Genomic DNA, 57,671 nt, shown 5'->3' with positions numbered 1-57,671 from the left:
CAGCCAATGAGTCAGCCGTTTTCAGCGATTTCGGTTTCGGCAGCATCAGCAATGCCGGGATCATCCGCAATACCAGCGGCACCTATTACCTGGACGGTTCCGGCATTTATCTACAAGCCAGCGGCAGCAGCATCAGCAACCTGGCAGGCGCCACCATCGAAGGCTCCTTCGCCGGCATTACCCTGGATGGTCTGGCGCAAACGGTGACGCTCGACAGCCTCGGCAATGCCGGCACCATCACCGGGGGTATCGGTGTTCTGGCGACCGGAGCTGTGGACATCAGCACCATCGTCAACAGCGGCACCATCAGCGGCATCGGTACTGATGGTGTCGGCATCGGTATTGATACTGGCACGACCATCGACTCAATCAACAACAGCGGCACCATCAATGGCACCCTGGCGGGGATTCAGGTCTATGACAGCGCCATCGGTGCCATCACCAACAGTGGCACCATCTCGGGCACAGACTTCTCGATTGCAGATCAGGCCGGCAGTGGGATGGCCATTGATATTACCGGCCAGAAGGCACGCCTGGTGGGCGACGTCAGAGCCCAGTACAGCACCCTCACTCTCAAGTCTGGCGCAGTGTTCAGCACCGAGAGCGCGGTCGACGTCGACCGCTTTGTGATCGAGAACGGTGCCACTCTGAAGATGGGCACGGGCCTCAGCACATCTGGCACGATGGACGACGGCATCGTTGTCTTCAGCGGCCTTAGCAACGCGGGCACCCTTGGCCTGGCAGCGGGCGTCACCGGCACCATTTATGGCGACTACAACCAGGCCAGCAGCGGCGCCTTGAAGATTGGCGTGGCGGATGACAGCACCTACGGCAAGCTGGTGGTAGACGGCACCGCTACCTTGCTCGGCAATGCCAAGATCATGGTGGACGTCAGCAATCCCGGCTACTCCTTCACGGCCAGCACACTCGACGATGTACTCAGCGCCAACGACCTGATCAGCGACGGTACCTTTGCCGTCAGCGACAACTCCCTGCTTTTCGACTTCGGCGCGGTCAAGGACGGTAATACCGTCGACCTGACACTGGCCAAGGCCGAGACTGCCGGCGTGCTGGACAGCGTCATCAATACCGGCAACAACCCGGCACAAGAAGCAGCCCAGGTGCTCGACAAGGCACTAGCCGAAGATCCGACTGGTGAGCTGGCGTCCAACTTCATCGGTCTGACCAGCGAGCAGGAGGTCTCCAACGCAGTCACCTCTACCCTGCCCACTGTCGCCGGCAGCGCCAGCAATGCCACCAACAGCACATTGGCCGGTATCAACCGGGTGATTCAGGCCCATCAGGACAGCAATCGCGGCCTGTCTTCGGGTGACGCCCTGAGCAACGGCAATCTCTGGATCAAGACCTTCGGCTCCTGGGCCGAGCAACATGAACGTAGCGGTATCTCTGGCTACGACGCCGACACCAAGGGCCTGGCTATCGGTGCCGATACGGCCGTTTCCCAAACCACCCGGCTTGGCCTGGCATTCGCTTACGCACAGACCGACCTGGACAGCGACTCACCGATTGCCCCGCAAAGCGCCCAGATCGATACCTTCCAGCTGATAGGCTACGGCAGTTACGCCCTGAGTGCCGATACCGAGCTGAACTTCCAGCTGGATGCCGGGCAGAACCGCAACGAAAGCAAGCGCCACATGCCTTTCGCAGATGCCACTGCCCACGCCGACTACAACGGCTACAACGTCCATGCCGGCATTGGCATCGGTCACAACATGCACCTGTCCGAACAGCTGACCTTCGTGCCTTCGGCCCGCGCGGACTACACGTGGATAGGCACCGATTCGTATCATGAGAAAGGTGCTGGCGCTCTTGATCTGGACGTAGACAGCAACGACACCGAAGAGCTGCTGCTCAGCATCGACGGAAAACTCAACTACGCCTTGAGCGAAGCCACCCTGCTCAGTGCCAACCTCGGCGCCGGCTACGACGTGATCGACGAGAACGGCGCAATCACGTCCACCTACGCTGGCGCCCCCGGTGCCGCCTTCAGAACCCAAGGGCTGGACCTGGAGCCCTGGCTAGCCCGCGCCGGACTGGGTCTGACCCACACCCTGAGCGGAGGCACCGAAGTCAGCCTGCGGTACGATGCAGAGGCGCGTAGCGACTTCACCAACCAGGGTGCCTCAGTGAAAGCACGCTGGGCCTTCTGAGCCCCGTGTCGCGACACCAAGGCCACGCTCAATGCCGTGGTCTTCGGGTGTTGGCGCTCAGCACGGATGAGCAAGATGAAACGACGGCGCGCGACACCCCGCTCCATCTGCAAACAGCTCGGTCAGCTGAGGTAGATATGCATCCATGCGCCTGAGCCCCCTATTCCTGCTGGCAGGAACATTACTGCTGGCAGCCTGCACCTCCTTTCCCAGCCCGGGCGAGCGGCGTCAGCAAGCATCCACGCTCGCGCACCAGCAGAACTGGCAGGCGCTGCAACTGCAGGGCGGTGTCTTTCGCCTGCAGGCCTTTGCGCCTCAGACCAGAGGTGATGAGCTGACGATCTATCTGGAGGGTGATGGCTTTGCCTGGATCAACGCTCGCCAACCCTCCAGTGACCCGACCCCTCTCGACCCGATTGCCCTGCGCCTGGCATTGGCACAACCCCGAGGCAACGCTGCCTATCTGGGCCGCCCATGCCAGTATCTGGATGCCTCTCGCCCACCCTGCCAAAGACGCTACTGGACTGACGCCCGCTTCGCCGAAGAAGTGGTACAGAGTCTTGATCAGGCTGTTGAGCAACTGAAAGACCGAGCTGGCGCTCGGCGCCTGGTGCTCATCGGCTACTCGGGCGGTGGAGCCCTGACATTGCTCCTCGCGGCGCGGCGTGACGATGTGAAGCGCATCGTCACGATTGCCGGCAACCTCGATCATGCCGCCTGGACCCATCACCATCGAATCTCCGCCCTGAACGGTTCACTGGACACTGCGCCCCTGCGTGCGCGGTTGGCGAATATTGAACAGTTTCACCTGGTAGGAGATGAAGATCGCATTATCCCCCCCCGATTAACCGAAGCGTTCCTGGCGGGCTACCCTCCCGGCCACCGCGCGCAGCGCAAGGTAGTACCTGGCTATGATCATCGCTGCTGCTGGGCACAAGGCTGGCCTGCCCTTTGGGAGCATATCGAGGCCTGGCAACCGGGCTCACAGGATTTCTAAACGACGATAGCAACGCCATTTGCCGATCTGCCCACCGAAGCGCGCGCCAGGGCCATGGCTGCTATGCGCCACGCTGACTAGAGTCAGGACTCGCCTCTCATTCATGACATCCCAAGTGCGAGCCCCATGAGCCAAGCCGATCTGATTTCGCCCTTCCGCTTCCTGGCCCACCTGCCGCAGCACCTGCCGCGAGTGCCGCGCATGCTGCGCGGCCTTTACTACGCCGGCATTCGCAACCGCGAGAAGAACCTGTCGCTGGCCTGGGCCCTGCAGCGCGCTGCCGAACGCCACCCCGAGCGTCCGGCACTGATGGATGAAAACCGCCAGCTCAGCTATCACGCGTTCAACGCCTGGGCCAATCGCCTGGCCTGGACGTTCAAGGCCGAGGGGGTCCGGCATGGCGACGTGGTCGCAGTGATGCTGGAGAACCGCCTGGAACTGCTGGCGATCCTCGCCGCGTTGAGCAAACTCGGTGCGGTCGGCGCACTGATCAACACCACTCAGCGCGGCAAGGTGCTGGCGCACAGCTTCAACCTGGTCAGGCCCGGCTTCCTGGTGATAGGTGACGAACTGCACGGCGTCTTCGACGAAATAGCCGACCAGCTGCATGCCCCATGCACTCGCCGCTACTGGATCGCTGACCGGGACTGCCTGAGCGATGCCGGCCAGGCACCGGACGGCTGGCTCAACCTCATGCAACTGGCCGCCGCCCAGGCCGAGGACAACCCGCCGGACAGCCTGCGCGTGCGCATGAAGGACGCCTGCTTTCTGATCTACACCTCCGGCACCACCGGCCTGCCCAAGGCCTCGATCATGAGCCACGGCAAGTGGATCAAGGCCTATGGCGGCTTCGGCCACTCAGGCCTGACCCTGAGCGAGCGCGACGTGCTCTACCTGACCCTGCCCTGCTACCACAACAATGCCGTCACCGTATGCTGGAGCGCAGCGCTGGCCGGCGGTGCGGCCATCGCCCTGCGCCGCAGGTTTTCCGCCAGCGCCTTCTGGAGCGACGTGGCGCGCTACCAGGCTACCTGCTTCGGCTACATCGGCGAACTGTGCCGCTACCTGCTCAACCAGCCCGTGCACCCGGCGGAACAGGACAACAGCCTGCGCTGCATGATCGGCAACGGCCTGCGCCCGTCGATCTGGAGCGACTTCAAGCAGCGCTTCGGCGTCGAGCAGATCACCGAGTTCTATGCCTCCAGCGAAGGCAACATCGGCTTCACCAACGTCTTCAACTTCGACAACACCGTCGGCTACACCCCCGCTACCTACGCCATCGTCCGCTACGACCTGGAGAATGATCGGCCGATCCGTGGCAACAAGGGTTTTCTGCAGAAGGCCGACAAGGGCGAAGCCGGCCTGCTGATCAGCGAGATCAGCGCCAAATGGCCGTTCGATGGCTACACCGATCCGGCCAAGAGCGAGGCCGCGATCCTGCGCGACGTGTTCAAGAAGGGCGACGCCTGGTTCAACACCGGCGACCTGATGCGTGACATCGGCTGCAAGCACGCGCAGTTCGTCGACCGCCTCGGCGACACCTTCCGCTGGAAGGGCGAAAACGTTTCAACGACCGAGGTGGAGAACGTGCTCGGCGCTTTCCCAGGCGTGGAGGATGCAGTGGTTTACGGCGTGGAGATTCCCGGCACCAACGGCCGCTGCGGCATGGCAGCGCTGCGCCTGGCACAAGGCTTTGAGCTCGATGGTGCGGCGCTGGGCGCCCACCTCGACGCACAATTGCCAGCCTACGCGGTGCCACTGTTCGTGCGCTTGCTCGGCGAAGTGGAGACCACCGGCACCTTCAAGTACAAGAAAGCGGATCTGAAACAGGCCGGCTACGATCCGCGCCAGGTCGACGGCCCGCTGTTTGTACGCCTGCCGAGTTCGACGAGCTTCGAGCCGCTGGATGATGAGCTGCATGCGGCCATCGCACGGCAGGTCTATCGCTTCTGAGCGCAACCTACGCCCGACAAGTCTCGCCAGCAGGAGACCGCCAGCTCTGTAAATGCCTGCTGTCCAGGCGATGCCAGTGCACGGCATCGCTCAGCTGTTCGGCAAGCAACCAGATATCACCAGTGCGAATCAGCATCTGTCGGGGTAACGCCAGCAGTGTCTCCATCGCGACCAACTGCACCTGTTGCTCGACACCACTGACATGCAGGCCGGCAGCATCGAACGCCTCGAAGCATGGCATCGCAGCCATAGGCTGGGGGGCGTGGCGCAGCGTGTGATCCTGAGTATCCAGCAGCAGCAGGTGCCACTGTACGGTCTCTTCGCCGATCACTCGACGACTCAACGCCAGATAACGGCCGTCCGCCGACCAGACCATCGAGGGGGCGAGATCCGCCACGCCGCAACCGGAGGCGGTCAGGACGCACGCCCCGCCTGGCAGCGCATTGCCTTCGCGCACGTAGCTGTCGAGTCCGAACAGCCAGGCAGCATCCCCTGCGCCAGGCGCAGCGAGCAGGTAATCACCCTGAGCACTGGCAGGCACAGGGCGCCATTGCAGACGCCAGTTGGGCAACAAACGCAACGACCAGGGATCGACCGCAATCTGCGTGATGCGATGATGCAAGCGGCCAAGCGCAACGAAGGCATCGGCCTGCTCCGCCGCCGGCGCCAGCGCCTCGAGATGCGGCAAGGGGCCGGTACCCATGGCACTGGCCCGCCTGCCGACTATCTGCTGCAGACGAATGACACCGTCCTCGAACGCCTCTAGCCTGGCGATCAGCAGCGGCTCATCGAGCCTCAGCAGGCGACGCGCCAGCACATCAGCCACGACCAGTTGATGAGGAATGGCGGGCGCCTCGGCAAAAGCGATCAAGGCCAGATAGCGCCCGCAGTCGGAAATGCGGTGATCGAGACACCACAGCCCCGGCAACTGCCAGGCACCGATATGGCAGGCAAAGGCATGGCGGCGGCCATCACGGCTCTTGCGCAGCAGGGTCAGGCAGGGTTGCGCGTCGTCCGACATCGACGCTGGCTGCAGCGATACAGTGCCAGCCCGCGCCCCTTCCAACTCGCTGCACAGTGTCAGACTCACAGATCGCTCAGCTTGCGGCCCATGCATCAGTGCATCGTAAAAGAGACGCCCGCCCTCCAGGCGCACGGGTGCGCCCCACTCCAGCAAGGGCTCGTCGACGAGCGACTGCCAGGGCTCTTCCAGCGGGCGCCAGCCGGAGGCTGATCGCCAAAGCCAGGAGGTGGTTTCTTCTACGGACTGGCTCTCGGCACGCGCGAAACAGACTAGCGACTGACCGTCATCGCTCCACAACACCGAGGCACCCTGTTCGAGCAACAGTCCGGTGGGCTGGTCATCCAACCAGAGACCAAAACCTGGCGCGCCTTGGCCGTCCACTGCGCTGAACGGCTCGCCACGAAGCATGTGACTGCCCCGCGGCGCATTGAAGATCAAGTGGCCGCTGTCGTCGATCTGGCCTTGGCAACGGTGCCCAGGCGTCGGCGTGCTGACAACGACAGGCGGCTCGGTTGGCGCAGGTGAAGCAGCCGTTGCTCGGGCGATGGGGCGCGACCACTGATCGACTCCAGCCTGAAGCTGCTCACTCACCCGCCCATCAATGGCCCAGGCAAAGCCAGCTATGGTTCTGGCCAGCCAGGCGGTGCCATATTGGGGCAGGTAATCCGAACGGGAAGTCGGCTCCCAATCTACTTTTCTGCCATGAGATGACAGGGTGTGACAGTATCTGAAGTCTTTGCTGGTGAGGCCCAGAAACTGCATCCAGAAAAAAAGATGCACACCGCTAAACAGCAGAACGAACAGCCCGACGAAAAAGCCGAGGACACCAGAAACCTCTCCCCAAAGATTAAAACTGAAGCCCAGAATCAGGCTCATCAGCGGTAGCGGAAAGTGCTTGTAGAGTCCGCGATGACCCGTAATGGCAACGACACCCAAAGCTATGATCGCCGCCTGAATCAGACCCAGTACCTGCTGCCATTGCAGGAGAATCCCCAGAGCAAGCGGAACGCCAAAGCTCGCCAAGGCGGCGACAATTGTCAACGCCGCAGGGCTGTCGTACTCATCGGTATTGGCAGACATTCGGCACTCCTTTGCCAGTGATTCAGTGTGCAGGCCGCGATCATAACGGCACAGCCCCCACGCGGACTTGCGCCAACCCGCAATCCCGTTCATTCATGACCGCCAGGTACGGCAGTCGAGTCGGCTCGACTTACTGCTTGAACTCGAACTGCAGCTCAGCGCCTTCGATGGAGTCCCAGTAGTCGTCGACCCGTTCGTTGCTGATCAGCCGGCCACTGATCTGGAACGGGCTCTGGACTTCGGGTTTCTCGCCAAACAGCGGTGGCAGCACCGGTGAGAGATCCTCACGCGTTTCACTTTCCAGCGCCTGCTCGAACAGCTCCTGCGGCACGCTCAGATCCAGCACCAGTTTCGACTCGGGCTCTGCCGGCTTGGGCTGTGGCGCTGCAGCAGGCTTGGGCTTGGCGGCGACGGGTGGTTTGGCGGGTGTAGCCACCGGTTTGGCCTCGACCGGCTCTGGCTTGGCAGCAGGCACCTTGGCCGGCGTCGCAACCACTGCAGGCTCTGGCTCGGGCTGCTGCGCAACAGGCTCGGGCTCACGCTCACAGGCGCTCAGCCAACCCAGGCACAGCAATAGAACAATGGACTTACGCATCATGGGACAAGATCAACTCGATCAGTAACGCGCCCATGCTCCTCCGCATGGGCGCGCCTGACAAGCCGACTTACACGACTTTTACTTCGGTGCCTGCGCGGCCAGGTGTGCGAGTTCGGCTTCGATATCCAGCTGCGGATAGTCGGCCTTCAACTGCTCCAACAGGCGCTGCGCCTCGTCCTGCTCGCCCGCCTTGCGCAGCTCCAGCAGACGCAGCAGCGCCTCGCGCGGCTCGCTCTGGACCACCAGCTCGGCCATGGGCGCCAGCGCAGCGCTGCTGGCCATCGGTGCCTCAGCCCTATCGGCAGCAGGCGCCTGGCGTGCCATGGCCTGGCTTCTCATGCGTTCCTGCGGGGCCGCCACAGGCGCAACCGCCTCCTGCTCTGGCGCACGTTTGGCCGCCATCGGCGCCGGCGCGGCCGGGCTCATCGCAACGCTGGGCGGTACCGCATCGAAGGCATCCGGCGTCTGCTCCAGCGTGCGCCAGGTCAGGCTGACACCGATCCCCACGCAGGCCAGCCCAGCCACGGCCACCGACCAGCGCTGACGGCCACTACCGAACAGCCACTGGTGCAGGCGCTGCGCCCAGCCGGATTCAGCCTCGTTGGGCTGATGCGCTTCTCGGGCAGCCGCACTGGCCGCCGCCAGGATACGTGCATCCAGCTCGGCCGAGGGCTCGCCGCTGCCATGGGCACGGAAATGCGCCAGCAGCGCCTGTTCGCGGTCCAGAGGTTCTCGTTCATGGGTCATGCGGACAACTCCTCGGTGGCCAGCAGCCGGCGCAATTTCTGCAGGGCATAGCGCAGACGGCTCTTGACCGTCTCGGCCGGCGTGCGGGTCAACTCGGCAATCTCGTTCAGTTCCAGGTCGCCATGGGCGCGCAGCAGGAACACTTCGCGCTGATCTTCCGGCAGGTCGGCCAACGCCGCCTGTAGCCGCTCACTGTCGCGACTCAGGCTCCACTGCTGCTCAGGGCCGGGCTGTGGATCGGCCTGGGCGTGCTGGCCCTCATCGTATTCGTCGTGTCCGGCCTGATGGCGGCCCGTCTTGCGCCAGTGGTCGATCAGGCGGTTGCGGGCGATCTGGTACAACCAGGTCTTGAACAGCACCGCCTCGCGCTGCTCGCTCTGACTGCGCACCAGGCTCATCCAGGTGTCCTGGAACACTTCCTCGGCCAGGGCGTGATCGCCACACAGGCCAAGCAGAAAGCGGAACAGGCCAAGACGATGGCGCTGGTAGAGCAGGTTGAAAGCGGCGGCATCGCCGCGGCGGTAACGCCGCAATAAAGCGGCGTCGTCATCCGTGAGAGGTGCGTTCACTGCTGAGCTCGTGCAGGGGTTGAAGCCGAAGTGTGCAGGCTCTGGGCGATTTCGGCCAGTTGGATGAACTCGCCACGCAGGCCGAAGCGATCCTCGCCCTTGGCCGAGCGCGCCAGCGCGATGCTCTGCGCCAGATCGAAAGCGCCGGTGTAGCGCCCGTCCTTGAGCTGCTGGGCGAATGCAGCCACCGCTGCGGCAAAGCGCAGATCCTCGCTGGCAGTCGCGACCGGCTTGGCCTCGGCACTGGCGATGGGGCGCTCCAGCAGACGGCTGGCCGCCTCGCCTGGAGCCTTGTAGCGAATCCGCAGCCAGGCCAACTCGCCGCTCTTGCTCGCGGGCTGGACAGCAGCCTGATAGCGCAAGGGCTCCAGCCAGCCTTTGGCGCCCGCCGGGACGATCTCGTAGAGCGCGGTGACGGTATGCCCGGCGCCGATATCACCGGCGTCGACCTTGTCATTACTGAAGTCCTCGCGCTTGAGCGCCCGGTTCTCGTAGCCCAGCAGACGATACTCACTGATCTCGCTCGGATTGAACTCCAGTTGCAGCTTCACGTCGCTGGCCACCGTGGCGAGGGTGGAAGCGAGCTGATCCACCAGCACCTTGCGCGCTTCGCGCAAATTATCGATATAGGCGTAATTGCCGTTGCCGGCGTCGGCCAACTGCTCCATCAGGCGCTCGTTGTAGTTGTCCACGCCAAAGCCAAGGGTGGTCAGCGAGACGCCTGTCTTGCGCTTGTCGGCCGCCAGTTGCTTGAGGCTGTCGAAGTCGCTGATGCCCACATTGAAGTCGCCATCGGTGGCCAGCAGGATGCGGTTGATGCCGCCATCGATCAGGTGCTTGCTCGCCTGCTGGTAGGCCAGCTGGATACCCGACTCCCCTGCCGTCGAACCGCCAGCGCTCAATTGATCGATGGCGGCGCGGATCCTCGCCTTGTCGCTGCCGGGCGTGGAGTCCAGCACCACCTGGCTGTCGCCGGCATAGGTGACCAACGAGACGCGATCCTGCGGGCGAAGCTGATCGACCAGCAGCTTCAACGTGCCCTGCACCATCGGCAGGCCTTCGCGGCGATGCATGGAGCCGGACACGTCGACGAGGAATACCAGATTGGCCGGCGGCAGTTCCTCGACACTGCGATCCGACGCCTTGATGGCAATGCGCAGCAGGCGCGTCTGCGGGTTCCACGGCGTCACCGCCAGTTCGGTGCTGACACCGAAGGGCGCGTCGCCCTGAGGCAGCGGATAGGTGTAAGGGAAGTAGTTGACCAGCTCCTCCAGGCGCACGGCATCCTTCGGTGGCAGTTGCCCGCCATTGAGGAAGCGCCGCACGTTGGCGTAGCTGCCGGTATCGACATCGATGCTGAAGGTGGACACCGGCGTCTCGGCGACAGCGAACACCGGATTATCGGCATAGGCCTGGTACTGCTCGCGCGATTCGTCACGGTAGCCCGGCGGCAGGACATCGGCGCGGGGAGACGGTGCGTAGGCCAGAGTCGCCAGGCGTTTGTGGCTGGCCTCGGCCGGCATCTCGGCCACGGCGGTCGCAGCCAGGCGCTCACGCACCAGCGGTGACGCTGGAGCCGGGCTGGCCTGGGCTTCCGGCTCCGGGCCAGAGGCGCTGCACGCGGCGAGCAGCAGCAAGGCGCTGGCCGAAAAACCGACGGCGAACGGACGAACGAGCAACGCGGAACAAGCGGACATGGTGCACCTCCTGAGCAATGGCACGAGACCTTCGCTCAGGTAGACGCAGCCCCTCGATGAAACGGGTTAACCCAGGACGTACTTTCTCAGCCCTCCCAGGAACCGCCCGCCTCCTGGCACAGCTGCGTGGCCAGCATGCCGAGGGTCATCAGCGCCCTCTCCGCCTCACGGTTCCACGGAATGCCGCAGTTGAGCCGCACGCAATGATTGAACTGCTCGGTGTTGCTGAAGATCAGCCCCGGCGCGATCGAGATGCCCTGCTGCAGCGCGCGCACGTGCAGATCCTTGGTATTGACCCGCGCCGGCAGGCTGACCCAGAGGATGAAGCCGCCCTTGGGCCGGGTCATCTGCGTGCCGATCGGGAAATACTGCTGCACCGCCAGTTGGAAGGCATTGAGGTTCTTGCGATATTCCTGACGGATATGCCGCAGATGACGGTCGTACCCCCCATTTTCCAGATAAGCCGCTACCGCCATCTGGGTGACGCTGCACGCCGAATGGGTGGAAAAGGTCTGCAGTCGCTGGATCTCGTCCTGATACTTGCCAGCGACGATCCAGCCAATGCGCACACCCGGCGACAGCGTCTTGGAGAAGCTCGAGCAATAGATCACCCGGCTGTCGCGATCATGTGACTTCAGCGCCTTGGTCGGCCCCTGCTCGAACATCAGCTCGCCATAGATATCGTCCTCGACGATCTGGAAATCGTAATCGCCAGCCAGGCGCAACAACTGACGCTGACGCTCCTCGGGAATAGTGCCGCCCAGCGGGTTGGACAACCGCGCAGTCAGCACCAGCGCCTTGATCGGCCACTGGTTGGCCGCCAGTTGCAGCGCTTCGAGACTGATGCCGGTGGTCGGGTCACAGGGAATCTCGATGACCTTGAGGCCGAGCAAGTCGGCCAGTTGCAGCAGGCCGTAATAGGTTGGCGACTCCACCGCGATCAGGTCGCCCGGTTTGGTCAGCACACGCAGGCTCATCTGCAGCGCATCGACGCAACCGTGGGTGATCACCACCTCGGACGGATCGACCACCACGCCGGCATCGCGCATGCGGATCGCCACCTGGCGGCGCAGCGGCTCGAAGCCGGGACTGAACATGTAGCTGAACGCGCGCGGGCTGTGAAAACGGGTGACCTTGGCCAACTGCTGGTGCAGCGCACGCACCGGCAGGTAATCGACATGCGGCACCGCGGCGCCCAGCGGGAACACGCCCTCACGACGTGACTCGGTGAGCACCTGATTGATGATGCTGGCGCGGGTGACCAGGCCTGGCCGCTCCACCTTGGCGATATCCGGCGTCGGCGCGGTCAGCGCTGGCGTCTGGTGGACGTAGAAGCCGGATTGCGGGCGTGCACGGATCAGCCCCTGATCCTCGAGGTTGGCGTACGCCTGCAGAACCGTGGCATGGCTGACATTGAGCTGCGCACTCATCTTGCGCACCGAAGGCACGCGCTCGCCGGGCTGGTAGACACCGCGACGAATATCTTCGGCCAACTGCTGGGCGATACGTTGATAGAGCAGCAGATTGGTCATGGCGATATCCTCCGGATCACTGGAGCATAACAGTAACCTATTGCTACACAATTGTACCGGCACAGATGCTATCTGTTTTTCCGATACGCCATGACGTGCCGAGATAACACGGCGCAATCGCCATTTTCAGCGCACAAAAAACCCCGGACGCTGCCGGGGTCTCGTCAGACTCGGCGCCAGGCATTCAACGCGCGGCGCCTAGCTGGCCTCGCTCGTCGGAGAAGACGATCTCCACCCGCCGATTCTGCGCCCGGCCACGTGCCGAAGCGTTTTCCGCAACAGGGAAGTCGACGCCGTAACCGGCCACCTGAATACGCTTGGCATCCACGCCCAGGTCCACCAGCAGATCGGCTACAGCCTGTGCGCGTGCGCGCGACAGCTCGAGATTCTCGGCAGCATCGCCGGTATTGTCGGTGTAGCCCTCGATCCGCACGCGGCGCTGCGGATTGATCTGCAGGAACTGCACGAGCTTGAGCACCGTGCGGTTGGCTGCCGGTTGCAGCTCGGCACGACCCGCGTCGAACAGCATGTCGCCCAGGGTCATCACCAGGCCGCGCTCGCTCTCGCTGGTGGCGAGGCTGACCATCTGCTCCTCCAGCCAGCCGTTGTGCTGCTGCACGCTCATCAGCTTGGCCTCGCGCAACGTCAGTTGCAGGCGCTGGCGCTCCAGCTCGAGCTTGGCTGCGCGCTCCTGATTGAGGCTGATATCGCTGTGCTGCCTGGCGATCGCGGCATAGCGCTGGCTGAGGTAAGCGTAATGACGCACATCATCGCCACTGCCCCAGTAACTGGACAGACGCTCGGCACGGGCCAGCGATTCGCCTGCGCGAATCACGTCCTTGGGTGCCGCGCGCAACACGCTGGGATCTTCCTTGACCGACTGGAAGCTGAGGCGCGCCTCTTCCAGGGCCTGCTCACTCGCCAACTCGCCGGAGGCACAGCCACTCAGCAGCGTACCGACCAGCATCAGAGCGCTCAGATGAGCAAAAGCCTTCATCACATGGCTCCCAGTTGCTGGCGCAGACGGCCGATGCGCTGATTGAGCTCGGTCAGCTGTTCGCGTCCCTTGCCATTGAGGTACTCGGCTTCGGCCAGACGCGCATCCAGCTCGGCCTGCTCGGCCAGCAGCCGCGCCTGCTTGTTTTCACCGTCCTGCGTGGCCACCTGGGCCTGCGCAAACTTGTCTTCAGCCTGGCGCAGTGACTCGGACTGCTCGCTGACTACCCCCAGGGATCTGGTCTGCGCCAGCGCCTGTTCGGTCAGCCGCATCTGCTCGGTGGGAGCTGGATCGCTTGCGCAGGCGGTCAGGCCCAGCGCCAGCAGCAAGGGAAGGGTTCGATTGATCACGAAAATTTCCTACTGAGTGACGTCGCCAACCGGATCGGGCTGCATCTGCTGCGCCTTCCACAGTTCCAGATTGCTTTGCAGGAGCTGCTCAGGCAGTCCGGCGGCGACCATTTCTGTCATTTTTCGCGCCAGCTGGCCGCGTAGCCAGGGCTCGTTGCACGCCGAATTGTGCGACAGGGTAAGGTAGAGGCCTTCGCTGGAAATCGGCGGGTCCAGCACCTCCAGATCATCGTCCATACCCAGCGTCTCGGCGAGCGCCAAGCCGGGGTAGCGCTCGTAGAGCACGTAGTCGGTGCGACCCAGCAGCAACTTCTGGAACGCCTGGGTCAAGCTGGAGACGCCCTCGAGCTTCAGGTTCTGCTTGGCGAAGGTATCGAATTGCTGGCCAAAACTGTTGCCCACCAGGGTATCGCCGGTATGCCCCTGCAAGTCGATCCAGCTGCCATAGGGAAATGCTTCGCCCTTGCGCACCCAGACCACGCTGGGCGTGAAGAAGAATGCCGGGTGTACGTAATCCATGCTCTCCAGACGCGGCAGCGTCAAGAACGCCCCGGCCAGCAGATCGACACGGCCGGTACGCACTTCATCCTGCGCGCGCGACCAGGGTCCGGTGTAGATCACGTCAACCACCAAGCCGAGTTCTTTTGCCAGCTGTTTGAGCAGATCGGCATTGGCACCGATCAACTGCTGCGGGTTCTGCGGATCACGCCAGAGATAGGGAGGATATTCCGGGTTACCGGTCGCCACCAGGCGCTCGCATTTACCGGCGGCCAGGGCCGCAGTCGGCATGGCGACCAGGGCACACCACAGCAACAGCGACTTAAACAGACAACGCTCAGGCATTGGCTACTCTCGGTTTATGCGTTGATGGGCAGGATGAGCTTGGCACCCCGGCATCCTCAGTGTTCATGCTAGCTTAGTGTGCCGCCGGAATAATTCGCGATAAGGACGCGCCATGAAAAAATTGCTGCTCGCTTTGCTGCTACTGCTTCTCGTCGCCTCGGCAACGCTGTATTTCTTTCCCGCCACTCAGTTGACCAGCCTGCGCCTGATAGAACAACAACGCGCCGGGCTCAGTCATGAGCAGCTGTCTGTCGGCGATCTTAACATCCATTACTATCAGGGAGGACCAGCGAGTGGCGAAACCCTGGTGTTGCTCCACGGTTTCGCTGCCGACAAGGATAACTGGCTGCGTTTTTCTCGCCACCTGACCCAGGACTATCGCGTCATTGCTCTGGACCTGCCCGGCTTCGGCGACAGCGACCTGCCCCCGGGCAGCTACGATGTCGGCACCCAGACCGAACGCCTGGCGAATATTCTCGATGCCATGGGCATCGAGCAGGCTCATGTGCTGGGCAATTCGATGGGCGGACACATCGCCGCACTCTTCGCGGCCCGTTACCCGGATCGCGTCCACTCGCTGGCGCTATTGGCCAACGCAGGAATCGACAGCCCGCACAAGAGCGAGCTGTATCGACTGCTGACCCGTGGCGCGCCCAATCCACTGGTGGTCAAGCAGCCGCAGGACTTCGACAATCTGCTGCACTTCATCTTCGTCGAGCCACCCTATCTGCCCGAGTCGCTCAAGCGATATCTGGGCGAGCGCTCCATGGCCAAGGCTGCGCACCATGAACGGGTATTCAAGCAACTGGTGGAGCGCCCCGTCCCATTGGAGCCCGAACTGGCGAAAATCCAGGCGCCCACTCTGCTGCTCTGGGGCAGGCAGGACCGGGTGCTGGACGTATCCAGTATCGAGGTCATGCAACCGCTGCTGCGCGAACCCAGCGTGGTGATCATGGAGAACGTCGGTCACGCGCCGATGCTCGAACGCCCCGACGAAAGCGCCCTGCTCTACCGGCAGTTTCTGGAAGGCCTGAAGTGATGATTGCGCACTGATGCGCAGGCAATAAAAAACCCGCTCACCAGAGCGGGTTTTTCGTTGCAGGAAAAGCGGCTTAGACCGACTTCTCCAGCTCCGGTACGGCTTCGAACAGGTCGGCGACCAGACCGTAGTCGGCAACCTGGAAGATCGGCGCCTCTTCGTCCTTGTTGATCGCAACGATCACCTTGGAGTCCTTCATGCCGGCCAGGTGCTGGATCGCGCCGGAGATACCGACGGCGATGTACAGCTGCGGCGCAACGATCTTGCCGGTCTGGCCGACCTGCATGTCGTTCGGCACGAAGCCGGCGTCGACAGCAGCGCGGGAAGCGCCGACGGCAGCGCCCAGCTTGTCGGCCAGGGCGTACAGGTGCTTGAAGTTGTCGCCGTTGCCCATGCCACGGCCGCCGGAAACGACGATCTTGGCAGCGGTCAGTTCCGGACGGTCGGACTTGGCCAGCTCTTCGCCCACGAAGGCGGACTTGCCGGCATCGGCCGGGCCGGATACGGCTTCAACAGCGGCAGAACCGCCTTCGGCAGCAGCGGCATCGAAACCGGTGCTACGCACGGTGATCACCTTGATGGCAGCCGAGGACTGCACGGTCGCGATGGCGTTACCGGCGTAGATCGGACGCTTGAAGGTGTCGGCGCTTTCGACGGCGATGATCTCGGAGATCTGATCGACGTCCAGGGCAGCGGCGACGCGCGGCAGGATGTTCTTGCCGTTGCTGGTGGCGGCAGCCAGGATGTGGCTGTAGCTTTTGCCCAGCTCGGCTACCAGCGGAGCGACGTTCTCCGGCAGTTGGTTGGCATAGGCCGCGTTGTCGGCAACCAGGACCTTGGCCACGCCGGCGATCTTGGCAGCAGCTTCGGCAGCAGCGCCAGCGTTGGCACCGGCTACCAGAACGTGAATGTCGCCACCGATCTTCTGCGCAGCAGCAACGGTGTTGAGGGTCGCGGCAGCCAGAGCGGCATTGGTGTGTTCAGCGATAACCAGGATAGTCATTTAGATTACCTTCGCCTCGTTCTTCAGTTTCTCGACCAGTTCAGCCACGGACTTGACCTTGATGCCAGCGCTGCGAGCAGCCGGCGCTTCGACTTTCAGGGTCTTGACGGTGGAGGCGGTGGAAACGCCCAGCGCGTCCGGGGTAACGGTTTCCAGCGGCTTCTTCTTGGCCTTCATGATGTTCGGCAGCGACGCATAGCGCGGCTCGTTCAGGCGCAGGTCGGTGGTGACGATCGCCGGCAGGTTCAGCGCAACGGTCTGCAGACCGCCATCGATCTCACGGGTGACGTTGACCTTGTCGCCAGAAACTTCGACCTTGGAGGCGAAGGTGCCCTGGCCGAAGCCAGTCAGGGCGCCCAGCATCTGGCCGGTCTGGTTGTTGTCGCTGTCGATGGCCTGCTTGCCCATGATCACCAGCTGCGGCTGCTCCTTGTCGACCACTGCCTTGAGCAGCTTGGCCACGGCCAGGGAGTTCAGCTCGTCATTGGACTCGACCAGGATGGCACGGTCGGCACCGAGAGCCAGCGCGGTGCGCAGTTGCTCCTGGGCGGTAGCCGGGCCAATGGAGACGACGACGATTTCGCTCGCCACGCCTTTCTCCTTCAGGCGCACGGCTTCTTCCACGGCGATTTCGCAGAAGGGGTTCATGGACATCTTGACGTTGGCGAGGTCGACGCCGCTGTTGTCCGCCTTGACGCGAACCTTGACGTTGTAGTCAACCACTCGTTTGACAGCTACAAGAACCTTCATGGATTCCTCGTTACTCTCCGGTGAATAAGAATGTCGCCAAGGCGAGCCTGGCCGGTGATGCAAAATCGGCCGCAACCAACCTTTCAGCTCAGACGGCGAGCGCAAAACCGCCCGTATCTTGACCCCGCGGCCTGGCCTGGTCAATACAGCGAACTGGCCGGTCATCCGCGATGTAGTAGGATTCTAACAGGCCTACAGAAAATTCAAACAAACGTTTGTATTGGCCCGTCGAGAGGGTGTAGATATAATGCCCACGCCGTGCTTAGGGAGCGAGCCGCGCCCTCCAACATAAAATATCGAAGAGCCTTGAGTAGGAGATAGCCTGTGGAACGCGAATTTATGGAGTTCGACGTCGTCATCGTCGGCGCCGGCCCGTCCGGACTGTCCGCCGCCTGCCGACTGAAGCAGAAAGCCGCTGAAGCGGGTCAGGAGATCAGCGTCTGCGTGGTCGAGAAAGGCTCCGAAGTTGGCGCTCACATCCTCTCCGGTGCGGTGTTCGAACCGCGCGCCTTGAACGAGCTCTTCCCCGACTGGAAAGAGCTCGGCGCCCCGCTGAACACCCCGGTCAAGCGCGATGACATCTACCTGCTGCGCGACGCTGACAAGGCTACCCGAATTCCTGACTTCTTTGTGCCGAAAACCATGCACAACGAAGGCAATTACATCATTTCCCTGGGCAACCTGTGCCGCTGGCTGGCCCAGCAGGCCGAGAACCTGGGCGTCGAAATCTACCCGGGCTTCGCCGCCCAGGAAGCGCTGATCGACGAGAACGGCGTGGTGCGCGGCATCGTCACCGGTGATCTGGGTGTCGACCGTGAAGGCAACCCCAAGGAAGGCTACTACACCCCTGGCATGGAACTGCGTGCCAAGTACACCCTGTTCGCCGAAGGCTGCCGTGGCCATATCGGCAAGCAGTTGATCAAGCAATACAACCTCGACAGCGAAGCCGACGCCCAGCACTACGGCATCGGCATCAAGGAAATCTGGGACATCGACCCAGCCAAGCATGAGCAAGGCCTGGTGGTGCACACCGCCGGCTGGCCGATGGACATCATGGGCACCGAGAACACCGGCGGCTCCTTCCTCTATCACCTGGAGAACAACCAGGTGGTAGTCGGTCTGATCATCGACCTGTCCTATTCCAACCCGCATCTGTCGCCGTTCGACGAGTTCCAGCGCTACAAGCACCACCCGGTGATTGCCCAGTATCTGGAAGGCGGCAAGCGCGTTGCCTACGGCGCACGCGCCATCAGCAAGGGTGGCCTGAATTCACTGCCGAAGATGGTCTTCCCGGGCGGCGCCCTGATCGGCTGCGACCTCGGCACCCTGAACTTCGCCAAGATCAAGGGCAGCCACACCGCGATGAAGTCCGGCATGCTCGCTGCCGACGCCATCGCCGAAGCCCTGGCAGCCGGGCGCGAAGGTGGCGACGAGCTGAGCAACTATGTCGATGGTTTCAAGGCCAGCTGGCTGTACGACGAACTGTTCCGCAGCCGCAACTTCGGCGCGGCCATCCACAAATACGGCGCCATCGTCGGCGGCGGCATCAACTGGCTGGACCAGAACATCTTCGGCGGCAAAGCGCCCTTCACCCTGCACGACAACAAGCCGGATTACGCCTGCCTGAAGCCTGCAGCCGAGTGCGCGAAGATCGCCTACCCGAAACCGGACGGCAAACTGAGCTTCGACAAACTGAGCTCGGTGTTCCTCTCCAACACCAACCACGAAGAAGAGCAGCCCTGCCACCTGAAGCTCACCGACCCGAGCATTCCGCTGGCGAAGAACCTGCCGCTGTACGACGAACCGGCGCAGCGTTACTGCCCGGCCGGCGTGTACGAAGTGGTGACGCAGGAGGACGGCGAGAAGAAGTTCCAGATCAACGCGCAGAACTGCGTGCACTGCAAGACCTGCGACATCAAGGACCCGGCCCAGAACATCACCTGGGTCGCGCCGGAAGGTACCGGTGGCCCGAATTACCCCAACATGTAATTCGCGCCACGCATGAAAAAGGCTCCTTCGGGAGCCTTTTTCGTTTGCGTCGAATCCGTAGGAGCGAGCTCTGCTCGCGAAGGTTTCAAGAGCTCGCCCCCACAGGCATTCAGTCCTGATAGATCATCTTGCGGCTCATGCCACCGTCGATGACGAACTCCTGCCCGGTGACGAAACCGGCCGCATCGGAGAGCAGCCAGGCGACCTGCGCCGCGACATCTTCCACGGTACCGACACGACCGACCGGATGTTGCGCATGATCGAATACCGACAGCGGTTCCAGGCGCTGCTGCGACGGGTCGCGGGAGTCGATCCAGCCTGGACTGACGCAATTGACGCGCACCTCCGGCCCCAGGCTGATCGACAACGCGTGGGTGAGCGCGACAAGACCGCCCTTGCTCGCGGCATAGGCCTCGCAGTCGGCCTCGGACTGGCTGGCGCGCGTCGAGGCGATATTGACGATGGCGCCGCGATGCCCACGCAGGTACGGCGCACAATGCTTGGCCAGCAGCATGGCGCCGGTCAGGTTGACCGCCAGCATGCGATTCCAGCGCTTGAGATCGAGCGACTCCACAGAGGGGGCGTGCGGATCGGAGATAGCGGCATTACACACCAGCGCATCGAGGCGACCGAACTGGCCGAGCACCTCGGCGACGCCGACGCTGACCTGATCTTCCTTGGCCACATCCATGGCCACGAACCAGGCGTTATCACCCAATGCGCGCGCCACCCTGGAGCCACGCTCGCGGTCGACGTCGGCCAGCACCACCTGCCAACCCTCGGTGATCAGCCAGGCACTGATGCCCAGGCCGATGCCACGCGCGGCACCCGTGACCAGGGCTACACGCCCGTTGTTGGGCGTGTCATTCGTCCCCCACTCCAACATGCTCAGAGCGCAGCCAGGCCGCGCGCCAGGTCAGCCTTGAGGTCTTCCAGCGCTTCCAGGCCCACGGCGACGCGGATCAGGTTGTCGCGAATACCGGCATTGGCGCGCTCCTGTGGAGTCAGGCGGCCATGCGAAGTGGTAGCCGGATGGGCGACGGTGGTCTTGGTATCGCCGAGGTTGGTGGTGATGGAGATGACGCGTGTGGCATCGATCACCTTCCAGGCGGCATCACGGCCGCCCTTGACCTCGAAACTGACCACAGCACCGAAGGCGCTCTGCTGCCTTTTCGCCAGCTCATGCTGCGGATGGCTGGGCAGCCCCGCGTAATGCACGCGCTCGACCTGCGGCTGCTGCTCGAGCCACAGCGCCAGTTGCAGGGCGCTCTCGCTCTGCGCCTGCATGCGGATGCGAAGGGTTTCCAGGCCCTTGACGAACATCCAGGCATTGAACGGACTGAGGGTGGGCCCTGCGGTACGCAGGAAACCGACCACTTCCTTCATCTGCTCGCTACGCCCCGCCACCACACCGCCCAGGCCACGGCCCTGGCCGTCGATGTACTTGGTCGCCGAGTGCATGACGATGTCGGCGCCGAGCTTCAGCGGCTGTTGCAGCGCCGGCGTGCAGAAGCAGTTGTCCACCGCCAGCAGCGCGCCGCGCGCATGGGCGATTTCGGCAAGCGCGGCGATATCCACCAGTTCGGCCAGCGGGTTGGATGGCGACTCGACGAACAACAACTTGGTATTGGCTTTGAACGCGCCCTGCCAGGCATCGAGATCGGCCAGCGGCACGTAATCGACCTCGATGCCGAAGCGCTTGAGGTACTTCTCGAACAGGCTGATGGTGGAGCCGAACACACTGCGCGACACCAGCACATGGTCACCGCCACTGCACAGGCTCATGACGATGGCGAGGATCGCCGACATGCCGGAGGCAGTGGCAACTGCCTGCTCGGCGCCTTCCAGCGCGGCGATGCGCTCCTCGAAGGTGCGCACGGTGGGGTTGGTATAACGCGAATAGACGTTGCCCGGCACCTCACCAGCAAAGCGCGCGGCGGCATCGGCAGCGGTACGGAACACGTAACTGGATGTCAGATACAACGCTTCGCCATGCTCGCCCTCGGGCGAACGGTGCTGACCAGCGCGCACCGCCAGGGTGTCGAAGCCCACGCCGTCGAGATCGCTATCGAGCCTGCCGGCATCCCATTCCTGTGTCATATCGCTACCTCACGCAATGTAGCCCGGATGCAATCCGGGAAATCCTTTGTGATATCCCCCGGATTGCATCCGGGCCACGGACCGGGCAGAACCGCTGCCCTGCCCGCTCGAATCAGTTGTTATACAGATCGATGATCGCGCTGACGGCCTGCGACTTGACCTTGCTGGCATCGTTGCGCGCCTGCTCGATCTTGTCCAGGTAGGCTTCGTCGACGTCGCCGGTGACGTACTTGCCGTCGAACACCGCGCAGTCGAAGTTGTCGATCTTGATCTTCTTGCTGCCACTGACCGCCTCGATCAGGTCCGGCAGATCCTGGTAGATCAGCCAGTCGGCACCGATCAGCTCACAGACCTCTTCAGTGGTCCGACCGTGCGCGATCAGCTCATGAGCGCTGGGCATGTCGATGCCGTAGACGTTCGGGTAACGTACCGCCGGGGCTGCCGAGCAGAAGTAGACGTTCTTCGCACCGGCCTCGCGGGCCATCTGAATGATCTGCTTGCAGGTGGTGCCACGGACGATGGAGTCGTCCACCAGCATCACGTTCTTGCCGCGGAACTCCAGTTCGATGGCATTGAGCTTCTGCCGTACGGATTTCTTGCGTGCCGCCTGGCCGGGCATGATGAAGGTGCGGCCGATGTAGCGGTTCTTGACGAAACCTTCGCGGAACTTCACGCCCAGGTGATTGGCCAGCTCCAGCGCCGCAGTGCGGCTGGTGTCGGGAATCGGGATGACCACGTCGATGTCATGATCCGGACGCTCGCGGAGAATCTTGTCGGCCAGCTTCTCGCCCATGCGCAGACGCGCCTTGTACACCGAGATACCGTCCATGATCGAATCCGGGCGCGCCAGGTAAACGTGCTCGAAGATGCAGGGCGCGTACTGCGGGTTGGCCGCGCACTGACGGGTGAACAGCTTGCCCTCTTCGGTGATGTACACCGCCTCGCCCGGCGCCAGGTCGCGAATCAGGGTAAAGCCGAGTACGTCCAGCGATACGCTCTCGGACGCGATCATGTACTCGACGCCTTCATCGGTATGGCGCTGGCCGAAGACGATCGGGCGAATACCGTTGGGATCACGGAAGCCGACGATGCCATAGCCGGTGATCATCGCCACGACGGCGTAACCGCCCAGGCAGCGCTCGTGCACGTGGGTAACGGCAGCGAACACGTCTTCTTCGGTCGGCTGCAGCTTGCCGCGCTGGGCCAGCTCATGGGCGAACACGTTGAGCAGCACTTCCGAATCGGAATTGGTGTTCACGTGACGCAGATCGGACTCGTAGATTTCCTTGGCCAACTGCTCGACGTTGGTCAGGTTGCCGTTGTGCGCCAGGGTGATGCCATAAGGCGAGTTGACGTAGAACGGCTGAGCTTCGGCCGAGCTGGAGCTGCCAGCAGTCGGGTAGCGCACATGGCCGATGCCCATATGGCCGACCAGGCGCTGCATGTGGCGCTGCTGGAACACGTCACGCACCAGGCCGTTGTCCTTGCGCAGGAACAGGCGGCCATCATGGCTAGTGACAATACCGGCAGCATCCTGGCCGCGGTGCTGGAGGACGGTGAGCCCGTCATACAGCGCCTGATTGACGTTCGATTTACCGACGATACCGACGATGCCACACATGTGCCACGACCCCTGCTAGATAGTTCAGGCTAATTCAGCGACCGGCGCAGCGGTTACTCCGCACCGGCCACTCTTTTAAGGCAGATCAGCTGGGTGAGCCGACCCACCGGTAAACCACTGATCGGACCACCCCAGAATGAGGTTCTTCGACCAGTCGGCGACCATCAGAAAATGCGGCACCAGCTGTGACTGTTGCCACCACGTATCCTGCTCCACGGGTGCCAGGCTGATCAGCCCGACCAGCAGCACCACCAACAAACCACCACGCGCGGCGCCGAATACCATGCCGAGAAAACGGTCGGTACCGGACAGGCCAGTCACACGGATCAGTTCGCCAATGAGGAAATTGACCAGAGCGCCCACCAGCAAGGTGGCGATGAAGAGAATGGCACAGGCTGCAATGACCCGCGCGGAAGGCGTTTCGATAAATTCGACGAGATGCTGGGCCAGCGCGCCACCGAACATCCAGGCGACCACACCTGCGATGATCCAGGTCAGCAGCGACAGGGCTTCCTTGACGAAGCCGCGCTTCAGACTGATCAAACTAGAAATGGCGATGACGGCGATGATCGCCCAATCGACCCAGGTGAATACCACGGCGCGGCCTACCAGCGGAAAAGGCGGAGCATTTTAGCAGAGCCCGGCGCATCGGGTAACCGGGCGCTGCAAAGTCCTTTGCTTGCTTAGCCCGCTTCCGGCTGGAAGCGCACGACAAAACCGCTGAGTTTGTGCTGGCGGTTGAGCTGGTCACGCAGGCGCTCGGCCTCTGCGCGCTCGATCAGCGGGCCAACGAACACCCGGTTCATGCCGTCGAAGGCGCGGATGTAGGCGTTGTAGCCCTGACTGCGCAGCGTTTTCTGCAGGTTTTCCGCTCCACTGCGACTCGACAGACTGGCCAACTGCACCGACCAGCTGATCGGCAGGCTGTTGGCGTCCAGGCGCGCTTGCGGCTTGGCAGGAGCACTGCTCGCCGCTTGCTCGGTCTTGAGCGGATCAGGCTTGCTCTGCTGGGCAACGGGCGGCGGAGTCGGCTTGGGCAGCTCTGGCACCTCGACGATCTGAGGCGCCACCTCTTCGACGGCAACCGGCTCCTGCGGCAACGCCTCGGGCTCGACGACCTCGGCAGGCTGCACGATGATCTCGGCAGCAGCCGGCGCTTGCGGCATGGCTGGCGCATCCACCACCACGCGACGCATCTCATCCTCGCGCGACAGCAACATAGGCAGGAAAATCACCGCCAGCGCCACCAGCACCAGAGCACCGACCATGCGCTGCTTGAGCCCACTGTCCAGCATTGCCATCCCCAATCCCCTTATCAAGCCGGGCGGGCCAGCCAATCCAGGGCCTCGGCCACGCAGAAAAACGATCCGAACAACAGTATCTCGTCACCCTCGGCCGCCTGTTCGCACTGCGCATCGAGCGCGGCACGTACAGCCGGGTACTGCGCCACCACCGCGCCCTGCCCCCGCAGGTGCTCGGCCAGGTCATCGGCCGAGCGTGAACGCGGCGTATCCAGCGGCGCCACGGCCCAGCCAGCAACCAGGCTCAGAAGCGGCGCAGCCACGCCGGGCAGATCCTTGTCGGCCAGCAAACCGAACACCGCCCAACGCTTCCCGGCCAGCGGGCGACTCTCCAGGCGCTGCGCCAGATAATCGGCCGCATGAGGATTATGCCCAACATCGAGCAACAGCGTGAGTGACTTGCCTCGCCAATCCAGCGCGCGGCGATCCAGGCGCCCGGTTACCCGCGTGGCGAGCAAGGCCTCGACGATCTGCCGGTGGTTCCACGGCAACGGCAGAAGCGCATAGGCCTGCAACGCCAGCGCAGCGTTTTCCATCGGCAGATCGAGAAGCGGCAACCGCTCCAGTCGCAGCATCTGGCCGTTGCCGTCGAGGCCATACCAGGACCAGTCCTGCGCCTGCACATCGAGGTCATAGTCACGACCGCGCAGGAACAGCGGCGTATCCAAGGTGACGGCCTGCTGCAGCAATGGCTGCGGAGGATCGAGGTCACCGCACAATGCAGGCATGCCGGCGCGCATGATCCCGGCCTTTTCGAAGGCGACCGATTCACGGGTATCGCCCAGCCAGTCAGCGTGATCCAGCCCGATGCTGGTGATCAGCGCCAGATCGGCATCGACCAGATTCACCGCATCCAGGCGCCCGCCGAGACCGACTTCGAGCACCACGGCATCCAGCTGAGCACGCTCGAACAACCAGAAGGCCGCCAGCGTACCCATCTCGAAATAGGTCAGGGAGATCTCGCCACGCGCGGCTTCGACCGCGGCAAAAGCCTGGCACAACGCTTCGTCGCTGGCTTCTCGCCCCTGCACGAGCACACGTTCGTTGTAACGCAGCAGGTGCGGTGAACTGTAGACACCGACGCGCTGCCCCTGGGCGGCGATCAGGCTGGCGAGAAAGGCGCAGGTAGAGCCCTTGCCATTGGTACCGGTGACGGTAACCACCAATGGCGCCGGCTTGCCCAGGCCGAGCCGCTGCGCCACCTCACGCGAGCGCTCCAGGCCCATGTCGATGGCCGAAGGATGCAACTGCTCGAGGTAGGCGAGCCACTCGCCCAGGCTACGTTCGGTCATGCAGTGGCCGGCAGGGAAACCGGAGAGGGACGATTCATCATTTGCGCGAGCAGACGCGCCAGGCGCGGACGCAGCTCATCGCGCGAAATGATCATGTCGATGGCACCATGCTCGATGAGGAACTCGCTGCGCTGGAAGCCTTCCGGCAGCTTTTCGCGCACGGTCTGCTCGATCACGCGCGGGCCGGCGAAACCGATCAGCGCCTTCGGCTCGGCCACGATGACATCTCCAAGCATTGCCAGGCTGGCGGAAACGCCGCCATAGACCGGGTCAGTCAGCACGGAGATGAACGGCAGGCCTTCTTCACGCAGACGCGCCAGGGCAGCGGAAGTCTTGGCCATCTGCATCAGAGAGATCAGCGCTTCCTGCATGCGCGCACCACCGGAAGCGGAGAAGCACACCAGCGGGCAGCGTTTTTCCAGGGCGACATTGGCCGCCTGGACGAAGCGCTCACCGACGATGGCGCCCATGGAGCCACCCATGAAGGAGAACTCGAACGCGCACACGGCGATCGGCATACCTTCGAGGGTACCGCTCATGGAGATCAGGGCGTCCTTCTCGCCAGTCTGCTTCTGCGCCCCGGCCAGACGATCCTTGTACTTCTTGCTGTCGCGGAATTTCAGGCGGTCGACCGGCTCCAGATCGGCACCGATCTCCTCGCGGCCATCGGCGTCGAGGAAGATGTCGATACGCGCACGAGCACCGATACGCATGTGGTGATTGCACTTGGGGCAGACATCGAGCGTCTTTTCCAGCTCAGGACGGTAGAGCACGGCATCACAGGACGGACATTTATGCCACAGGCCCTCGGGCACAGAGCTCTTCTTCACCTCGGAACGCATGATCGAGGGAATGAGTTTGTCTACCAACCAGTTGCTCATGCTGTCATTTCTCCATAACCGTTGGTTCGGATGAACGCCTCATCGTGAAACGCCCATCTCCAGCAATTCTTTTCTGCCGCACCCAGCACCCGTTTAAACGAGCCCATGGCGGCGTGACAGGCTAATTGACGGCCCTGCTTCAATCGCCGTCACATTGAGCATCACGCACCGCCCGCACGAATGCACGAATCTTGCCTGCATCCTTTATGCCTTTACTGGCCTCTACCCCACCACTGACATCCACGGCATAAGGACGCACCCGGCGAATGGCCCGCGCGACATTGTCCGCATCGAGGCCGCCGGCCAGGATGATCGGCTTGGCGGCCTCTGCAGGCACCAGCGACCAGTCGAACGAAGCGCCCGTACCACCCGGCACGCCCTCGACGAAGGTATCGAGCAGAATACCCCGCGCACCAGTGTAGAGCGCCATGGCTGCCGCCACGTCCTCACCAGGGCGAACCCGCAGCGCCTTGATATAGGGGCGGCCGAAGCCTTCACAGTCGTCCGGCGACTCGTCACCGTGAAACTGCAGCAGATCCAGCGGCAGGCGCTGCAGCAACTGCTGCAGCTCGTCGCGCGGCATGTCGACGAACAGCCCGACAGTGGTCACGAACGGCGGTAACGCCTGCAGGATCGCAGCGGCCTGCTCGACGCTGACTGCTCGCGGACTTTTCCCGTAGAACACCAGACCAATGGCGTCGGCTCCCGCCTCCACCACCGCCAGGGCATCCTCGATGCGGGTGATCCCACAAATCTTGCTGCGTACGACCGTCACGTTCATGCCTCTCGCCATGCGGGTTCGGATGGTAACAAAGGGTTATGGCTGTCGCACGTCCGGCAGACCGGAGAGAAAATGCGGCCCGAGATAGCGCTGCGGCAATTCGAACTCCTCCGGGTAATCGACCTGTATCAGATACAGACCGTAGGGGTGCGCCGTCACTCCCCCGCTATGTCGATCACCGCGTTCGAGCACCTCGCGCGCCCATTCCGGCGGCCGCTCGCCAGCGCCAATGGTCATCAACACACCCGCGATGTTACGCACCATGTGGTGCAGAAAAGCATTGGCGCGGATATCCAGCACGATGAAGCGGCCATGCTCGATCAACTGCAGGTGATGCACGGTCTTGACCGGTGACTTGGCCTGGCAGCGCGTCGCCCGGAAGGCGCTGAAATCATGAGTGCCAACCAGCGCCAGGGCCGCTTCACGCATGCGCGCCACATCCAGCGGGCGATGATTCCAGGTCACTTCCTCGGCCATGTGCGCCGGGCGAATCGGATCATTGTAGATCACGTAGCGGTAGCGTCGCGCCATGGCCGAGAAGCGCGCATGAAAGTGCGCCGGCATCACCTTCGCCCAGGTCACGCTGATGTCAGCGGGCAGGTTCATGTTGGCGCCCATGATCCAGGCGTGCAGCGAACGCTCGACGGTGGTATCGAAATGCACCACCTGACCACTGGAATGCACAGAAGCATCGGTACGCCCTGCGCACAGAATGCTGACCGGGGCACCACCAGCGACCTTGGACAAGGCAGTTTCCAGGTGACCCTGGATCGACGGAACATTCGCGCCCTGGCGTTGAAAGCCACGATAACGTGCGCCCTTGTATTCCAGGCCCAGGGCGATTCTGAAAAAGCCAGCGGCCGCCATTTCGGCGGCCGCTACAGGTACTGCGTCAGACATCTGTCAATCAAACCATCTTGGCAATCATCTCGCGAGCTTCCTGCTGCTGAGCATCACTGCCCTCGGCAATCACTTCATCAAGAATGTCGCGGGCACCTTCGGTATCGCCCATGTCGATGTAGGCCCGGGCCAGATCCAGCTTGGTCGCGGTTTCATCGGTGCCGGACAGGAAGTCGAAGTCATCATCGCCATCCAGATCACTGGACAGGCTATTGGCTGGCGCCTGCGCAGCGGCTTGCGGCTCTTCGAAGTCAGTCGACAGCTGATCCAGCTCAGCGCTCACCTCGTCCAGCTGCGCGGCGAAGCTGTCAGGCGCGACAGCCGGCTGAGCCGGCGCCTCGTCTTCGAGCGAAAGATCGAAGTCAGCCGGCAGATCGAGATCGGCAGACGGCGTTTCTTCGGCCAGATCGAGGCTCAGACCGGAAAGATCGTCGGCCGCCTGGCTCAGCGGCGCATCGTCATCGAGGCTCAGCAGGAAATCGTCAGCTTCGTCGCTGGCTGCCGGAGCCGACTCATCCAGGTCCAGGCTGAAGGCGGACAGATCGTCGGTCGGGCCGGACAGTTCAACCTTGTCATCATCCAGGGCCAGATCGAAGTCCAGATCGTCATCGGCAGAAGCGGCCGGCGCGGCGGGTTCATCGACCAGGCCGAAGTCCAGATCATCGTCCAGCGACAACGGCGCTTGCTCAGCCCTGGCTGACTGAACATCAGTCTCCAGATCGGCTTCCAGGTCGTCGAGGCTCAGATCGAAGGCATCATCCAGATCACCAGCAGTGGAAGCAGGCGCTTGCGCGCTCGGCTCATCCAGGCTGAGGTCATCCAGACTGAACTCGCCCATGTCGTCATCGGCGGAGGCAGCAGCCGCTGCGGCACCCGCCCCGGCGAAGGCAGCGATCGCCGGATACTTGGACTTCAGCTGCTCGGCTTCGGCATTCACGCCGCCGATCTCGCGCAGCTCGTTATCCTGGCGGGCAAAGCCTTCGCGGTCACCCAGCTCGGCGCAGACTTCCATCAGCTTCAGACGCAGATCGGCACGATGCGGCTCGTCGTTGATGGCGTTCTGCAGCAGTTCGGCCGCCTGATTGAAGCGCCCGTAAGCGATGTAGATATCAGCCTCACCCAGCGCGTCGCCGGTCTGCGCCGTAACGCGCTCCTCGCCAGTGCCCTGAGCGGCCTGGATCGGCTCGTCGTCGAGGCCTGCGAAGCTGTCTTCGGGCATGTCCAGGTCGGAGGCGAACGCCTGCTCCTGAGACAGGTCGTCGGCCAGCTCATCCTGCAGTTCGGACTCTTTCTGGGCGTTGCGGCGCGACAGCGCCATCAGGCCGACCAGCAGGAGCAGAAGCGCGCCACCACCGGCCAAACCCAGCGTCATCGGGTTAGCCATCAGGTCATCGATGAAACCCTGCGGGGCTGGCTCAGGCGCGGGCGCTGCAGGCTTGCTTGCTTCGACTGGCTTGGCCGGGGCGGCTGGCTCAACGGCAGCAGCCGGCTCACTGGCCGGCTGTTGGGTTGCGGCGGCGCTGTCCTCGACAGGCGCGGCCGGCTCCTCGGAATAGTTGTAGTCAGGCGCCGCCTCCTCAGGCGGCGTCGTCGGCGGCGTTGTCGCTTGCGCAGCAGGCGGCTCGGCTTCGGGCGCCGCTGCCGGAGTTTGCGCAGGCGGCTCTTGCGTTGCAGCAGGAGCAGGAGCTTCGGGCGCCGCCGACAGGTCGGCCTGCATCTTGGCCAGCTGACTGTCCTTCAGTTCCACCAGACGCTGCAGCTTGTCCAGCTGGCTTTGCAGATCACTGACACGGCTCTGCAGCTCGGCGTTCTCGCGACGGGTCGAATCCAGGCTTTCCTGAGTCACTGCCAGCTTGTCAGCCAGCGCCTTGCTTCCAGCCGAACCGGTATCGCTACCGCGAGTGGACTGACCAGCCTCAGCAGCAACCAGCTTGAGACTGTCGCCCGCCTCCGCAGTCGCCGGCGCTGCGCCAGCGGTGGTACGGCGAGTGGCATCCAGTTGACGCGAGGCGACGGCACGGCCTTCACGCCAGGCTGCATTCTGCTCGGAGACCTGAGCGATCGCCTCGGCATTGCTGCGACTGCGAACCTGCTGTTCGTCCGGCAGACGCAGCACCTGACCGCTCTTCATGCGGTTGATATTGCCGCCGATGAAGGCATCCGGATTCAGGTCCTGGATAGCCAGCATGGTCTGATTGACCGAACCACCGCCAACACGCTGGGCGATTTCCCAGAGCGTATCGTTGGCAGTGGTTTTGTATTCGCTACCGGAAATGGCGCGCGAGGCGGCTGCCGGCGCTGCAGGACGCGGGGCCGCGGCAGGCGCAGCGCGAGTCGGCGCAATGGCAGGCGCAGCAGACGGACGCGGTGCAGGCGCGGCGATCGGCAGCTGCGGAGCAGCGGCGACGGCCGTTTGCGCAGAATAAAGTGGCGGATCGAGCAGCAGGGTGTATTCACGCAGCAGACGACCGTTCGGCCAGAGCACTTCAACCAGGAAGTTGAGGTAGGGCTCACGCACGGTCTTGCTCGACGTGATGCGGATAACGCTCTTGCCGTTGGGCTTCAATACCGGCGTGAACTTGAGGTCGGTCAGAAAGTACTGACGATCGACGCCCGCTTTGACGAACTCCTCAGGAGACGCGAGGCTGGGAATCACCTCATTGGAAGCAAGGTCGCGCACCTCCAGCAATTCGATTTCCGCTACCAACGGCTGATTCAGCGACGATTGCAGGGTAACTTCACCCAACCCCAGCGCATGCGCCATACCGGAAGACAGCGCGGAAGCGGCTGCGATTGCCAGCACCAGTTTGCGAACCCGAACCATAGCGTTATCCCTTGTTTTATCTTTTTCTCGGCATGCGAGAGGGTCTTGAGAACTGCTGCCTGCCTCCGCTCCACGAGCGGCTCCCCATTCAGCAATCAACTCAGCCAGTATTGCCAAGCTAGAAAGATTCTTCAAATTTCTAGGTAAGTATCTTTTACAGATAGTGTTTTATCAATAACTCAGCTATCTGCACAGCATTCAGGGCGGCGCCTTTTCTTACATTATCAGACGCAATCCACAAATTGAGTTGCCTTGGATCGCTCACGCCACGACGGATACGCCCCACGTACACCTGATCCTGCCCCACCGCATCACCCACTGCAGTCGGGTAGTCGCCGGCCTCTACCAACTCGATCCCTTGCGCGACCTCGAGCAACTGCTGCACGGCACTGATATCGATATCCGAATCAGCATACACACCCAGCGCGAGACTATCGCCAAAGAATACTGGCACCAAGGCGCAGGTCGCTGCGACCGGAAGCTCGGGCAGACTCAACAATTGTCGAATCTCGGCGGCCAGACGCTTCTCCAGCTGAGCATGCCCTTGATCATCCACCTCGCCGACCTGCGCCAGCAGATTGAACGCGATCTGGCGATCCACCGTCTTCGGTTCCAGTGGGCGCCCGTTGAGCAGCTCGGCAGTCTGCCGCGCCAGCTCCTGAACACCACTGCGCCCCAGAGTGGAGATCGACAGCATGGCCGTCACCTGCAACTGCTGGGGTTGCAGTACAGGCTTCAGCGCCGCCAGCACCAACGCACAGGCAACTGCCGAAGGCGTGGGCGCACTGACGCACCAGGGCCTGGTCAGTGCCGGCAGCCCTTCGGCGCCGAGCTCGGGCAATACACAGGGCGCCTGATCCAGCGAAAAAGCAGCGCTCAGATCGATCACGGAACAACCGGCTGCGACCACGCGCTCATGATGGCTGCGTGTCACTTCAGAACCTGCGGCAAAGAAAGCCAGTTGCACCTGAGTGAAATCGAAGGCATCGAGCGGTCTGACCCGCACCTGCCGACCACGGAAAGAAAGACTCTGCCCAGCCGATTCGCTGCTGGCCAGCAGATGCAGATCCTTGATCGGGAAGTCACGCTCTTCGAGCAATTCGACCAGCGCGGCGCCGACATTACTGGTGGCGCCGATCACGGCGATATTGATGGACTGACTCATGAGCGGACCTGCGACACGGAGGGAGCGGCACTGTAACTGCGCCCCAGCGCCCAGGCAATCAGCTTGCGCACCACAGAAAACACAAAGCCCCTCTGCCGAGACAGAAGGGCTTTGTTTGACGCTGACTGGCAGCCTGGCGGTTAGCGCTCCAGCAGAATCCGCAGCATGCGGCGCAGCGGCTCGGCAGCGCCCCACAACAACTGGTCACCGACGGTGAAGGCACCCAGGTACTGCGAACCCATGTTGAGCTTGCGCAGGCGACCGACCGGAACACTGAGGGTGCCAGTGACGGCAGTCGGACCGAGGTCGCGGATGGAATCTTCGCGATGGTTCGGCACCAGCTTGACCCAGGGATTGTGCTGGCTGATCAGGCCTTCGATATCGGCCATCGGCACATCCTTGTTCAGCTTGATGGTCAGCGCCTGGCTGTGGCAGCGCATGGCGCCGATGCGCACGCAGATGCCATCGACCGGGATCGGGTTCTTGAAACGACCGAGAATCTTGTTGGTTTCGGCCTGAGCCTTCCACTCTTCACGGCTCTGCCCGTTCGGCAGTTCCTTGTCGATGTAGGGAATCAGGCTACCGGCCAGCGGCACGCCGAAGTTGTCGACCGGGAAGCCTTCGCCACGCATGGCTTCGGCCACCTTGCGGTCGATGTCGAGAATGGCGCTGGCCGGGTCGGCCAGCTCATCGGCAACGGCACCGTTGATCGCGCCCATCTGCTTGATCAGCTCACGCATGTTCTGCGCGCCAGCACCGGAAGCGGCCTGATAGGTCATGGCGCTCATCCACTCCACCAGACCGGCCTCGTACAGACCACCGAGCGCCATCAGCATCAGGCTGACGGTGCAGTTGCCGCCGATGTAGTTCTTGCTGCCAGCATCCAGCGCCTGGTCGATCACCTTGCGGTTGACCGGATCGAGCACGATCACCGAATCGTCATCCATGCGCAGGCTGGAGGCGGCGTCGATCCAGTAGCCCTGCCAACCGGCTTCACGCAGCTTGGGGAAGACTTCGTTGGTGTAGTCACCGCCCTGGCAGGTCAGGATCACGTCCAGGCCCTTGAGGTCGTCAATGCTGTAGGCATCTTTCAGCGTCGCGATGTCCTTGCCAATGGCAGGGCCCTGGCCACCGACATTGGAAGTGGTGAAGAACACCGGCTCGATCAGGTCGAAGTCCCGCTCTTCCAGCATGCGCTGCATGAGCACGGAACCGACCATGCCACGCCAACCGATCAGACCTACACGTTTCATAACGACTACACCTATATAAACAGCCCGCCGGAACCACCCCGGCGGGGCTGGGAAGATTACAGACTACGCAGCGCGGAGGCCACTGCATCACCCATCTCAGCAGTACCGACCTTGGTCTTGCCTTCGGACCAGATGTCGCCCGTACGCAGGCCCTGATCCAGTACCAGGCTCACCGCCTTCTCGATGGCATCGGCGGCAGCGACCTGGCCGAAGCTGTAACGCAGCATCATGGACACCGAGAGAATGGTGGCCAGCGGGTTGGCGATGCCCTTGCCGGCGATGTCCGGCGCGGAGCCATGGCAAGGCTCGTACATGCCCTTGTTGTTGGCGTCCAGGGATGCCGACGGCAGCATGCCGATGGAGCCGGTCAGCATCGAAGCTTCGTCGGACAAAATGTCACCAAACATGTTGTCGGTGACCATCACGTCGAATTGCTTGGGTGCGCGTACCAGTTGCATGGCGGCGTTGTCGACGTACATGTGGCTCAGTTCGACGTCCGGGTAATCCTTGGCCACTTCCTCGACCACAGCGCGCCACAGCTGGCTGGACGCCAGGACGTTGGCCTTGTCCACCGAGCACAGCTTCTTGCCACGCACGCGCGCCATGTCGAAACCGACCTTGGCGATGCGGCGGATTTCGCTCTCGCTGTACGGCAGGGTGTCGTACGCCATGCGCTCGCCGTTTTCCAGCACCTTGCTTTCGCGCGGCTGGCCGAAGTAGATGCCGCCGGTCAGCTCACGGACGATGAGGATATCCAGGCCAGCGACCACTTCCGGCTTGAGGCTGGAGGCCTCGGCCAACTGCGGGTAGAGAATGGCCGGACGCAGGTTGCCGAACAGGCCCAGCTGCGAGCGGATCTTCAGCAGGCCACGCTCGGGACGGATGGCCGGGTCGATGGTGTCCCACTTCGGCCCGCCTACGGCGCCAAGCAGCACGGCATCGGCGGCCCTGGCGCGCGCCAGGGTCTCATCGGCCAGCGGCACGCCGTAACGGTCGATGGCCGCGCCACCCAGATCATCGAAGCTCAGCTCGAAGCCCAGGGCGTACTTGTCGTTGGCCAGGTTCAGCACCTTGACCGCCTCGGCCATGATTTCCGGGCCGATACCGTCGCCGGGGAGAACCAGAATCTGCTTGCTCATTGCATCCCTCAATCTATCCGTAGGGTGGATGACGCTGTTTTCATCCACCGAAACCCAGCACGGTGGATGGATAAAGCGCCATCCACCCTACCTTCATGTATTACTTGATCGCGCCGAACAGCCAGGGGCTGCTCTGCTGGTAACCGACTTCGAACGCCTTGATCGCGTCCTGATCCTGCAGGGTCAGGCCGATGTCGTCCAGGCCATTGAGCAGGCAGTGCTTGCGAAAAGCATCGACCTCGAAGCGGTACTGCACGCCATCGGGACGGGTCACGGTCTGCGCCTGGAGATCGACGGTCAACTGATAACCCTCGCAGGCCTCGGCCTGCTCGAACAGCGCATCGACCTCTTCGTCCTTGAGGACGATCGGCAGCAGGCCGTTCTTGAAGCTGTTATTGAAGAAGATGTCGGCAAAGCTCGGCGCGATCACCGTGCGGAAACCGTATTCATCCAGTGCCCACGGCGCATGCTCGCGCGAAGAGCCGCAACCGAAGTTCTCGCGGGCCAGCAGCACGCTGGCGCCCTGGTAGCGCGGGAAGTTGAGCACGAAATCCTTGTTGATCGGGCGCTTGGAGTTGTCCTGGTTCGGCTGACCGATATCCAGGTAGCGCCACTCGTCGAACAGGTTGGGGCCGAAGCCGGTGCGCTTGATCGACTTCAAGAACTGCTTGGGAATGATCTGATCGGTGTCGACGTTGGCACGGTCGAGCGGGCAGACCAGGCCGGTGTGTTGGGTAAAGGCTTTCATCATCTAGCTCCTCAGGCCTGGATCAATTCGCGAACGTCGATGAAGCGACCGGTAACCGCCGCAGCGGCAGCCATCGCCGGGCTCACCAGGTGGGTACGGCCACCAGCGCCCTGGCGGCCTTCGAAGTTGCGGTTGGAGGTGGAGGCGCAATGCTCGCCACTGCCCAGCTTGTCCGGGTTCATCGCCAGGCACATGGAGCAACCCGGCTCACGCCATTCGAAACCGGCCTCGATGAAGATCTTGTCCAGCCCCTCGGCCTCGGCCTGCTGTTTCACCAGGCCAGAACCCGGCACCACCATGGCTTGCTTGACGGTGCTGGCGACCTTGCGCCCCTTGGCCACCTCGGCAGCAGCGCGCAGGTCTTCGATGCGCGAGTTGGTGCAGGAGCCGATGAACACGCGATCGAGCTGGATATCAGTGATCGGCTGGTTGGCGCTCAGGCCCATGTACTTCAGTGCGCGGGTGATCGAGTCCTTCTTCACCGGGTCGGCTTCGACGGCCGGGTCCGGCACGTTCTGGTCGACGGCCAAAACCATCTCCGGCGAGGTGCCCCAGCTGACCTGCGGCTTGATGTCTTCGGCTTTCAACTCGACCACGGTATCGAACACCGCATCGGCGTCGGACACCAGGTTCCGCCACTGCGCCACGGCCTTGTCCCAGTCGCTGCCCTTGGGCGCGAATGGACGGCCCTTGACGTAGGCGATGGTCTTCTCGTCCACCGCCACCAGGCCCACACGGGCGCCAGCCTCGATGGACATGTTGCAGATGGTCATGCGCCCTTCCAGGGACAGATCACGGATCGCGCTGCCGGCGAACTCCAGCGCATGGCCGTTGCCGCCGGCGGTGCCGATCTTGCCGATCACGGCGAGCACGATGTCCTTGGCGGTAACGCCGAACGGCAGCTTGCCTTCGACGCGCACCTGCATGTTCTTCATCTTCTTGGCCACCAGGCACTGGGTGGCGAGCACGTGCTCGACCTCGGAGGTGCCGATGCCGTGGGCCAGCGCACCGAAGGCGCCATGGGTGGAGGTGTGCGAGTCGCCGCAGACCACGGTCATGCCCGGCAGAGTGGCGCCCTGCTCCGGCCCGACCACGTGGACGATGCCCTGGCGTACGTCGTTCATCTTGAACTCGAGGATGCCGAAGTCATCGCAGTTCTCGTCCAGGGTCCGCACCTGAATGCGCGAAACCTCGTCGGCGATGGCTTCGAGGCCACCCTGACGCTCGGCCTTGGTGGTCGGCACGTTGTGATCCGGCGTGGCGATGTTGGCGTCGATGCGCCACGGCTTGCGCCCGGCCAGGCGCAGACCCTCGAAGGCCTGCGGCGAGGTCACTTCGTGAAGGATGTGACGATCGATGTAGATCAACGAAGAACCGTCGTCGCGACGTTTCACTTCGTGCATTTCCCAGAGCTTGTCGTAGAGCGTCTTGCCAGTCATCAGCCTTACCTCATCAGCGCCTTTTGAGCACATTCGCAAACTGCCTGCGTTATCACCGCCAGGCGTCAGAAGTGCACCTTTCTATGCCTGGGCGAAAATGGCCCTTCGGCTTATGGGGAGAATGCTATTGCCAGGCACGAAATAACTCAAATTCATATTTTTTATTCAAAGGATTCCGAATAGGAATGTATGCTCAGTGCCTCATTACTGACCCGGAGCGCTCCATGGATCTGGCCAACCTCAATGCCTTCATCGCCATCGCCGAAACCGGCAGCTTTTCCGAAGCCGGCGAGCGCCTGCACCTGACTCAGCCCGCCGTGAGCAAGCGCATCGCCGGTCTGGAACAGCAACTGGGCGTGCGCCTGTTCGACCGCCTCGGTCGCGAGATTGGCCTGACCCAGGCCGGCCGCGCCCTGTTGCCGCGCGCCTACCAGATCCTCAACGTGCTGGACGATACCCGTCGCGCGCTGACCAACCTCTCCGGTGAAGTCAGCGGTCGCCTGACCCTGGCGACCAGCCACCACATCGGCCTGCATCGCCTGCCCGCCCTGCTGCGCGCCTTTACCCGCGCCCATCCGCAGGTGGCGCTGGATATCCAGTTCCTCGACTCGGAGGTGGCGTACGAAGAAGTGCTGCATGGCCGCGCCGAACTGGCGGTGATCACCCTCGCCCCGGAAACCCGTGAGCCGATCCGTGCCGCCGCCGTATGGGACGACCCGCTGGATTTCGTCGCCGCACCGGAACACCCGCTGGCCCGCAGCCAGATGATCAGCCTGGCCGACGTGGCGCAGCACCCAGCCGTGTTTCCCGGCGGCAACACCTTCACCCATCACATCGTCCAGCGCCTGTTCGAGGCCCAGGGCCTGACGCCCAATATCGCCATGAGCACCAACTACCTGGAAACCATCAAGATGATGGTGTCCATCGGCCTGGCCTGGAGCGTGCTGCCGCGCACCATGCTCGACGATCAGGTCGCGCGCCTGCCGATACCGGGCATCCAGTTGACCCGCCAGCTGGGCTACATCCTGCATACCGAGCGCACCCTGTCGAATGCCGCACGGGCATTCATGGATCTGCTCGACAGCCAGCGGGATGATCTTGCATAGGCATCCGAACTGAGACTAACGTGGCGACATAACGACAAAAACATATCCACATGCCTCTAACAGGTCGTTGAAAAACGTAGGCGAGGCAGTCATTGCAAGGCAAAAACAGGCGAAAAAGCGCAGTTTACGAGCTGTAAATGAGCATTTTGAGCCTGTTTTTAACGCAGCAATGGCAACGCAGATAGTTTTTCAACAACCTGTTAATGCCCGCCCCGCGCATCGCGCTCTCCGGAGGAAGGTACGGCCATGGCCAGATCGACTGACCAGACCCCGCCCCTGCCACATATACCGGCGATGGATCCCGCCGAATTCGAGCAAACCTGGCAAGACGCGCCGCGTTTGCTGGCCGCGCTGAACGGCGCACATCTCGGCACCTGGTACTGGGACATTCGCAGTGGCCAGGTGAACTGGTCGCGTGGTGCCCAGGCACTGTTCGGCCTCGACCCCAATCGCCCGGTCACGCGGGAACTGCACTACATCGAGCTGATCCCCGAAGAGGAGCGCGCCGAGGTCCTGGCTAAATTCGACGCCATCCTCAAGGGCGAACAGATTGCCAACGCCCTGCGCCACCGCATCCGCTGGCCGGACGGCAGCCTGCACTGGCTGGAGATCACCGGCAGCCTGCAACGCGAGGCCGATGGTCGGCCACGGATGTTCGGCGTGATTCGCGACATCAGCGCCCAGCAGGAGCGTGCCGAGGCCCTGCGCGCCTCCGAGGAACGCTTCGCCAGCCTGTTCCGCCTGAGCCCCGACATCATGATGCTGGTGCGCTACGACAACAGCGAGATCGTCGAGGTCAACCAGCACTTCACCCAGGCTTTCGGCTGGACGGCCAGCGACATTCTTGGCCGCACTACCCATGAACTCAATCTTTGGGTACAGACCAGCCAGCGCGACCAGTTGCGCCGGCAGGCGCCGCTGAGCCGGGAGCCTGTGATTCAGGAAGTCCAACTGCGCACCCGTGGCGGCGCTGTTCTCGATGGCGTGCTGTCGAGCCAGTACATCGAGCTGCAGGGCGAGCGCCTGATGCTCTGCACCTTTCTCGACACCAGTGAGCGCAAGCGTGCAGAAGACGCCCTGCGCGCCAGTGAGGAAAAGTTCGCCAAGGCCTTCATGCACACGCCCGACGCGGTGGCCATCACTGACCGGGCGAGCGGCCGCTTCATCGAGGTCAATCCGAGTTTCGAGCAGCAATTTGGCTGGAGCAGCGCCGAAGCCGTGGGCCGCACCTCATTGGAGCTGGGTATCTGGGCTGACCCCGGCGACCGTCAACGCATGATCGACGCCGTGCAAAGCGGGCGCCTGAACAACCTCGAAGTGCGGCTGTTCAGCCGCGACGGCAGCGTCACCAGCAACTTGCTGTTCGGCGGCGAAATCGAGCTCAACGGCACCACCTGCCTGGTACTCACCGTGCGCAACATCACCGAGCAGCGCATGCAGGAGCTGGCATTGAACGAGAGCAGGCAACGCCTGCGCCTTGCCCTGGAGTCCGCCGACCTCGGTACCTGGGACTGGCACATTCCCAGTAGCCGGCTGTTTGCCAGCGCCCGGGCCTCCCAACTACAGGGCCTGGAGTCGCAACCCTTCGAAGGTGCCTTCCTCGACTTCTTCCGCCGGGTACCGATGGACGATCGACACAGCCTGCGCCAGAGCTACCAAGGCCTGGTCGAAGAGCGCCGCAGCCACTACCAGGTCAACTATCGTGTGCAGTTGGAAAATGGCGGCCTGCGCTTTCTCGAAAGCACTGCCAAACTGCAGCTCGACGAGGCCGGTCAACCGCAGCGCATGGTCGGCACGCTGGTCGATATCAGCGAGCGGCTGCTGCGCGAGCAGCGCCTGCAAGCCTCGGAAGAGAAGTTCGCCAAGGCCTTCCACTCCAGCCCGGACGCCATCACCATTACCGAACGCGACAGCGGGCGCTACATCGAGGTCAACGAAGGCTTCACCCGCATCACCGGATACCAGGGCTGGGAGGTGATCGGCCGCACGGTGCACGAGCTGAGCATCTGGGCCTACCCCGAAGAGCGCGTGCGAATGATCGAGCACCTGGCCCAGCAGGGCCAGGTGCTGCATATGGAAATGCACGGCCGGCATCGCGACGGTGAGGTGCGCCTGGTCGACGTTTCCGTGCAGCCCATCGAGCTCAATGGCGTGCCCTGTCTGCTGCTCACTGCACGCGACATCAGCGAACTGAAGCAGGCGCAGGCACAGGTACAGCACCTGGCCTACCACGATGCATTGACCAACCTGCCCAACCGGGCCCTACTGATGGACCGCCTGACCCAGCAGATCGCACTGCTCAAGCGCCATGATCTGCGCGGCGCCCTGCTGTTTCTCGACCTCGACCACTTCAAGCACATCAACGATTCACTCGGCCACCCCGTCGGCGACTCCGTGCTGCGCCTGGTCACCGCGCGCCTGGAAGCCAGCGTGCGCCTCGAAGACACCGTGGCTCGCCTGGGCGGCGACGAATTCGTGGTGCTGCTCTCCGGCCTGGAGGGCAAGCGCTCGGAGGTCACCCGCCACGTCCGCCAGGTCGCCGACAAGCTGCGCCAACTGCTCGCCGAACCGATGCTGCTGGACGGCCATCGCCTGCAGGTGACCCCGAGCATCGGCGTCGCCCTGATTCCCGATCACGGCAATACCCCGGCGGATCTGCTCAAGCGCGCCGATATCGCCCTCTACCGCGCCAAGGACTCCGGGCGTAACGCCATCCAGCTATTCCGCAGCACCATGCAGGAAGCGGCCAGCGCACGCCTGCGTCTGGAGAACGATCTGCGCCTGGCCCTGGCCCGTGGCGAGTTCGAACTGCACTTCCAGCCACAGGTGGACGCTCGTAATGGCCAGGTGGTCGGCGCCGAAGCACTGCTGCGCTGGCAGCATCCGCAGCTGGGGCCCCAGTCGCCCGCGCAGTTCATCCAGGTGCTGGAGGAAAGCGGGCTGATCGTCGAAGTCGGTGGCTGGGTGCTGGCCGAAGCCTGCCATTTCTGCTCCCAGCTACTCGCGGGTAGGCTGATCGACAGCGAACGCTTCAGCCTGTGCGTCAACATCAGCCCTCGCCAGTTCCGCCAGCACGATTTCGTCGAGCGGGTCGCGACCAGCCTGCGCGACAGCCAGTTGCCCAACGCCATGCTCAAGCTGGAAATCACCGAAGGCATCGTCATTCAGAACATCGATGACACCGTCGGCAAGATGCTGCGCCTGAAAAAGCACGGCGTCAGCTTCGCCATGGACGACTTCGGCACGGGTTACAGTTCGCTGACCTACCTCAAGCGCCTGCCGGTGGACATGCTGAAGATCGACCAGTCCTTCGTGCGTGACGCCACCAACGACCCCAACGATGCCGAGATCATCCGGGCCATCGTCGCCATGGCGCGCAGCCTGGGCCTGGCGCTGATCGCCGAGGGCGTCGAGCAGCAGGACCAACTGGACTTCCTGCAGGCGCAGGGCTGCCATCTCTATCAGGGCTATCTGTTCAGCAAACCCCTGCCGCAGGAGGCCTTTCGTGAACTGCTGGAAAGGCAGCGACCGTAACCGGACAGCACTCTCGGTGCGCATCGACGAAGCAGCCTTAGCCAGCCTGTCGCTTGAAACGAAGAAGGCGCCCCGTGGGGCGCCTTCTTCATTCCCGCCTCACCGGCTCAGCTTTCCAGTGCAGGACGCTGACTGCCGATGGGAATGCGCTTGGCCTTGGCCTCTTCCGGCACGATGCGCTCCAGCTCGACATGGAGCAGGCCATTGACCAGATTGGCGCCCTTGACCTCGATATGGTCGGCCAGGCGGAACGACAGCTTGAACGCTCGCTGGGCGATGCCCTGATGCAGGTAGCTGATGCTCTCGGCGCTGCGGTCCCGCTTGTTGCCGACCACGGTCAGCACGCCACGCTCGACCTGCAGCTCCAGGTCGTCTTCCTCGAAGCCGGCAGCCGCGACCACGATGCGGTAGTGGTCCTCGCCATGCTTCTCGACGTTGTAGGGCGGGTAGGAACTGCCGGCGTCATTGCTGCGCAGGGCAGATTCGAAAAGATCGTTGAAACGGTCGAAACCGACGGACTGGCGAAACAGAGGGGCCAGGGACAGAACGTTGCTCATGAGTAATCTCCTGAAATGTCAGCAAGTGTCATATCGCGGAACCCGACTTCGGCATCCCGCCATCACTTATCTGAGGTCACTCGGACATTTTTCAAGAGCCGGAAAATGGCTCACGACCAACAGGGCAAGAGGCACACATTCATGCCTGACAGGCGGTGCGCACAGCGCACCCTACGGAGATGGCGCAAGCAGCTGATCGATGCGCTCGCAATCCTGCTCGCGGCGCACCTCGGCGAACAGCGCGACAGCTTCCGGGTAGGTACGGGTGAGCATCGCCAGCCACTGCTTCAGCCGCCCCGGCGCATAGCGTGGCGCCAGCTTGCGCCGTGCCTGCTGCCAGAAGTCGAGCAACAGCGGCTGCAGTTCGGCCCAGCTCATTTCCTCCGGCTCTTCACCTGCCCTGACTGCCGCGATCTGCCGCGCCAGCCCCGGCCGAGAAACCAGGCCGCGCCCCAGCATGATGTCATCCACGCCACTGATTTCGCGGCAGCGGCGCCAGTCGTCCAGCGTCCACACCTCACCATTGGCGAATACCGGCACGGCGACCACCTCCTGCACCCGCGCCACCCACTCCCAGTGCGCCGGCGGCTTGTAACCCTCGACCTTGGTCCGCGCATGCACGACGATCTGGCTCGCCCCGCCCTCGGCCAGTGCGCACGCGCAGTCCAGCGCACCCTCCTTGCCCTCGAAGCCCAGGCGCATCTTCGCCGTCACCGGAATCTCGGCCGGCACCGTGCGCCGTACCTCACGGACGATGGCGTGCAGCAGTTCCGGCTCCTTGAGCAGCACCGCGCCGCCCCGTGACTTGTTCACCGTCTTGGCCGGGCAGCCGAAGTTGAGATCGATCACCGGCGCACCAAGGGTGCAGGCGAAAGCGGCGTTGTCCGCCAGGCACTGCGGATCGGAGCCGAGAAACTGCACACGCATCGGCGTACCAGCCAGGGTGCGCGAGCCGTTGAACAGCTCAGGCGCCAGCTTGTGATAAGTCGCAGCGGGCAACAGCCGTTCGCTGACGCGAATGAACTCGGTGACGCACCAGTCGATACCGCCGATGCGAGTCAGTACGTCGCGCAGAATCTCGTCGACCAGCCCCTCCATGGGCGCCAGGGCGATTTGCATGAGGTTGTCCGGGAAAAAGGGGCGCACAGTTTAAGGGGTCGCACGCGGCGCGCAAGATGGGCGACACTGCCGCTGACGCCAAACGGAGGCATTACCATGCGCCTGATCGCACCCGCCTTGCTCGGCCTGTTGTGCATGGCCGCTCTGGCCAACGATGGATTGCCCAAGGGTATCGAACAGATGCCTGCAGACCCGGTTGCCGACGCGCCGGCCCGCCTGATATTCAGCCGCGACAACAACGCGCCGAATGCCTGTGACGTGGAGCTCTACGTCAACCAGCAGGTCGTGGCGAAACTCGGCCCCGGCGAGCACAGCAGCCTGGATCTGCCCAGCGGCGAACTGAGCGTCGCCGTGGCCATGTCGCCAGATGGCTATTGCGCTGGCCACGGGCCGGATGTGGCGCAGTCCGTCATCCTGCGCCCCGGTGAGACCCGCCAGTTCGCCGTCATGGTCGAGCCGGAGCAGGTATTTCTTGCACCACTGATCGACTGAGCGGCCTTACAGCTCCAGCGGATAGGGCTGCATCAGCGCCTTGCCATAACCCTCGACGAACTCCGCTGGCATGCGCTTGGGACGACCGCTGGACAGCTCGATGCAGACAAAGGTGGTCTTGGCACGCAGCAAGGTAGCGCCATCTTCCGGGCGAACCAGCTGGAAGCGCCGATCCATCTTCAGGCGCTGGTCGGACTCGACGATCCAGGTCGCCATCTGCAGATGCTGCCCTTCGTAGGCACTGGCCAGATAGTCGATCTCGTGACGCACCACGGCCATGGCCCGATCCAGACGGCGATACTCGACCAGGTCCAGCCCGAGGAACTGCGAATGCCGCCAGGCGCAGCGCTCCAGCCAACTGACGTACACCGCGTTGTTGGCATGGCCGAGGCCGTCGATGTCCTCTGCGCTCACTTCGATATCGATGACGAAGGGGCTGGGCAACTCCCAGTTCATGACAGTACCTCCAGGTGTGCAGCCTGCATGCGGCAAGCTGGGTGATCCGATTCATCAGCGTGGCCGCCAGCATCCCGGGCGACCGTTCGGCCAGGGCCGCATGATACGCCGCGCAGCGCTTGCATGCAGTGCCGAGCTTTCATCGCGCCATCACCGCGCGCCATAATGCAGCGCACTCGCCTGAGAGCCCGAGAACGAGCAATTGACTGCCATCCTGCGCCTATTGATGCTTTTGCTGCTGCCAGCGCTGACCTGGGCAGAAAGCCTGCCACTGCCGATCGGTCAGGCGCAGACACTGCCCGGCCCCTATATGCACGTCTGGGAGGACCCGGACGGCCAGGCCGACTTCATGGATGTGCGCGCACTCCCCGACTCCGCCTGGCAGGCGGTCGCCCGGCGCGATGCCAGCTTCGGCTACAGCGGCAGCACCTACTGGCTGCGCCTGGATGTGCACAATCCGCACAACCGCTCGCTTGGCTGGGTTCTGCTGATCGGCAATCCCTTGCTGGATCAACTCGACGCCTACGGCCTGGACGGCAAGCGCATCTACCGCGCCGGCGACCAGCGTCCCTTTGACTGGCGCTGGGTCGAGCACCGGCAACTGGCACTCCCCCTCGATCTGGAGTCCGGCGAGCAGCAACGCATCTGGCTGCGCATGCAAACCGACGGCTCGGCCAACCTCAGCGCCAGCCTGATGACCCGCGATGCCTTCGACCATCAGGAACAGCGCAGCCTGCTGCTACAGGGCCTGTTCTTCGGCGCCCTGATCGCGATGCTGATCTACAACCTGTCCATCTTCTGCATCACTCGCGATCGCAACTACCTCTGGTACAGCCTGTTCGTCGCCAGCTTCGGCCTCTACCAGTTCATTCAGCTCGGCTTCGCCCTGCAATGGCTGTGGCCCAACGCCTTGACCTGGCATCAACTGAGCTTCCCGCTCAGCTCGGCACTGGCGACGCTGTTCGGCATTCACTTCACCTACGGCGTACTGGAACTGGACAAGGCCGCACGGCCTTACCGCTGGGTCGCCAACGCACTCAAGGCATGCGCCTGGCTGGTGCTGGGCATGGCGCTGTTTGGCCCCTACGCACCGGCCCTGATCGGCAGCTTCGTGCTGGTAGTCGCCTGCGCCGTGGCCGCCTTCATCATCACCCTGCTGCGCTGGCGGGGCGGTTACGCGGCCGCACGCCTGTTCGCCCTGGGCTGGTTCGTGCTGATTGCGGCCAGCCTTGCCAGCATCCTCACCGGCACAGGGCTGCTGCCCTACTCGCTGCTGACCCTGCATGCCCAGCAGATCGGCGCACTGATCGAGATGACGGTGTTCTCCATCGCCCTGGCCTCACGTATCCGCCACGTGCAGGAAGCCGAACGCCTGGCCCAGGCCAAACTGATCGACCAGGAACGCCGCCTGCGCGCCGAGCAGACCAAGCACCTGGAACTGCAAACGCAGATCAGCGACAGCCTGGAACAGCGCGTACAGGAGCGTACCGCGACCCTGCAGGACACCCTGCAGCAACTGTCCAACGCCAACCTGCGCCTGGCCGAACTGAATCGCCGCGACGGACTCACCGGCCTGTTCAATCGCCAGACACTCAGCGAAGAACTGGCGCGCGCCTGCACCCGCGCCGAGCGCAGCCGACAGTCGCTGGCGGTATTGATGCTGGATCTGGATCACTTCAAGCAGGTCAATGATCGCTACGGCCACCTGGCGGGCGATGCCTGCCTGCGTCATGCAGCCCAGCGCATTCAACAACGCCTGCGCAGCAGCGATCTGCTGGCACGCTTCGGCGGCGAAGAGTTCGCCGCCCTGCTCGACAGCACGGATCTGACCGGCGCACTCGACCTGGCCGAGCGACTGCGCGAAGACCTCGCGCACAATCCCTGCATCTATCAACAGCAGTCGATAGCGCTGAGCCTGAGCATCGGCCTGCATGCCGGAGTACCGAGCGACCCCGGCTGCGGCGAGCAGTGGCTGGAACTGGCAGACCGTGCCCTGTATCGCGCCAAGGCAGACGGTCGTAACCGCGTGGTCAGCTACGAAGCCAACGCCTTCAACGACGCCTGAGGCACCTGCTCCAGCAGCTCGAGCACGGCCTGCAGAAGCAACGGATCGCTCAACAGGCGCTGATGCCCACCCGCTGGCAGGCGCAGCAGCTGGCTGTCGAACCAGGCCTCGTGGATCAGATCGGCTTCGCTCGCCGACACCACCTGATCATCCGTGGCATGCACGATCAGGCCTGGCAATTCCAGCTGATAACGCTGCACATCGAGATGCGCGGCCGGGATGCCAGCGGTCTTTTCCACCTGCCGCACGAAATGCGCACGCGCCTGGGCAGGCAACCCCATGAATCGAGCGAAGCCACGCAACAGACCGAGAATCCGGCTGGGCGCGGCGATGGTCACCAGGGTCTCGCTGCGCAGGCCCATTTGCGTGGCCAGCAGCGCGCTGGCGCCGCCCATCGAGTGACCGATCACGGCGCGTAGCGGCGGCAGCTCACTGGCCGCTTCGAGCAACGCACGTGCGAACAGCACCACATTGGCCTGACGCCCCGGCGATCGACCATGGGCAGGCGCATCCAGTGCGACGACGCCATAACCTGCGTCGACCAGCCCGCGAATCAGCAGCGCGAACTGGGTCGGGCGCCCCTCCCAGCCATGCATCAGCAGCACCGTAGGGCCGCTGCCCCAACGCAGCGCAGAGAGACCGAAACGCAGGGTAATGCGCTCTGAACTTGCCAGCAGCGGCAGCTCCCAATCCCTCGGCGACGAAGTGCGCGGCGTCATGAAACGTTCGCGCAAACGACTGGCGATCAGTTGCGGCGCCACTCTACCCAGCGTTGCATTGACACCACGGACCCAGGTCATCTGGTTCATCACCCTCTCCTTCACGCTTGATTTCACACGACTGCCGACTTGGCAGCACGCAACACCCGGTCGGACAGTTCGCCTGGCCCCAAGGCCCGCGCCAGCGCCAGACCACCGATCATCAGCGCCAGGTCGGCCAGCGCCACATCGCTCTCTTCCGGCGCCCCACTCATTTGCGCAGTCATCAACTCGATGTGTTCAGCCAGGGTCTGGCGAAAACCATCCGGCAAGCGCGCTATTTCCGCCAGCGAACTCGGTAGCGGGCAGCGCTCGTCAGCATCGTCACGGTGCCTGCGCGACAGGTAGAACGCGGCCAGGAGCACTCGGCGCTCTCTGCCTGTGAGGCTCCGATCGACCTGCGCCAGGCGCTCGCGCCGCACCCGCAGCAACTGGCGAAAGGCCTCGAGCATCAGCGCGTCCTTGCTGGCGAAGTGCGCATAGAAGCCGCCGACCGTCAGACCCGCTTGCGCCATGACCTCAGCCACCGCCGGGTCACCAGGCCCGCGCTCTGCGAGCACACGCCCTGCCGCAGCGAGAATGCGCTTACGGGTTTCACTCTTGCGTTCGCTCATGATCGCGCCCTTCATATGATGAGTACAATATTACGACCATCATATTATTTTGCAAGTCAGCCGCTCGACCGCCGGTCAGCATGACCAGACAGACGCATCAGCCTCGGAAAAGAAGGGGGCGAAAACAAAAAAGGGGCCACTTCCGAAGAAGCAGCCCCTGTGTCCCGCAAACGCGGCAAGAAAAATGGCGTCCCCTAGGGGACTCGAACCCCTGTTACCGCCGTGAAAGGGCGGTGTCCTAGGCCACTAGACGAAGGGGACGCAAGACCCTGATCGTGAATCGACTCACATCGATTCTGGCACTCCCGAAGGAGCCGAGATTGGTGGAGCTAAACGGGATCGAACCGTTGACCTCTTGCATGCCATGCAAGCGCTCTCCCAGCTGAGCTATAGCCCCGAAACCTTGCGGTCGGTTCGCAACACTTACGCACTGCGACTGGAAAATGGCGTCCCCTAGGGGACTCGAACCCCTGTTACCGCCGTGAAAGGGCGGTGTCCTAGGCCACTAGACGAAGGGGACAAAACCTTCGAAGAACAAGGCCAGCACTAGGCTGGCCTTGTCAGTGTTTGGTGGAGCTAAACGGGATCGAACCGTTGACCTCTTGCATGCCATGCAAGCGCTCTCCCAGCTGAGCTATAGCCCCGAAACCTTGCGGTCGGTTCGCAACACTTACGCACTGCGACTGGAAAATGGCGTCCCCTAGGGGACTCGAACCCCTGTTACCGCCGTGAAAGGGCGGTGTCCTAGGCCACTAGACGAAGGGGACGCAAGACCCTGATCGTGAATCGACTCACATCGATTCTGGCACTCCCGAAGGAGCCGAGATTGGTGGAGCTAAACGGGATCGAACCGTTGACCTCTTGCATGCCATGCAAGCGCTCTCCCAGCTGAGCTATAGCCCCATCTCGAGGACGGGGCGCATGTTAAGAGCGCCCTGATTGGCTGTCAACAACATTTTTCCTGCCAGCCCAAAGTTTTTGCCACTAGAACAATTACTTAGAGCCTCACTCGTGGAGAGTTAGCTGCAACCGTGGGAGGCGCTTCAGCGGCGACAAAATCAAATCATCGCGGCTAAAGCCCCTCCCACAGTTGCACGCCTCGACTTAGCCGATGCTCGCCAGCAGCTTCTCCCACTCCTTGGCCTCTTTCTTCGAGGTGCCACCGAGCAACTCCAGCGCCTGACGCAGACGGAAGCGCGTCAGGTCAGGGCCGAGGATTTCCATGGCGTCGAGCACGGAAACCGAGCTGGCTTGGCCGGTGATCGCCGCGAACATCAGCGGCATGGCATCACGCAGCTTCAGCTCCAGATGCTCGACCACCGCCTGGATGCAGCCGGTGATGCGATCCTTTTCCCACTGACGCAGCGATTCGAGCTTCCACAGGATGAGTTGCATCAACTGGCGCACCTGATCGGCCGACAGCTTCTTGTGCTCGAAAAGCTTGGCGTCCAGATTCAGGCCGCCGGAGAAGAAGAAGCCGGCCAGCGGTGCGATCTGGCTGAACGTCTCTACCCTGCCCTGCACGTGCGGCGCGATCTTCATCAGGTAGTCGGGATTGAGCGCCCACTTCTGCACTTCGGCAGCGAAGGTTTCTACCGGCAGCTCGCGCAGCCACTGGCCGTTGAGCCAGGACAGCTTCTCCAGATCGAAGATCGGCCCGCCCAGCGACACGCGGTTGATGTCGAAGTGCTCGATCATCTCGGCCAGCGAGAATTTCTCGCGCTCGTCCGGCATCGACCAGCCCATGCGCCCCAGGTAGTTGAGCATGGCCTGCGGCAGGTAGCCCATGCGCTCGTAGAAGGTAATGCTGGTGGGGTTCTTGCGCTTGGACAGCTTGCTCTTGTCCGGATTGCGCAGCAGCGGCATGTAGCACAGCGCCGGCTGCTCCCAGCCGAAGTATTCGTAGAGCTTGATCAGCTTGGGCGCCGACGGCAGCCATTCCTCGCCACGCAGTACATGGGTGATGCCCATCAGGTGATCATCGACCACGTTGGCCAGGAAGTAGGTGGGCAGGCCATCGGCCTTCATCAGCACCTGCATGTCCATGCGATCCCACGGGATCTCGACATTGCCACGGAGCATGTCCGGCACCACGCAAACGCCTTCGCTCGGCACCTTCATGCGCACCACATGGGACTCACCCGCGGCGATGCGACGCTGCGCCTCGGCCGGCTCCAGGTGCATGCAATGACCGTCGTAGCGCGGGGTTTCCTTGTTGGCCATCTGCTGCGCGCGCACTTCGTCGAGGCGCTCGGCGGAGCAGAAGCACGGGAAGGCATGGCCTTTGCCGACCAGCTCGTCCGAGTATTTCTTGTAGATCTCACCACGCTCGCTCTGCCGGTACGGACCGTGTGGGCCGCCAACGTCCGGGCCCTCGTCCCATTCGATGCCCAGCCAGCGCAGGGCGTCGAAAATCTGCTGTTCGGACTCGCGGGTCGAGCGAACCTGGTCGGTGTCCTCGATGCGCAGGATGAACTGGCCACCGTGCTGACGGGCGAAGCACAGGTTGAACAACGCGATATAGGCGGTGCCGACATGGGGGTCGCCGGTTGGCGATGGCGCGATACGGGTACGGACGGTGGTCATGAATGCTCTCGGAAGGAAGACACGAGGTTTGAATCAAGCGGGCGATGTTAGCAGGCCGACGGCCCCCGGCTCCAGCAACCCGCCACGGGTGATGGGCAAGCTGGCGATGAGGAAGTCTAGGAAAGTCTTGACCTTCATCGCCTGAAAGCGCCGTGACGGGTAGATGGCGTAGACCTCTCCCACGGGCAGGCGCGCCTCGGCCAGCAGCTCGACCAGACGCCCGCTGCGCACCGCCTCTTCGCTGATCATCACCGGCAGTCCGCAGATCCCGGCCCCTGCCAGCGTCGCCTCACGGGCAAAGGTGATGTTGTTGCAGGTCATCACCCGCTGACACGGCAGATGCTCGCCCAACAGCGGCCAGTAACGCGGAGCGTCATGCTGCAGGAGTATCGCCCGATGCCCCTCCAGCCCAGCAACGCTGCGCGGCGTGCCGTGCGCCGCCAGGTAAGCGGGACTGGCGCACAGACGCCGGCCACTTTCGAACAATTTGCGCGCGATCAGCGTGGAGTCCTGCGGCTGACCGACCTGGATGGCGATATCCACGCCCTCCTCCAGCGGGTCCACCGATCGCGAGGTCAGTTCCACCTCGGCGTCGATCTGCGGGTACTGACGCATGAACTCGCCCAGCACTCGCCCGAGAAACAGCTGGCCGAACTCGATCGGTGAAGTGATGCGTAGCAGTCCGGACGGCTCGCGCTGCAGCTGCATCACGGCCTGCTCGGCCTCGGCGAAGTCGAGCATGATCTGCCGGCAACGCTCGTAGTAAGCCTGCCCCACCTCGGTCAGGCGCAACTTGCGCGTGGTGCGATTGAGCAGACGAACACCAAGACGCTCTTCGAGCAAGGCGATGCGCCGGCTCACCGTCGATTTCTGCATCCCCAGCCCGGTCGCCGCCTGAGTGAAGCTGTGGCACTCCACCACCCGGGTAAAAATCAAAGCGTCATCCAGCCCCATGATTGTTCCTCATACGCAACAAAGCATGCCAAGCCCAGAGTCTACTAGCGAAAAGTGAACGCTGTTAAATTTACTTACATTTCTCCGACGCCCCCCGAGCCTCAAGCATGCCCGCCAAACTGCAACGTCGCCTTCTTGTATTCGTGATCCTGCTGGCGTTGATCGCCGGCGCCCTGTTCGCCCACTGGCTGTTGATCGGTCGCTACCACGAGAGCACGGACAATGCTTACGTGCAGGGCGAGATCACGCGTCTCTCCAGCCAGTTGAACGCACGAATCGAGAAGGTACTGGTACGTGACAACCAGCACGTGGAGGCTGGCCAACTGCTGGCCGTGCTGGAGGACGCCGACTTCCGCCTGGCTCGCCAGCGCGCCCTCGCCGCTCTGCAAACCCATCAGGCCGAGCGCGTCCAGGCGCAGAGCAAACTCGACCAGCAGGCCAGCCTGATTGCCGCCAGCCAGGCCGATGTCGCCGCCAGCCAGGCCACGCTGGAGCGCGCCAAGCTCGATCTCGGTCGCGCTCAGACCCTGCGCAAGCCGGGTTACGTCTCCGAAGAGCGCGTCACCACCCTGGCCGCCGACAACCGCGTGGCCCGCTCGCAAGTGGCCAAGGCCCAGGCCGATCTGCAAGCGCAGCGTCAGCAGGTCGCCAGCCTGGAAGCCGAACTCAAGCGCCTGGATGCGCTGATTCTTTCCGCCCAGGCCGACCTGGAACAGGCCGATCTCAACCTGTCGCGCACGCAGATCCATGCGCCGATCAGCGGCATGGTCGGCCAGCGTTCGGCCCGTGAAGGCCAGGTGGTGCAGAGCGGCGCCTACCTGCTGTCGCTGGTGCCGGATCAGGACATCTGGATCCAGGCCAACTTCAAGGAAACCCAGATCGGCCGCATGCGCCCGGGACAGAAAGCCGAACTGCTGTTCGACAGTTATCCCGACACGCCCATCGAAGGCCGCATCGACAGCCTGTTCGCCGCCTCCGGCGCGCAGTTCAGCCTGCTGCCGCCGGACAACGCCACCGGCAACTTCACCAAGGTGGTGCAGCGCATTCCGGTCAAGCTGACCTTCGCCGCCGACAATCCGCTGCACGGTCTGATCCGCCCCGGTATGTCGGTGGAAGTCAGCGTCGACCTGCGTGGCGACGAACACCATGGCGGGTGATGCGCTGATCCGCCCCACGGCGGAACCCAGCCGCCGCGACTGGATCGCCGTGATGAGTGCCATGCTCGGCGCCTTCATGGCGGTGCTGGACATCCAGATCACCAACTCCTCGCTCAAGGACATCCAGGGCGCGCTGTCCGCGACGCTGGAAGAAGGCTCGTGGATCTCCACCTCCTACCTGGTGGCCGAGATCATCATGATCCCGCTCACCGCCTGGCTGGTGCAGCTGCTCTCGGCGCGGCGCCTGGCGGTGTGGGTATCGGTGGGCTTTCTGATCGCATCCTTGCTCTGCTCCCTGGCCTGGAGTCTGGAGAGCATGATTCTGTTCCGCGCGCTGCAGGGCTTCACTGGCGGCGCGCTGATCCCGCTGGCGTTCACCCTGACACTGATCAAGCTGCCCGAGCACCATCGCGCCAAGGGCATGGCCCTGTTCGCCATCACCGCCACCTTCGCCCCCTCCATCGGCCCGACGCTGGGCGGTTGGCTGACCGAGAACTGGGGCTGGGAATACATCTTCTACATCAACGTGCCGCCCGGCCTGATCATGATTGCCGGGCTGCTCTACGGCCTGGAAAAGAAGGCGCCGCACTGGGAGCTGCTGAAGACCAGCGACTACGCCGGCATCGTCACCCTCGGGCTGGGCCTGGGCTGTCTGCAGGTATTTCTCGAGGAAGGTCACCGCAAGGACTGGCTGGAGTCGCAACTGATCGTCGGGCTCGGCAGCGTCGCGCTGGTCAGCCTGGTCCTGTTCGTGCTCCTGCAGATCTCGCGGCCCAACCCGCTGATCAACCTCGGCGTACTGCGCGAACGCAACTTCGGTCTGGCCAGCATCTCCAGCCTTGGGCTCGGCGTCGGTCTCTACGGCTCGATCTACGTGCTACCGCTGTACCTGGCGCAGATCCAGGGCTACAACGCCATGCAGATCGGCGAAGTGATCATGTGGATGGGCGTGCCGCAGCTATTTCTGATTCCGCTGGTGCCCAAGCTGATGAAGATCATCTCGCCGAAATGGCTGTGCGCCCTGGGTTTTGCCCTGTTCGGCGCGGCGAGTTTCTTCTCTGGCGTGCTCAACCTGGACTTCGCCGGCGAACAGTTTCAGCACATCCAGATCATCCGCGCCCTGGGCCAGCCGCTGGTGATGGTCACCGTGTCGCTGATCGCCACCGCCTACATCCTGCCGCAGGACGCCGGCTCGGCCTCCAGCCTGTTCAACATCCTGCGCAACCTCGGCGGCGCCATCGGCATCGCCCTGCTGGCCACCCTGCTGGATGCTCGCGCCAAGGTCTATTTCGACTACCTGCGCGAATCCATCGTGCCGACCAACCCGCAGGTCGAAGAACGCCTGCACCTGCTGACGCAGACGCTGGGCAGCGAACAGGCCGCCCTGGCCAAACTCAGCCAGATCGTGCACGAACAAGCGATCATCATGGCCTACAACGACGCCTTCCACTTCATCGGCATCGCCCTGGGCGTGAGCATGCTGGCAATCCTGCTGACGCGAAAATTGCCGCAGAACATGGCAGGCGGTGGCGCGGCGCACTGAGGCCAAACCGTGAGGTGGATGCCGCTCTTTGCATCCACCGAGAGGGTGGTTCGGTGAAGCCTGCCCCCCGCATACGCACCGAAGAGCGTGGTTTCGTAGGGTAGACGACGCTTCATCCGTCCACCACCTGGCGTACCTGGTGGTGGATGAGAGAAGCGTCAACCACCAGGAGCGGTGGATCGGTGAAGCGTGATCCACCCTACTCGACTGAGGCCAAACCGTAGGGTGGACGACGCTTCATCCGTCCACCGCCTGGCGTACATAATGGTGGATGAGAAGAGCATCATCCACCCTACGCCAGCACTTCAGCCGCGACCGTTGCCGCTACGACGGCATGGATGCAGGAGGCAGAACGAAGCAGGATGCCAGCGTCGAAAGCGCCTCCCACACTCGCTGACACATCAAACCTGCAACAACCGATCCCTCAGCTTCTGAATCTCGTCACGCAACTGCGCTGCGGCCTCGAACTCCAGGTCGCGCGCCAGGGCGTACATCTTCTCTTCCAGCTGACGAATGCGCTTGGTGATCTCGCTCGGCGAGCGCAGTTCGTTCTCGTAACGCGCGCTCTCCTCCGCCGCCTTGGCCATGCCCTTGCGCTTGCTGCTGCGCGCCCCCGGCACCACGGCACCTTCGAGAATGTCCTTGACGTCCTTCTGCACGCCCTTGGGCACGATGCCATTGGCTTCGTTGAAGGCGATCTGCTTGGCACGGCGCCGTTCGGTCTCGCCGATGGCGCGCTGCATCGATCCGGTCATGTTGTCGGCGTAGAGAATCGCCCGGCCGTTGAGGTTACGCGCCGCGCGACCGATGGTCTGGATCAGCGAACGCTCACTACGCAGGAAGCCTTCCTTGTCCGCATCGAGAATCGCCACCAGCGACACCTCGGGCATGTCCAGACCCTCGCGCAGCAGGTTGATGCCCACCAGCACATCGAAGGCGCCGAGGCGCAGATCGCGAATGATCTCCACCCGCTCGACGGTATCGATGTCCGAATGCAGGTAGCGCACCTTGACGTCATGATCCCCCAGGTAATCGGTCAAATCCTCGGCCATACGCTTGGTCAGGGTCGTGACCAATACGCGGTCCCCCGCCGCCACGCGCAAACGAATCTCCGAAAGCAGATCATCGACCTGAGTGCGCGCCGGACGCACCTCGATCTGCGGGTCGACCAAGCCCGTCGGTCGCACCAACTGCTCCACCACTCGCCCGGCATGCTCGCCCTCGTATGGCCCAGGCGTGGCGGAAACGAAAATGGTCTGCGGGCTGGCCGCCTCCCATTCCTCGAAACGCATCGGTCGGTTATCCAGCGCAGAAGGCAGACGAAAACCGTACTCCACCAGTGTTTCCTTGCGCGAGCGGTCGCCCTTGTACATCGCGCCGACCTGCGGCACCGAGACGTGGGACTCGTCGATCACCAGCAGCGCCTCGTCCGGCAGATAGTCATAAAGAGTGGGTGGCGGTGCGCCGGATGGGCGGCCCGACAGATAACGCGAGTAGTTCTCGATACCGTTGCAGTATCCCAGCTCGAGAATCATCTCCAGATCGAAGCGCGTGCGCTGCTCCAGGCGCTGCGCCTCCACCAGCTTGTTCGCCCCACGGAGGTACTCCAGGCGCTGCTGCAGCTCGACCTTGATGTGCTCAACCGCCTCCAGCAGCGTTTCACGCGGCGTGACGTAGTGGCTCTTGGGATAGAAGGTGAAGCGCGGCAGCTTCTGGATCACCTCCCCGGTCAGCGGGTCGAAGGCGCTGATGCTCTCCACTTCGTCATCGAACAGCTCGACGCGAATGGCTTCGAGATCCGACTCCGCCGGGAAGACGTCGATCACATCACCACGCACGCGGAAGGTGGCACGAGCGAAATCCATGTCGTTGCGCGTGTACTGCAGCTCGGCCAGGCGCCGCAGCAGCGCGCGCTGATCCATCTTGTCGCCACGGTCGAGGTGCAGCACCATTTTCAGGTACTCCTCGGGGCTGCCCAGGCCATAGATAGATGACACGGTGCAGACCACGATGACGTCCTTGCGCTCGATCAGCGCCTTGGTCGCCGACAGGCGCATCTGCTCGATGTGATCGTTGATCGAGGCATCCTTCTCGATGAAGGTGTCCGACGACGGCACATAGGCTTCCGGCTGGTAGTAGTCGTAGTAGGAGACGAAGTACTCCACCGCGTTGTTCGGGAAGAACGCCTTGAACTCGCCATAGAGCTGCGCCGCCAGGGTCTTGTTCGGCGCCAGAACCAGCGTCGGGCGCTGCACTTGAGCGATCACGTTGGCAATGGAGAAGGTCTTGCCCGAGCCGGTCACGCCCAGCAGGGTCTGGTGCGACAGACCAGCCTCCAGCCCCTCGACCATCTGCCGGATCGCCTCGGGCTGATCGCCGGCAGGTTTGAAGCGGGTCACCAACTGAAACTCGGACATGCAGTACCTCGACAAATGGCTGTGACGCATCCTCTCGGACTGCGTCAAAAGCCATGAATTGCGGGGCGATTCAGCGATAGTTCCAGGCAGAGTCGAATTACCTGGCAAAAGGCCTTAATTCAGGGCTTTGCGCTGTCGCCCCCTGGATTCAGGGCCGTTATACTAACGCCCCGTTTACGCGCCCCCTAGCGCTTTTGTCGGGGACGCCTGGCCACCCACCCCTCACTCGAGTTGCCGCACCCATCATGAGTCTCTTCTCTGCCGTCGAAATGGCTCCGCGCGATCCCATCCTGGGCCTCAACGAAGCATTCAACGCCGACACCCGCACCACCAAGGTCAACCTTGGCGTGGGCGTCTACTACAACGAGGAGGGGCGAATTCCGCTGCTGCGCGCCGTCGCAGAAGCCGAAAAAGCGCGTATCGAGGCACACGCGCCGCGTGGCTACCTGCCGATCGAAGGCATCGCCGCCTATGACAAGGCCGTGCAGGAACTGCTGTTCGGCAAGGGCGCCGCGCTGATCGAAGCCGGCCGTGTGATCACCACCCAGGCCCTGGGCGGTACCGGCGCACTGAAAATCGGCGCCGACTTCCTCAAGCGCCTGCTGCCGGACGCCACCGTGGCCATCAGCGACCCGAGCTGGGAAAACCACCGTGCCCTGTTCGAGTCCGCCGGCTTCCCGGTGCAGAACTACCGCTACTACGATCCGTTCAGCAACGGCGTAAACCGGGGCGGCATGCTCGAAGACCTGCGCAACCTGCCGGCCCGCTCCATCGTCGTACTGCACGCCTGCTGCCACAACCCGACCGGCGTCGACCTGCAGCTGGAAGACTGGAAGGCCGTGCTGGACGTGCTGCGCGAGCGCGAGCACGTGCCCTTCCTCGACATCGCCTACCAAGGCTTTGGTGACGGCATCGAGCAGGACGCCGAAGCCGTGCGCCTGTTCGCCGAGTCGGGCCTGGAGTTCTTCGTCTCCAGCTCCTTCTCCAAGTCGTTCTCGCTGTACGGCGAGCGTGTCGGCGCCCTGTCGCTGGTCACCAGCAGCCGTGAAGAGTCGACTCGCGTCCTGTCGCAGCTCAAGCGCGTGATCCGCACCAACTACTCCAACCCGCCGACCCACGGCGCCACCGTGGTCGCCAGCGTACTCAACAGCCCCGAGCTGCGTGCCATGTGGGAAGCCGAGCTGGGCGAAATGCGCGACCGCATCCGCAGCATGCGCCTGGCCATGGTCGAGCAGCTGGCCGCACTGGGCGCCAAACGCGACTTCGGCTTCGTCGCCGAGCAGCGCGGCATGTTCTCCTACTCCGGCCTCAGCGTGGAGCAGGTCGAGCGCCTGAAGGAAGAGTTCGGCATCTACGCCGTCGGCACCGGCCGCATCTGCGTCGCCGCGCTGAACAAAGGCAACCTGGACAGCGTCACCCGCGCGATCCACGCCGTGCTGTAAGTCTCTGCGATAAACAAGAACGCCGGCCCATGAGCCGGCGTTTTTGCATGCACCAACAGCCACTGTAGGAGCGGCTTCAGCCGCGATC

Annotated in this window: 46 protein-coding genes and 6 tRNA genes (1 of these 52 running past the window's edge); 12 read left to right on the top strand and 40 right to left on the bottom strand. The window is 63.1% G+C overall.

Annotation, left to right across the window (positions count from 1 at the left end; genetic code table 11):
* The 3 genes from ACN0X6_RS19910 to ACN0X6_RS19900 form a co-directional block, all read left to right on the top strand.
* Window positions 1–2,171: the 3' portion of an autotransporter domain-containing protein gene (locus ACN0X6_RS19910; RefSeq protein ID WP_417706626.1), read on the top strand. 265 nt of this gene lie to the left of the window's left edge; 2,171 of the gene's 2,436 nt are visible here — the last part of the coding sequence; its start codon lies beyond the left edge, outside the window; its stop codon occupies window positions 2,169–2,171.
* A gap of 145 nt (window positions 2,172–2,316) precedes the next feature.
* Window positions 2,317–3,168: an alpha/beta hydrolase gene (locus ACN0X6_RS19905; protein WP_417706624.1), complete on the top strand. Its 852-nt coding sequence runs from the start codon at window positions 2,317–2,319 to the stop codon at window positions 3,166–3,168.
* A gap of 126 nt (window positions 3,169–3,294) precedes the next feature.
* Entirely contained in the window at window positions 3,295–5,121 is a 1,827-nt protein-coding gene (locus ACN0X6_RS19900; RefSeq protein ID WP_417706622.1) for a long-chain-acyl-CoA synthetase, read from the top strand.
* A 7-nt stretch (window positions 5,122–5,128) separates the two neighbouring features.
* On the opposite strand, the gene ACN0X6_RS19895 is transcribed toward ACN0X6_RS19900, so the two are convergent.
* The 9 genes from ACN0X6_RS19895 to ACN0X6_RS19855 form a co-directional block, all read right to left on the bottom strand.
* Window positions 5,129–7,318, bottom strand: coding sequence for a hypothetical protein (locus ACN0X6_RS19895; RefSeq protein WP_417706620.1), 2,190 nt, complete (start codon window positions 7,316–7,318; stop codon window positions 5,129–5,131).
* Between the two features lie 37 nt (window positions 7,319–7,355).
* Window positions 7,356–7,823, bottom strand: coding sequence for a hypothetical protein (locus tag ACN0X6_RS19890; protein WP_417706618.1), 468 nt, complete (start codon window positions 7,821–7,823; stop codon window positions 7,356–7,358).
* Window positions 7,824–7,901: 78 nt separating this feature from the next.
* The gene (locus tag ACN0X6_RS19885) at window positions 7,902–8,570 is read right to left on the bottom strand and encodes a hypothetical protein (RefSeq protein ID WP_417706616.1); all 669 of its coding nucleotides are present in this window, start codon (window positions 8,568–8,570) and stop codon (window positions 7,902–7,904) included.
* Window positions 8,567–9,139 (bottom strand): RNA polymerase sigma factor, encoded by a 573-nt coding sequence (locus tag ACN0X6_RS19880; protein ID WP_417706614.1) that lies wholly within the window; start codon window positions 9,137–9,139, stop codon window positions 8,567–8,569. Before ACN0X6_RS19880 ends, ACN0X6_RS19885 begins: the two co-directional genes overlap by 4 nt.
* Window positions 9,136–10,836, bottom strand: coding sequence for a vWA domain-containing protein (locus ACN0X6_RS19875; protein WP_417706612.1), 1,701 nt, complete (start codon window positions 10,834–10,836; stop codon window positions 9,136–9,138). The genes ACN0X6_RS19880 and ACN0X6_RS19875 overlap by 4 nt, the downstream gene beginning before the upstream one ends.
* 86 nt (window positions 10,837–10,922) lie before the next feature.
* Window positions 10,923–12,368, bottom strand: coding sequence for a PLP-dependent aminotransferase family protein (locus ACN0X6_RS19870; protein ID WP_074674926.1), 1,446 nt, complete (start codon window positions 12,366–12,368; stop codon window positions 10,923–10,925).
* Between the two features lie 184 nt (window positions 12,369–12,552).
* Complete coding sequence (locus tag ACN0X6_RS19865) at window positions 12,553–13,365, bottom strand: OmpA family protein (protein WP_417706610.1); 813 nt, start codon at window positions 13,363–13,365, stop codon at window positions 12,553–12,555.
* Window positions 13,365–13,715 (bottom strand): DUF4398 domain-containing protein, encoded by a 351-nt coding sequence (locus ACN0X6_RS19860; RefSeq protein WP_417706608.1) that lies wholly within the window; start codon window positions 13,713–13,715, stop codon window positions 13,365–13,367. Before ACN0X6_RS19860 ends, ACN0X6_RS19865 begins: the two co-directional genes overlap by 1 nt.
* Before the next feature lie 9 nt (window positions 13,716–13,724).
* Window positions 13,725–14,558 (bottom strand): substrate-binding periplasmic protein, encoded by an 834-nt coding sequence (locus tag ACN0X6_RS19855; protein WP_417706606.1) that lies wholly within the window; start codon window positions 14,556–14,558, stop codon window positions 13,725–13,727.
* 112 nt (window positions 14,559–14,670) lie between these two features.
* Between ACN0X6_RS19855 and ACN0X6_RS19850 the strand changes: the two genes are divergently transcribed.
* Entirely contained in the window at window positions 14,671–15,597 is a 927-nt protein-coding gene (locus ACN0X6_RS19850) for an alpha/beta fold hydrolase (protein ID WP_417706604.1), read from the top strand.
* 73 nt (window positions 15,598–15,670) lie between these two features.
* Here ACN0X6_RS19850 and ACN0X6_RS19845 read toward each other — a convergent pair whose 3' ends face one another.
* Both ACN0X6_RS19845 and ACN0X6_RS19840 read right to left on the bottom strand, forming a co-directional pair.
* Entirely contained in the window at window positions 15,671–16,600 is a 930-nt protein-coding gene (locus tag ACN0X6_RS19845) for an electron transfer flavoprotein subunit alpha/FixB family protein (RefSeq protein ID WP_160016646.1), read from the bottom strand.
* Window positions 16,601–17,350: an electron transfer flavoprotein subunit beta/FixA family protein gene (locus ACN0X6_RS19840; RefSeq protein WP_160016648.1), complete on the bottom strand. Its 750-nt coding sequence runs from the start codon at window positions 17,348–17,350 to the stop codon at window positions 16,601–16,603.
* A 324-nt stretch (window positions 17,351–17,674) separates the two neighbouring features.
* On the opposite strand from ACN0X6_RS19840, the gene ACN0X6_RS19835 reads away from it, so the two are divergent.
* Window positions 17,675–19,339 (top strand): electron transfer flavoprotein-ubiquinone oxidoreductase, encoded by a 1,665-nt coding sequence (locus ACN0X6_RS19835; RefSeq protein ID WP_417706602.1) that lies wholly within the window; start codon window positions 17,675–17,677, stop codon window positions 19,337–19,339.
* A 109-nt stretch (window positions 19,340–19,448) separates the two neighbouring features.
* Here ACN0X6_RS19835 and ACN0X6_RS19830 read toward each other — a convergent pair whose 3' ends face one another.
* The 15 genes from ACN0X6_RS19830 to leuC form a co-directional block, all read right to left on the bottom strand.
* Window positions 19,449–20,225 (bottom strand): SDR family oxidoreductase, encoded by a 777-nt coding sequence (locus ACN0X6_RS19830; RefSeq protein ID WP_417706600.1) that lies wholly within the window; start codon window positions 20,223–20,225, stop codon window positions 19,449–19,451.
* A 2-nt stretch (window positions 20,226–20,227) separates the two neighbouring features.
* Window positions 20,228–21,439 (bottom strand): O-succinylhomoserine sulfhydrylase, encoded by a 1,212-nt coding sequence (locus tag ACN0X6_RS19825; protein WP_417706598.1) that lies wholly within the window; start codon window positions 21,437–21,439, stop codon window positions 20,228–20,230.
* Window positions 21,440–21,551: 112 nt separating this feature from the next.
* On the bottom strand, window positions 21,552–23,060 hold the full coding sequence (gene purF / locus ACN0X6_RS19820) for an amidophosphoribosyltransferase (protein ID WP_160016653.1): 1,509 nt from the start codon (window positions 23,058–23,060) through the stop codon (window positions 21,552–21,554).
* A gap of 75 nt (window positions 23,061–23,135) precedes the next feature.
* A complete protein-coding gene (locus ACN0X6_RS19815; protein ID WP_417706597.1) occupies window positions 23,136–23,657 on the bottom strand; it encodes a CvpA family protein in 522 nt (173 codons plus the stop codon).
* Between the two features lie 86 nt (window positions 23,658–23,743).
* Window positions 23,744–24,361 carry an SPOR domain-containing protein gene (locus ACN0X6_RS19810; RefSeq protein ID WP_417706595.1) on the bottom strand — a complete coding sequence of 206 codons (618 nt, stop codon included), beginning with the start codon at window positions 24,359–24,361 and terminating at the stop codon, window positions 23,744–23,746.
* Window positions 24,362–24,375: 14 nt separating this feature from the next.
* Entirely contained in the window at window positions 24,376–25,653 is a 1,278-nt protein-coding gene (gene folC, locus ACN0X6_RS19805; RefSeq protein ID WP_417706593.1) for a bifunctional tetrahydrofolate synthase/dihydrofolate synthase, read from the bottom strand.
* The gene (accD, locus tag ACN0X6_RS19800) at window positions 25,650–26,534 is read right to left on the bottom strand and encodes an acetyl-CoA carboxylase, carboxyltransferase subunit beta (RefSeq protein ID WP_160016657.1); all 885 of its coding nucleotides are present in this window, start codon (window positions 26,532–26,534) and stop codon (window positions 25,650–25,652) included. The genes folC and accD overlap by 4 nt, the downstream gene beginning before the upstream one ends.
* A gap of 139 nt (window positions 26,535–26,673) precedes the next feature.
* Entirely contained in the window at window positions 26,674–27,309 is a 636-nt protein-coding gene (locus ACN0X6_RS19795; protein WP_417706682.1) for a phosphoribosylanthranilate isomerase, read from the bottom strand.
* 42 nt (window positions 27,310–27,351) lie between these two features.
* A complete protein-coding gene (truA, locus tag ACN0X6_RS19790) occupies window positions 27,352–28,215 on the bottom strand; it encodes a tRNA pseudouridine(38-40) synthase TruA (RefSeq protein WP_417706592.1) in 864 nt (287 codons plus the stop codon).
* A gap of 7 nt (window positions 28,216–28,222) precedes the next feature.
* Window positions 28,223–31,039, bottom strand: a complete 2,817-nt coding sequence (locus ACN0X6_RS19785) for a FimV/HubP family polar landmark protein (RefSeq protein WP_417706591.1) — start codon at window positions 31,037–31,039, stop codon at window positions 28,223–28,225.
* Between the two features lie 154 nt (window positions 31,040–31,193).
* A complete protein-coding gene (locus tag ACN0X6_RS19780; protein WP_417706589.1) occupies window positions 31,194–32,204 on the bottom strand; it encodes an aspartate-semialdehyde dehydrogenase in 1,011 nt (336 codons plus the stop codon).
* Window positions 32,205–32,344: 140 nt separating this feature from the next.
* Window positions 32,345–33,457: an aspartate-semialdehyde dehydrogenase gene (gene asd / locus ACN0X6_RS19775; protein ID WP_417706588.1), complete on the bottom strand. Its 1,113-nt coding sequence runs from the start codon at window positions 33,455–33,457 to the stop codon at window positions 32,345–32,347.
* Between the two features lie 56 nt (window positions 33,458–33,513).
* Window positions 33,514–34,596, bottom strand: a complete 1,083-nt coding sequence (gene leuB / locus ACN0X6_RS19770) for a 3-isopropylmalate dehydrogenase (RefSeq protein ID WP_417706586.1) — start codon at window positions 34,594–34,596, stop codon at window positions 33,514–33,516.
* Window positions 34,597–34,696: 100 nt separating this feature from the next.
* Window positions 34,697–35,344, bottom strand: coding sequence for a 3-isopropylmalate dehydratase small subunit (gene leuD / locus ACN0X6_RS19765; RefSeq protein WP_417706584.1), 648 nt, complete (start codon window positions 35,342–35,344; stop codon window positions 34,697–34,699).
* A gap of 11 nt (window positions 35,345–35,355) precedes the next feature.
* Complete coding sequence (gene leuC, locus ACN0X6_RS19760) at window positions 35,356–36,783, bottom strand: 3-isopropylmalate dehydratase large subunit (RefSeq protein ID WP_417706583.1); 1,428 nt, start codon at window positions 36,781–36,783, stop codon at window positions 35,356–35,358.
* A gap of 224 nt (window positions 36,784–37,007) precedes the next feature.
* Here leuC and ACN0X6_RS19755 point away from each other — a divergent pair, with 224 nt between their 5' ends.
* A complete protein-coding gene (locus ACN0X6_RS19755) occupies window positions 37,008–37,889 on the top strand; it encodes a LysR family transcriptional regulator (RefSeq protein ID WP_417706581.1) in 882 nt (293 codons plus the stop codon).
* Between the two features lie 246 nt (window positions 37,890–38,135).
* Window positions 38,136–41,423, top strand: a complete 3,288-nt coding sequence (locus ACN0X6_RS19750) for an EAL and GGDEF domain-containing protein (RefSeq protein ID WP_417706579.1) — start codon at window positions 38,136–38,138, stop codon at window positions 41,421–41,423.
* A gap of 107 nt (window positions 41,424–41,530) precedes the next feature.
* On the opposite strand, the gene ACN0X6_RS19745 is transcribed toward ACN0X6_RS19750, so the two are convergent.
* Together ACN0X6_RS19745 and ACN0X6_RS19740 are read right to left on the bottom strand one after the other, a co-directional pair.
* Complete coding sequence (locus ACN0X6_RS19745) at window positions 41,531–41,980, bottom strand: Hsp20 family protein (protein ID WP_161865319.1); 450 nt, start codon at window positions 41,978–41,980, stop codon at window positions 41,531–41,533.
* A 171-nt stretch (window positions 41,981–42,151) separates the two neighbouring features.
* A complete protein-coding gene (locus tag ACN0X6_RS19740; RefSeq protein ID WP_417706576.1) occupies window positions 42,152–43,099 on the bottom strand; it encodes a tRNA dihydrouridine synthase in 948 nt (315 codons plus the stop codon).
* Window positions 43,100–43,195: 96 nt separating this feature from the next.
* On the opposite strand from ACN0X6_RS19740, the gene ACN0X6_RS19735 reads away from it, so the two are divergent.
* Window positions 43,196–43,591 (top strand): hypothetical protein, encoded by a 396-nt coding sequence (locus tag ACN0X6_RS19735; RefSeq protein WP_417706574.1) that lies wholly within the window; start codon window positions 43,196–43,198, stop codon window positions 43,589–43,591.
* A gap of 6 nt (window positions 43,592–43,597) precedes the next feature.
* Here the strand turns inward: ACN0X6_RS19735 and ACN0X6_RS19730 are convergent, their stop codons facing one another.
* Window positions 43,598–44,047: an acyl-CoA thioesterase gene (locus tag ACN0X6_RS19730; protein ID WP_017677327.1), complete on the bottom strand. Its 450-nt coding sequence runs from the start codon at window positions 44,045–44,047 to the stop codon at window positions 43,598–43,600.
* Window positions 44,048–44,249: 202 nt separating this feature from the next.
* On the opposite strand from ACN0X6_RS19730, the gene ACN0X6_RS19725 reads away from it, so the two are divergent.
* On the top strand, window positions 44,250–46,112 hold the full coding sequence (locus ACN0X6_RS19725; protein WP_417706572.1) for a diguanylate cyclase: 1,863 nt from the start codon (window positions 44,250–44,252) through the stop codon (window positions 46,110–46,112).
* Here the strand turns inward: ACN0X6_RS19725 and ACN0X6_RS19720 are convergent.
* The 10 genes from ACN0X6_RS19720 to ACN0X6_RS19675 all read right to left on the bottom strand — a co-directional run bounded on the left by ACN0X6_RS19720 (window position 46,082) and on the right by ACN0X6_RS19675 (window position 51,024).
* The gene (locus tag ACN0X6_RS19720; protein ID WP_417706571.1) at window positions 46,082–46,921 is read right to left on the bottom strand and encodes an alpha/beta hydrolase; all 840 of its coding nucleotides are present in this window, start codon (window positions 46,919–46,921) and stop codon (window positions 46,082–46,084) included. The two genes, ACN0X6_RS19725 and ACN0X6_RS19720, sit on opposite strands and share 31 nt — an antisense overlap.
* Window positions 46,922–46,944: 23 nt before the next feature.
* Complete coding sequence (locus tag ACN0X6_RS19715) at window positions 46,945–47,484, bottom strand: TetR/AcrR family transcriptional regulator (protein ID WP_417706569.1); 540 nt, start codon at window positions 47,482–47,484, stop codon at window positions 46,945–46,947.
* A gap of 185 nt (window positions 47,485–47,669) precedes the next feature.
* Window positions 47,670–47,745 (bottom strand) — tRNA-Glu (locus ACN0X6_RS19710).
* Window positions 47,746–47,805: 60 nt separating this feature from the next.
* Window positions 47,806–47,881 (bottom strand) — tRNA-Ala (locus ACN0X6_RS19705).
* A 47-nt stretch (window positions 47,882–47,928) separates the two neighbouring features.
* Window positions 47,929–48,004 (bottom strand) — tRNA-Glu (locus tag ACN0X6_RS19700).
* Between the two features lie 48 nt (window positions 48,005–48,052).
* Window positions 48,053–48,128 (bottom strand) — tRNA-Ala (locus tag ACN0X6_RS19695).
* 47 nt (window positions 48,129–48,175) lie between these two features.
* Window positions 48,176–48,251 (bottom strand) — tRNA-Glu (locus ACN0X6_RS19690).
* A 60-nt stretch (window positions 48,252–48,311) separates the two neighbouring features.
* Window positions 48,312–48,387, bottom strand: a tRNA-Ala gene (locus ACN0X6_RS19685).
* Window positions 48,388–48,588: 201 nt separating this feature from the next.
* Window positions 48,589–50,070 carry a glutamate--tRNA ligase gene (gene gltX / locus ACN0X6_RS19680; RefSeq protein ID WP_192982161.1) on the bottom strand — a complete coding sequence of 494 codons (1,482 nt, stop codon included), beginning with the start codon at window positions 50,068–50,070 and terminating at the stop codon, window positions 48,589–48,591.
* Between the two features lie 33 nt (window positions 50,071–50,103).
* Window positions 50,104–51,024: a LysR family transcriptional regulator gene (locus tag ACN0X6_RS19675; protein WP_417706567.1), complete on the bottom strand. Its 921-nt coding sequence runs from the start codon at window positions 51,022–51,024 to the stop codon at window positions 50,104–50,106.
* Window positions 51,025–51,131: 107 nt separating this feature from the next.
* Here ACN0X6_RS19675 and ACN0X6_RS19670 point away from each other — a divergent pair, with 107 nt between their 5' ends.
* Both ACN0X6_RS19670 and ACN0X6_RS19665 read left to right on the top strand, forming a co-directional pair.
* Complete coding sequence (locus ACN0X6_RS19670; protein WP_417706565.1) at window positions 51,132–52,181, top strand: HlyD family secretion protein; 1,050 nt, start codon at window positions 51,132–51,134, stop codon at window positions 52,179–52,181.
* A gap of 49 nt (window positions 52,182–52,230) precedes the next feature.
* Window positions 52,231–53,724 carry an MDR family MFS transporter gene (locus tag ACN0X6_RS19665; protein ID WP_417706681.1) on the top strand — a complete coding sequence of 498 codons (1,494 nt, stop codon included), beginning with the start codon at window positions 52,231–52,233 and terminating at the stop codon, window positions 53,722–53,724.
* Between the two features lie 401 nt (window positions 53,725–54,125).
* Here ACN0X6_RS19665 and uvrB read toward each other — a convergent pair whose 3' ends face one another.
* Window positions 54,126–56,141 (bottom strand): excinuclease ABC subunit UvrB, encoded by a 2,016-nt coding sequence (gene uvrB, locus ACN0X6_RS19660; protein WP_417706563.1) that lies wholly within the window; start codon window positions 56,139–56,141, stop codon window positions 54,126–54,128.
* A 245-nt stretch (window positions 56,142–56,386) separates the two neighbouring features.
* Between uvrB and ACN0X6_RS19655 the strand changes: the two genes are divergently transcribed.
* Window positions 56,387–57,583: an amino acid aminotransferase gene (locus ACN0X6_RS19655; protein ID WP_417706561.1), complete on the top strand. Its 1,197-nt coding sequence runs from the start codon at window positions 56,387–56,389 to the stop codon at window positions 57,581–57,583.
* The last annotated feature ends 88 nt before the right edge of the window (window positions 57,584–57,671 follow it).

The sequence above is a fragment of the Pseudomonas sp. genome (assembly GCF_048269965.1).
Taxonomy (GTDB): domain Bacteria; phylum Pseudomonadota; class Gammaproteobacteria; order Pseudomonadales; family Pseudomonadaceae; genus Aquipseudomonas.
This window is presented reverse-complemented; position numbering and strand designations above follow the sequence as displayed.

Coding starts and splice junctions, on each gene's coding strand:
- purF (WP_160016653.1), bottom strand. CDS start 23,060: ATGTGTGGCATCGTCGGTATCGTCGGTAAATCGAACGTCAATCAGGCG.
- ACN0X6_RS19730 (WP_017677327.1), bottom strand. CDS start 44,047: ATGAACTGGGAGTTGCCCAGCCCCTTCGTCATCGATATCGAAGTGAGC.
- ACN0X6_RS19750 (WP_417706579.1), top strand. CDS start 38,136: ATGGCCAGATCGACTGACCAGACCCCGCCCCTGCCACATATACCGGCG.
- ACN0X6_RS19900 (WP_417706622.1), top strand. CDS start 3,295: ATGAGCCAAGCCGATCTGATTTCGCCCTTCCGCTTCCTGGCCCACCTG.
- ACN0X6_RS19845 (WP_160016646.1), bottom strand. CDS start 16,600: ATGACTATCCTGGTTATCGCTGAACACACCAATGCCGCTCTGGCTGCC.
- ACN0X6_RS19870 (WP_074674926.1), bottom strand. CDS start 12,368: ATGACCAATCTGCTGCTCTATCAACGTATCGCCCAGCAGTTGGCCGAA.
- gltX (WP_192982161.1), bottom strand. CDS start 50,070: ATGACCACCGTCCGTACCCGTATCGCGCCATCGCCAACCGGCGACCCC.
- ACN0X6_RS19780 (WP_417706589.1), bottom strand. CDS start 32,204: ATGAGTCAGTCCATCAATATCGCCGTGATCGGCGCCACCAGTAATGTC.
- ACN0X6_RS19670 (WP_417706565.1), top strand. CDS start 51,132: ATGCCCGCCAAACTGCAACGTCGCCTTCTTGTATTCGTGATCCTGCTG.
- ACN0X6_RS19830 (WP_417706600.1), bottom strand. CDS start 20,225: ATGTTGGAGTGGGGGACGAATGACACGCCCAACAACGGGCGTGTAGCC.
- ACN0X6_RS19850 (WP_417706604.1), top strand. CDS start 14,671: ATGAAAAAATTGCTGCTCGCTTTGCTGCTACTGCTTCTCGTCGCCTCG.
- truA (WP_417706592.1), bottom strand. CDS start 28,215: ATGTCTGACGCAGTACCTGTAGCGGCCGCCGAAATGGCGGCCGCTGGC.
- ACN0X6_RS19785 (WP_417706591.1), bottom strand. CDS start 31,039: ATGGTTCGGGTTCGCAAACTGGTGCTGGCAATCGCAGCCGCTTCCGCG.
- ACN0X6_RS19865 (WP_417706610.1), bottom strand. CDS start 13,365: ATGAAGGCTTTTGCTCATCTGAGCGCTCTGATGCTGGTCGGTACGCTG.
- ACN0X6_RS19720 (WP_417706571.1), bottom strand. CDS start 46,921: ATGAACCAGATGACCTGGGTCCGTGGTGTCAATGCAACGCTGGGTAGA.
- ACN0X6_RS19675 (WP_417706567.1), bottom strand. CDS start 51,024: ATGGGGCTGGATGACGCTTTGATTTTTACCCGGGTGGTGGAGTGCCAC.
- ACN0X6_RS19745 (WP_161865319.1), bottom strand. CDS start 41,980: ATGAGCAACGTTCTGTCCCTGGCCCCTCTGTTTCGCCAGTCCGTCGGT.
- ACN0X6_RS19755 (WP_417706581.1), top strand. CDS start 37,008: ATGGATCTGGCCAACCTCAATGCCTTCATCGCCATCGCCGAAACCGGC.
- ACN0X6_RS19885 (WP_417706616.1), bottom strand. CDS start 8,570: ATGACCCATGAACGAGAACCTCTGGACCGCGAACAGGCGCTGCTGGCG.
- accD (WP_160016657.1), bottom strand. CDS start 26,534: ATGAGCAACTGGTTGGTAGACAAACTCATTCCCTCGATCATGCGTTCC.
- ACN0X6_RS19715 (WP_417706569.1), bottom strand. CDS start 47,484: ATGAGCGAACGCAAGAGTGAAACCCGTAAGCGCATTCTCGCTGCGGCA.
- ACN0X6_RS19855 (WP_417706606.1), bottom strand. CDS start 14,558: ATGCCTGAGCGTTGTCTGTTTAAGTCGCTGTTGCTGTGGTGTGCCCTG.
- leuD (WP_417706584.1), bottom strand. CDS start 35,344: ATGAAAGCCTTTACCCAACACACCGGCCTGGTCTGCCCGCTCGACCGT.
- folC (WP_417706593.1), bottom strand. CDS start 25,653: ATGACCGAACGTAGCCTGGGCGAGTGGCTCGCCTACCTCGAGCAGTTG.
- leuC (WP_417706583.1), bottom strand. CDS start 36,783: ATGACTGGCAAGACGCTCTACGACAAGCTCTGGGAAATGCACGAAGTG.
- ACN0X6_RS19810 (WP_417706595.1), bottom strand. CDS start 24,361: ATGGCAATGCTGGACAGTGGGCTCAAGCAGCGCATGGTCGGTGCTCTG.
- ACN0X6_RS19740 (WP_417706576.1), bottom strand. CDS start 43,099: ATGCAAATCGCCCTGGCGCCCATGGAGGGGCTGGTCGACGAGATTCTG.
- ACN0X6_RS19840 (WP_160016648.1), bottom strand. CDS start 17,350: ATGAAGGTTCTTGTAGCTGTCAAACGAGTGGTTGACTACAACGTCAAG.
- ACN0X6_RS19890 (WP_417706618.1), bottom strand. CDS start 7,823: ATGATGCGTAAGTCCATTGTTCTATTGCTGTGCCTGGGTTGGCTGAGC.
- ACN0X6_RS19875 (WP_417706612.1), bottom strand. CDS start 10,836: ATGTCCGCTTGTTCCGCGTTGCTCGTTCGTCCGTTCGCCGTCGGTTTT.
- ACN0X6_RS19655 (WP_417706561.1), top strand. CDS start 56,387: ATGAGTCTCTTCTCTGCCGTCGAAATGGCTCCGCGCGATCCCATCCTG.
- leuB (WP_417706586.1), bottom strand. CDS start 34,596: ATGAGCAAGCAGATTCTGGTTCTCCCCGGCGACGGTATCGGCCCGGAA.
- ACN0X6_RS19735 (WP_417706574.1), top strand. CDS start 43,196: ATGCGCCTGATCGCACCCGCCTTGCTCGGCCTGTTGTGCATGGCCGCT.
- ACN0X6_RS19905 (WP_417706624.1), top strand. CDS start 2,317: ATGCGCCTGAGCCCCCTATTCCTGCTGGCAGGAACATTACTGCTGGCA.
- ACN0X6_RS19895 (WP_417706620.1), bottom strand. CDS start 7,318: ATGAACGGGATTGCGGGTTGGCGCAAGTCCGCGTGGGGGCTGTGCCGT.
- uvrB (WP_417706563.1), bottom strand. CDS start 56,141: ATGTCCGAGTTTCAGTTGGTGACCCGCTTCAAACCTGCCGGCGATCAG.
- ACN0X6_RS19825 (WP_417706598.1), bottom strand. CDS start 21,439: ATGACACAGGAATGGGATGCCGGCAGGCTCGATAGCGATCTCGACGGC.
- asd (WP_417706588.1), bottom strand. CDS start 33,457: ATGAAACGTGTAGGTCTGATCGGTTGGCGTGGCATGGTCGGTTCCGTG.